General features: G+C 65.2%; 48 protein-coding genes, 1 tRNA gene and 3 pseudogenes (1 of these 52 only partly in view). 22 read left to right on the forward strand and 30 right to left on the reverse strand.

Going from position 1 to position 57546, the window contains the following annotated elements:
• From ESZ60_RS20835 to ESZ60_RS21090, 3 genes are all read left to right on the forward strand, one after another.
• Nucleotides 1-437, forward strand: a 437-nt coding sequence (locus ESZ60_RS20835) for a hypothetical protein (RefSeq protein ID WP_167620180.1), incomplete at its 5' end; no start/stop codon positions are given.
• Nucleotides 434-847, forward strand: coding sequence for a hypothetical protein (locus ESZ60_RS15680; protein ID WP_134681677.1), 414 nt, complete (start codon nt 434-436; stop codon nt 845-847). The genes ESZ60_RS20835 and ESZ60_RS15680, both read left to right, overlap by 4 nt.
• 458 nt (nt 848-1305) lie before the next feature.
• A complete protein-coding gene (locus ESZ60_RS21090; RefSeq protein WP_209021323.1) occupies nt 1306-1935 on the forward strand; it encodes an SOS response-associated peptidase in 630 nt (209 codons plus the stop codon).
• A gap of 141 nt (nt 1936-2076) precedes the next feature.
• Here the strand turns inward: ESZ60_RS21090 and ESZ60_RS15690 are convergent.
• The 3 genes from ESZ60_RS15690 to ESZ60_RS15700 all read right to left on the reverse strand — a co-directional run bounded on the left by ESZ60_RS15690 (nt 2077) and on the right by ESZ60_RS15700 (nt 4561).
• Nucleotides 2077-2166, reverse strand: a tRNA-Ser gene (locus ESZ60_RS15690).
• Nucleotides 2167-2351: 185 nt separating this feature from the next.
• A complete protein-coding gene (locus tag ESZ60_RS15695; RefSeq protein ID WP_134681679.1) occupies nt 2352-3050 on the reverse strand; it encodes a response regulator in 699 nt (232 codons plus the stop codon).
• On the reverse strand, nt 3047-4561 hold the full coding sequence (locus tag ESZ60_RS15700) for a DUF4118 domain-containing protein (RefSeq protein WP_134681680.1): 1515 nt from the start codon (nt 4559-4561) through the stop codon (nt 3047-3049). Before ESZ60_RS15700 ends, ESZ60_RS15695 begins: the two co-directional genes overlap by 4 nt.
• 149 nt (nt 4562-4710) lie before the next feature.
• Between ESZ60_RS15700 and ESZ60_RS15705 the strand changes: the two genes are divergently transcribed.
• Entirely contained in the window at nt 4711-6612 is a 1902-nt protein-coding gene (locus ESZ60_RS15705) for a potassium transporter Kup (protein ID WP_134681681.1), read from the forward strand.
• On the opposite strand, the gene ESZ60_RS15710 is transcribed toward ESZ60_RS15705, so the two are convergent.
• The 7 genes and pseudogenes from ESZ60_RS15710 to tpa all read right to left on the reverse strand — a co-directional run bounded on the left by ESZ60_RS15710 (nt 6609) and on the right by tpa (nt 12259).
• Entirely contained in the window at nt 6609-7634 is a 1026-nt protein-coding gene (locus ESZ60_RS15710) for an AbrB family transcriptional regulator (RefSeq protein ID WP_134681682.1), read from the reverse strand. The genes ESZ60_RS15705 and ESZ60_RS15710 overlap by 4 nt on opposite strands.
• Before the next feature lie 51 nt (nt 7635-7685).
• Nucleotides 7686-7826: a biotin/lipoyl attachment domain-containing protein gene (locus tag ESZ60_RS20840; RefSeq protein WP_167620181.1), complete on the reverse strand. Its 141-nt coding sequence runs from the start codon at nt 7824-7826 to the stop codon at nt 7686-7688.
• 385 nt (nt 7827-8211) lie between these two features.
• Nucleotides 8212-8745, reverse strand: a pseudogene (locus ESZ60_RS21325) (ATP-binding protein); the annotation flags it as partial.
• A gap of 13 nt (nt 8746-8758) precedes the next feature.
• Nucleotides 8759-8827, reverse strand: a pseudogene (locus ESZ60_RS21330) (hypothetical protein); the annotation flags it as partial.
• Between the two features lie 121 nt (nt 8828-8948).
• The gene (locus tag ESZ60_RS21335) at nt 8949-9278 is read right to left on the reverse strand and encodes a polysaccharide deacetylase family protein (protein ID WP_245155722.1); all 330 of its coding nucleotides are present in this window, start codon (nt 9276-9278) and stop codon (nt 8949-8951) included.
• A 108-nt stretch (nt 9279-9386) separates the two neighbouring features.
• Nucleotides 9387-10877, reverse strand: a complete 1491-nt coding sequence (gene pdxR / locus ESZ60_RS15725; protein ID WP_342365243.1) for a MocR-like pyridoxine biosynthesis transcription factor PdxR — start codon at nt 10875-10877, stop codon at nt 9387-9389.
• A 20-nt stretch (nt 10878-10897) separates the two neighbouring features.
• Nucleotides 10898-12259: a hypotaurine--pyruvate aminotransferase Tpa gene (gene tpa, locus ESZ60_RS15730; RefSeq protein ID WP_134681683.1), complete on the reverse strand. Its 1362-nt coding sequence runs from the start codon at nt 12257-12259 to the stop codon at nt 10898-10900.
• A 170-nt stretch (nt 12260-12429) separates the two neighbouring features.
• Here tpa and ESZ60_RS15735 point away from each other — a divergent pair, with 170 nt between their 5' ends.
• Nucleotides 12430-13380, forward strand: a complete 951-nt coding sequence (locus tag ESZ60_RS15735) for a sugar-binding transcriptional regulator (protein WP_134681684.1) — start codon at nt 12430-12432, stop codon at nt 13378-13380.
• A gap of 8 nt (nt 13381-13388) precedes the next feature.
• Here ESZ60_RS15735 and ESZ60_RS15740 read toward each other — a convergent pair whose 3' ends face one another.
• The 9 genes from ESZ60_RS15740 to ESZ60_RS15780 form a co-directional block, all read right to left on the reverse strand.
• Entirely contained in the window at nt 13389-14843 is a 1455-nt protein-coding gene (locus tag ESZ60_RS15740; protein WP_134681685.1) for an FGGY-family carbohydrate kinase, read from the reverse strand.
• A 9-nt stretch (nt 14844-14852) separates the two neighbouring features.
• The gene (locus tag ESZ60_RS15745) at nt 14853-15512 is read right to left on the reverse strand and encodes an HAD family hydrolase (protein ID WP_134681686.1); all 660 of its coding nucleotides are present in this window, start codon (nt 15510-15512) and stop codon (nt 14853-14855) included.
• 3 nt (nt 15513-15515) lie between these two features.
• Nucleotides 15516-16979, reverse strand: a complete 1464-nt coding sequence (locus tag ESZ60_RS15750; protein ID WP_134681687.1) for a mannitol dehydrogenase family protein — start codon at nt 16977-16979, stop codon at nt 15516-15518.
• Nucleotide 16980: 1 nt separating this feature from the next.
• The gene (locus ESZ60_RS15755) at nt 16981-17745 is read right to left on the reverse strand and encodes an L-iditol 2-dehydrogenase (RefSeq protein WP_134681688.1); all 765 of its coding nucleotides are present in this window, start codon (nt 17743-17745) and stop codon (nt 16981-16983) included.
• Nucleotides 17742-18740: an ABC transporter ATP-binding protein gene (locus ESZ60_RS15760; protein ID WP_134681720.1), complete on the reverse strand. Its 999-nt coding sequence runs from the start codon at nt 18738-18740 to the stop codon at nt 17742-17744. The genes ESZ60_RS15755 and ESZ60_RS15760 overlap by 4 nt, the downstream gene beginning before the upstream one ends.
• Before the next feature lie 10 nt (nt 18741-18750).
• Nucleotides 18751-19581 carry a carbohydrate ABC transporter permease gene (locus tag ESZ60_RS15765; protein ID WP_134681689.1) on the reverse strand — a complete coding sequence of 277 codons (831 nt, stop codon included), beginning with the start codon at nt 19579-19581 and terminating at the stop codon, nt 18751-18753.
• Nucleotides 19582-19585: 4 nt separating this feature from the next.
• On the reverse strand, nt 19586-20455 hold the full coding sequence (locus ESZ60_RS15770) for a carbohydrate ABC transporter permease (protein ID WP_134681690.1): 870 nt from the start codon (nt 20453-20455) through the stop codon (nt 19586-19588).
• Nucleotides 20456-20526: 71 nt separating this feature from the next.
• Nucleotides 20527-21834, reverse strand: coding sequence for an ABC transporter substrate-binding protein (locus ESZ60_RS15775; RefSeq protein ID WP_134681691.1), 1308 nt, complete (start codon nt 21832-21834; stop codon nt 20527-20529).
• 73 nt (nt 21835-21907) lie between these two features.
• Entirely contained in the window at nt 21908-22846 is a 939-nt protein-coding gene (locus tag ESZ60_RS15780; protein ID WP_134681692.1) for a LysR family transcriptional regulator, read from the reverse strand.
• A 104-nt stretch (nt 22847-22950) separates the two neighbouring features.
• Here ESZ60_RS15780 and ESZ60_RS15785 point away from each other — a divergent pair, with 104 nt between their 5' ends.
• Nucleotides 22951-24342, forward strand: coding sequence for an amidase (locus ESZ60_RS15785; RefSeq protein WP_134681693.1), 1392 nt, complete (start codon nt 22951-22953; stop codon nt 24340-24342).
• Between the two features lie 12 nt (nt 24343-24354).
• Here the strand turns inward: ESZ60_RS15785 and ESZ60_RS15790 are convergent, their stop codons facing one another.
• The 4 genes from ESZ60_RS15790 to ESZ60_RS15805 all read right to left on the reverse strand — a co-directional run bounded on the left by ESZ60_RS15790 (nt 24355) and on the right by ESZ60_RS15805 (nt 32780).
• Nucleotides 24355-25842 (reverse strand): aldehyde dehydrogenase family protein, encoded by a 1488-nt coding sequence (locus tag ESZ60_RS15790; RefSeq protein WP_134681694.1) that lies wholly within the window; start codon nt 25840-25842, stop codon nt 24355-24357.
• Between the two features lie 67 nt (nt 25843-25909).
• The gene (locus tag ESZ60_RS15795) at nt 25910-28894 is read right to left on the reverse strand and encodes a glycosyltransferase (protein ID WP_134681695.1); all 2985 of its coding nucleotides are present in this window, start codon (nt 28892-28894) and stop codon (nt 25910-25912) included.
• Nucleotides 28891-30294, reverse strand: a complete 1404-nt coding sequence (locus ESZ60_RS15800; protein WP_134681696.1) for a sulfotransferase family protein — start codon at nt 30292-30294, stop codon at nt 28891-28893. Before ESZ60_RS15800 ends, ESZ60_RS15795 begins: the two co-directional genes overlap by 4 nt.
• The gene (locus ESZ60_RS15805) at nt 30291-32780 is read right to left on the reverse strand and encodes a glycosyltransferase (protein WP_167620182.1); all 2490 of its coding nucleotides are present in this window, start codon (nt 32778-32780) and stop codon (nt 30291-30293) included. Before ESZ60_RS15805 ends, ESZ60_RS15800 begins: the two co-directional genes overlap by 4 nt.
• Before the next feature lie 397 nt (nt 32781-33177).
• On the opposite strand from ESZ60_RS15805, the gene ESZ60_RS21340 reads away from it, so the two are divergent.
• The 7 genes and pseudogenes from ESZ60_RS21340 (at nt 33178) to ESZ60_RS21800 (ending at nt 37317) form a co-directional block, all read left to right on the forward strand.
• Complete coding sequence (locus ESZ60_RS21340) at nt 33178-33552, forward strand: hypothetical protein (protein ID WP_245155723.1); 375 nt, start codon at nt 33178-33180, stop codon at nt 33550-33552.
• Nucleotides 33553-33863: 311 nt separating this feature from the next.
• The gene (locus ESZ60_RS21345) at nt 33864-34052 is read left to right on the forward strand and encodes a permuted SH3 domain-containing protein (protein WP_245155724.1); all 189 of its coding nucleotides are present in this window, start codon (nt 33864-33866) and stop codon (nt 34050-34052) included.
• Between the two features lie 71 nt (nt 34053-34123).
• On the forward strand, nt 34124-34360 hold the full coding sequence (locus ESZ60_RS21690) for an ATP-binding cassette domain-containing protein (protein WP_280634005.1): 237 nt from the start codon (nt 34124-34126) through the stop codon (nt 34358-34360).
• Nucleotides 34327-34938, forward strand: a complete 612-nt coding sequence (locus tag ESZ60_RS15815) for an ABC transporter ATP-binding protein (RefSeq protein WP_280634004.1) — start codon at nt 34327-34329, stop codon at nt 34936-34938. Before ESZ60_RS21690 ends, ESZ60_RS15815 begins: the two co-directional genes overlap by 34 nt.
• 539 nt (nt 34939-35477) lie before the next feature.
• Nucleotides 35478-36230 (forward strand): response regulator, encoded by a 753-nt coding sequence (locus tag ESZ60_RS15820; protein WP_134681698.1) that lies wholly within the window; start codon nt 35478-35480, stop codon nt 36228-36230.
• A 132-nt stretch (nt 36231-36362) separates the two neighbouring features.
• The gene (locus ESZ60_RS21350) at nt 36363-36728 is read left to right on the forward strand and encodes a hypothetical protein (RefSeq protein WP_245155725.1); all 366 of its coding nucleotides are present in this window, start codon (nt 36363-36365) and stop codon (nt 36726-36728) included.
• A gap of 219 nt (nt 36729-36947) precedes the next feature.
• Nucleotides 36948-37317, forward strand: a pseudogene (locus ESZ60_RS21800) (ATP-binding protein).
• Here ESZ60_RS21800 and ESZ60_RS15830 read toward each other — a convergent pair.
• Genes ESZ60_RS15830 through ESZ60_RS15840 form a run of 3 tightly spaced genes read right to left on the reverse strand, consistent with a single transcriptional unit; the run spans nt 37314 to nt 40287 of the window.
• Nucleotides 37314-38126 carry an ABC transporter ATP-binding protein gene (locus ESZ60_RS15830; RefSeq protein ID WP_134681699.1) on the reverse strand — a complete coding sequence of 271 codons (813 nt, stop codon included), beginning with the start codon at nt 38124-38126 and terminating at the stop codon, nt 37314-37316. The pseudogene ESZ60_RS21800 and the gene ESZ60_RS15830 sit on opposite strands and share 4 nt — an antisense overlap.
• Nucleotides 38123-39166 carry a FecCD family ABC transporter permease gene (locus tag ESZ60_RS15835; RefSeq protein ID WP_134681700.1) on the reverse strand — a complete coding sequence of 348 codons (1044 nt, stop codon included), beginning with the start codon at nt 39164-39166 and terminating at the stop codon, nt 38123-38125. The genes ESZ60_RS15830 and ESZ60_RS15835 overlap by 4 nt, the downstream gene beginning before the upstream one ends.
• Nucleotides 39163-40287 (reverse strand): ABC transporter substrate-binding protein, encoded by a 1125-nt coding sequence (locus ESZ60_RS15840; RefSeq protein WP_245155727.1) that lies wholly within the window; start codon nt 40285-40287, stop codon nt 39163-39165. The genes ESZ60_RS15835 and ESZ60_RS15840 overlap by 4 nt, the downstream gene beginning before the upstream one ends.
• 119 nt (nt 40288-40406) lie before the next feature.
• On the opposite strand from ESZ60_RS15840, the gene ESZ60_RS15845 reads away from it, so the two are divergent.
• A complete protein-coding gene (locus ESZ60_RS15845) occupies nt 40407-41252 on the forward strand; it encodes an alpha/beta hydrolase (RefSeq protein ID WP_134681701.1) in 846 nt (281 codons plus the stop codon).
• On the opposite strand, the gene ESZ60_RS15850 is transcribed toward ESZ60_RS15845, so the two are convergent.
• The gene (locus ESZ60_RS15850) at nt 41249-45106 is read right to left on the reverse strand and encodes a non-ribosomal peptide synthetase (RefSeq protein WP_134681702.1); all 3858 of its coding nucleotides are present in this window, start codon (nt 45104-45106) and stop codon (nt 41249-41251) included. The genes ESZ60_RS15845 and ESZ60_RS15850 overlap by 4 nt on opposite strands.
• A gap of 288 nt (nt 45107-45394) precedes the next feature.
• Here ESZ60_RS15850 and ESZ60_RS15855 point away from each other — a divergent pair, with 288 nt between their 5' ends.
• The 8 genes from ESZ60_RS15855 (at nt 45395) to ESZ60_RS15890 (ending at nt 54814) form a co-directional block, all read left to right on the forward strand.
• A complete protein-coding gene (locus ESZ60_RS15855) occupies nt 45395-46798 on the forward strand; it encodes a YncE family protein (RefSeq protein WP_134681703.1) in 1404 nt (467 codons plus the stop codon).
• Between the two features lie 198 nt (nt 46799-46996).
• Nucleotides 46997-49258: a FepA family TonB-dependent siderophore receptor gene (locus ESZ60_RS15860; protein WP_134681704.1), complete on the forward strand. Its 2262-nt coding sequence runs from the start codon at nt 46997-46999 to the stop codon at nt 49256-49258.
• Nucleotides 49259-49333: 75 nt separating this feature from the next.
• A complete protein-coding gene (locus ESZ60_RS15865) occupies nt 49334-50053 on the forward strand; it encodes a response regulator (RefSeq protein ID WP_134681705.1) in 720 nt (239 codons plus the stop codon).
• Nucleotides 50050-51387: an ATP-binding protein gene (locus ESZ60_RS15870; RefSeq protein WP_167620183.1), complete on the forward strand. Its 1338-nt coding sequence runs from the start codon at nt 50050-50052 to the stop codon at nt 51385-51387. The genes ESZ60_RS15865 and ESZ60_RS15870 overlap by 4 nt, the downstream gene beginning before the upstream one ends.
• 55 nt (nt 51388-51442) lie before the next feature.
• Entirely contained in the window at nt 51443-52024 is a 582-nt protein-coding gene (locus ESZ60_RS15875) for a cytochrome b (RefSeq protein WP_134681707.1), read from the forward strand.
• Nucleotides 52025-52369: 345 nt separating this feature from the next.
• Nucleotides 52370-53386 (forward strand): isochorismate synthase, encoded by a 1017-nt coding sequence (locus tag ESZ60_RS15880; protein ID WP_245155728.1) that lies wholly within the window; start codon nt 52370-52372, stop codon nt 53384-53386.
• 19 nt (nt 53387-53405) lie between these two features.
• On the forward strand, nt 53406-54044 hold the full coding sequence (locus ESZ60_RS15885; protein ID WP_134681709.1) for an isochorismatase family protein: 639 nt from the start codon (nt 53406-53408) through the stop codon (nt 54042-54044).
• Nucleotides 54044-54814, forward strand: coding sequence for an SDR family oxidoreductase (locus ESZ60_RS15890; RefSeq protein WP_134681710.1), 771 nt, complete (start codon nt 54044-54046; stop codon nt 54812-54814). Before ESZ60_RS15885 ends, ESZ60_RS15890 begins: the two co-directional genes overlap by 1 nt.
• Nucleotides 54815-54840: 26 nt before the next feature.
• On the opposite strand, the gene ESZ60_RS15895 is transcribed toward ESZ60_RS15890, so the two are convergent.
• The 3 genes from ESZ60_RS15895 to trpA form a co-directional block, all read right to left on the reverse strand.
• Nucleotides 54841-55077: a phosphopantetheine-binding protein gene (locus ESZ60_RS15895; protein WP_134681711.1), complete on the reverse strand. Its 237-nt coding sequence runs from the start codon at nt 55075-55077 to the stop codon at nt 54841-54843.
• Nucleotides 55078-55091: 14 nt separating this feature from the next.
• Nucleotides 55092-56681, reverse strand: coding sequence for a (2,3-dihydroxybenzoyl)adenylate synthase (locus ESZ60_RS15900; RefSeq protein WP_134681712.1), 1590 nt, complete (start codon nt 56679-56681; stop codon nt 55092-55094).
• Nucleotides 56682-56816: 135 nt separating this feature from the next.
• Nucleotides 56817-57546 carry the 3' portion of a tryptophan synthase subunit alpha gene (gene trpA, locus ESZ60_RS15905; protein WP_134681713.1) on the reverse strand. 68 nt of this gene lie beyond the right edge of the window, so 730 of the gene's 798 nt are visible here — the last part of the coding sequence; its start codon lies off the right edge, out of view — the gene reads right to left on this strand; its stop codon occupies nt 56817-56819.

Genomic DNA, 57546 nt, shown 5'->3' on the forward strand with positions numbered 1-57546 from the left:
GCCTGACGAAGCACAGCCATGATCTGCGGTTCCGTGAAACGGCTCTTTCTCATTCGAATCTCCTCAGCTCACGCTACGAGAAAATTCTACTTATGCAGCCCCTTAACCATGGGGAGGATTACCACCCCATCGTCGGCTACTCGCGGCAATGGATCATCGCCTTGGACCGCTGGATCGAGGCCAGCCACCTCCCCGAGGGTGGCAACTTCGATCTGCCCGTTCACATCGAGACGGACAACATCATGCAGGACATGGAAGACCGGATGCGCGAAACGTCGATCAGCACTGCGGCTGGCTTCGCGGCTTTCTGCGCCTATGTCCATCGTGACCAGCATTTCGAAGACAAAACCATCGACCAGCCCGAAATGCAGAAGTGGCAATGGGCCAAAATCAAGGAATGGGCCGCGGCCCGCGCCCTGAGCGGAGGTCAGGCATGAAACGTCGTCTTTCGAAGAAGACCGCTTCCGCCTTCATGGAGAAGCTGCTGGAGCCAGTGCATCTCGGCACCGACAAGGAGCTTGCCGCCATCGAGCGTCGAGCAAAGGCGGCAGCGAAGAAGCAAGCGGAAGAAGAGTTTCAACGGGCTTACATGGCAATGAGGGCCGCAGGGGCACTGCATGAGCATCTGAACTGCCTCCGACTCAGCAAATTCCCACGCGATCAGCAGGACCGTGCCAACGAAAGGCAAGCCTTCTCCGCTTGGGTGGAAGCAGCCGCCCGCTTCATGTGCCACCCCGCTCCCCACGTTCGGGGAATTCGGCTGAAAGAGCGCCACTTGCATCTGGGCGGTCGCGAGCAGGAATTTAAGCCGTTCATTGATGCGGACAAGGCGAAGCTTCTCGCCTGAATTACCCGAACTCATTTCCAACTGGCCCCGCTGCGGCGGGGCTTTGCTTTTCCAAGCCTCTTTCTACAGGGCAGATCAGCCGCGTTTTGTTTGGTTGCGACTCACCGATGTTCCTGAAATGTTCCTGCAATGACTCGCCGCAGCACTCCACAGTCCAAGACCGACGACCGGGCATTCCCGGTGCGCGTAAGGCTTTATGTTCCCCTAACTGGTCTGGGCTGCGGTCTGATGCGATATATTTCTGGCTGGACAGAGTCATCGGACGGGGCAGCTACGCCTGGCACAGCGGCGGCTCAAGTGACGGGCGCGATTGTATAGCTGTCCACTTTCGCACCCCGGCGGATGCGGACGGTTTCTGCTCTGCGTTCCCGGAGCTCGAACTGGCTGACGGAACCAGCTCTCCGGGCTACACTTCCCCAGCGTTGCCATTCGGCAGGAAGCCTGGCGAGGATGAGCCCGTGTGCAATCTCTACAACGTCACGACCACGCAAGAAGCGATGCGCCAGATGTTCCAGGGCTTCGAGTTCTCGGACAAAGCCGGGAACCTTGAGCCGGGCAGCATCTACCCAGATCGGCTAGCCCCCATCATTCGCCACGACGGCCATGCATTGGAACTCGCGCGCGCTCGCTGGGGAATGCCTTCGCCACCAGCTGTGTTGAAAACCGCTCGCGACCCCGGCGTGACGAATGTTCGCAACACCTCATCCCCTCATTGGCGGCGCTGGCTTGGCCCCGCGCATCGCTGTCTGGTCCCGGTCACATCGTTTGCCGAACCGCTCGGAGCCGGAAAGGGCAATCAGTGGTTTGCCGCTACTGATGACATGCCGATGTTCTTTGCGGGCATCGAAGTGCGCGGCTGGAAGTCAGTGCGCAAGGTGAAAGACGGCGAGACGACAGATGACCTGTTCGCGTTTCTCACGACCGCACCTAATGCCAGGGTTGGCGCAATTCATCCTAAAGCAATGCCGGTGATACTGACCAAGCCTTCGGAATGGGAAGCTTGGCTCTCGGCTCCATTCGATCTGGCTGGCAAGCTGCAAAGGCCGCTTGCCGATGATGGGCTACGACTGATCGACCAGCCTGTTTAGGAGACGGCTCGAGCGCCTACTGACCGCTCACATTCCGGTAAATTCCGAGGCGTTCCCAAATCAAATGGGGGAAGTCGTGGGGGAAGATCTAAAGGCTCGACCAAAATTCGCCAACATAAACATGCAGTTAAATGAGTTGGATGGCGGAGACGAAGGGATTCGAACCCTCGAGACCCTTCCGGGCCTGCACCCTTAGCAGGGGTGTGCCTTCGACCACTCGGCCACGTCTCCACCGCCCCGTATATGGCCCAAGAAGCACAGAAACAAGGGGGTCTTGAAGGAAACTGAGGTGAAATGCCCCTCGGATCCTGCTGTTTGGTCTGAGAAGTTCTGCGGGCGGGTAATCGGCCTTCCGGCAGGCGCGTATCGTCAACGAGACGGGATACGCGGTCTCCGACCCGCATTGGCCGGAAATCTCAGATTTCTCCCAGTTCGGGCTGCGCCCAGCGGTAGCCGATCCCGGGCTCGGTCAGGATCAGACTGGGCCTGGCGGGATCGCGTTCCAGCTTCTGGCGCAGCTGCCCGACAAAGACCCGCAGATAAGGAACGTCATCGACATGGGCAGGTCCCCAGACCAGTTCCAGCAATCTGCGATGGGTCATCACGCGACCTGCATTCAGCGCAAGCGCTGCGAGCAGGTCGAATTCCTTGGGCGTCAGCCGCAGGGCCTCGCCGTCCCGGCTGATCCGATGCGCGGCGAGATCGATCGACAGCCCGTCCTGCCGGATCATCTCGGGGCGGGCGGCGCGCCGCGGGCGCAGGCTGGCGCGCAGCCGGGCGAGCAACTCGCCGATTCCGAAGGGCTTGGAGACGAAATCATCCGCTCCCAGATCAAGCGCCATGATCTTTTCCATCTCCTGGTCATGGGCGGACAGGACGATGACGGGAAGATCCGAGCGCAGCCGCAGCCGCTCGATCACCTCTTTGCCATTCATGTCCGGCAGGCCGAGATCCAGGATCATCAGATCCGGCTCCTGCGCGGCGACGACGGCCAAGGCCTCGCGCCCATCCGAAGCGAGAAGCGTCTGATATCCCGCCGCCACCAGCGCATGGCCCAGAAATCTCTGAATCTGCGGCTCGTCGTCCACGATCAGGATGGTCTGGCGGCCGTTCATGCGCCCGGCTCCTCGGCCACGGGCAGGCGGATCTCGAGACGCGTGCCTGCAGCGGACGGGGGCTGTGCGAGGCGTCCTCCCAGCGCCAGCGCGATGCCCTTGCTGATCTGAAGCCCCAGCCCGGGCAATTCCTTGACCCGGGTCATTGTGTCCGAAGCCAGCCATTCGACCACAGCGCCCGGCAAGCCCGGCCCGCGATCCGCGACGGCAAGGACCAGCGTCCGGCCCTGCACCGCCCCGGAAACGCGGATCGTGCCCGGCGCATATTTCACGGCGTTTTCGATCAGGTTGAACACGGCCTGTTCCAGCAAGCCCATCTCGGCGCGGATCATGGGCAGAGGAGGGATCGCGGTCTCGATCCGGGCTTGGGGCCATGAGCGACGGGCGCGCGTCACGGCGGCCTGGGCCGCATCGCCGGCATCGACCCAGGCCATGTTGATCTGCGCCCCGGCCTGAAGCCGGGTCAGCTGCAACAGCTTTTCGACATAGCGGGCAAGGCGCTCGGCCTCTTCCTCGATCGCCGAGAGCAGGTCGCTCTGCGCGGCCGGGGGTAATGTCTCGCGCAATTCCCGGAGCGTCGTCACCGATCCCAGAATCGTCGCCAGAGGCGTGCGCAGGTCATGCGACAGCGAGGCGAGCAGGGCGGCGCGCAGTTCCTCGGCGGTGGCGCGGCGGCGCTCGGCCTCTGCCTCATCGGCAAGGGCAAGACGTTGCATCGTCAATCCGGTCTGGCGCAGGATCACGTCGATGGCGCGACCGCGCCAGCCATGATCGCGCCGGTCCGAGGGGATGCGGGCATGGCCAAGGACAGGACCGGGCGCTCCATTCCCCGAAACCGGGTAGAAGGTCAGCCGCGAACCGTGCCAGCCCTGGGCCGAGGCGAATTCCGGACGCCCACGCCGAAAGGCGATGTCGGCGGCCTCCAACTCGCGGGCCTCGGGCAGAAACTGTCTGGGCTCGGCTGCGATCAGGCGCAATTTCCCCTCATGCGGCGCGAGCGCGACGGCCGGGCCACGGGCCAGCGCATGCAGACCGCGCACCGCGCCCGCGGCGACCTCGGAGGATGTGCGCGCCTGCGCCAGTTCCGACGAGAATTGCGATAGAACCTCCAGCGCAGCGGCGCGCGCATGGGCGGCATCGACCTGTTCGCGCAGCCGTCCCGAGATCACGCCGGTCATGCCCGCCACCAACAGGAACACCGCCAGCGTGATGAGGTCGCGCGGCTGCGAGATATGCAGCGTGAAATGCGGCTCGACGAACATCAGATTGAATCCGATCAGCGCCCCGAAGGCGCTGGCAATCCCGATCCACAGCCCGAAAAGCGCCGCGTTGACCAGCACTGCGGTCAGGAAAAGCAGAATGGCCACCGCCTCGGGCAGAGCGTGGCGCGCGGCCCCGGCTGCCAGCGTCACGATGACAATAAGGCACGCAGCCCCCAGAAAACCGCCCAGAGAGGGCGCGTTCATCCAGCGCCTGTCGTCCTTGAGATGTGGAATATCGTGCTGATCCATGATCGGATCTGGCTGGAAGCATCCCCGCTTGTCCACAATCTTTATGAAAACCTTATGCTGCGGCGCAAAAGCCGTATCGAAGCCTTATGCTGCTTTGCGGCATCTTTGCTGCTTCGGGAAAATTCCCGTCGAGCAAGGATGAATACAAAATGGCAAGTGCGGATTTGCACATGGTCGAAGAAGCGCCGCGCCGCGCGGGGCTCTTTTCGCTGTCGCTTGCGGCAATCGGCGTGGTCTATGGCGATATCGGGACCTCTCCGCTTTACGCCTTTCGCGAGGCGATGCTCGCGGCCGGGGCAAGCCACGGCGGCGTCAACCGCGCCGATGTGCTGGGCGTGCTGTCGCTGATCGTCTGGGCCTTGCTGCTGGTGGTCACCGTCAAATATGTCCTGATCCTGATGCGGGCCGACAACCAGGGCGAGGGCGGCACCCTGTCTCTGCTTGCGCTGGCACAGCGCGCGATCGGTCGGCCACATCTGGTCATCGTGGTGCTGGGCATGCTGGGGGCGTCGCTGTTTTACGGCGATGCGGCGATCACGCCGGCGATTTCGGTGCTTTCCGCGCTCGAAGGGCTCAAGCTCGTGACCGACGATGTGACGCCCTTTATCGAGCCTATCGCCATCGTCATCATCATCGGGCTGTTTCTGGTCCAGAGCCGCGGCACCGAGGCGGTTGCGCGGTTCTTTGGACCGATCACGCTGATCTGGTTTGCCGTCATGGCGGCAGGAGGGGTGCATTGGCTGATCCAGCAACCCGAGGTCCTCGCTTCGCTCAATCCCATCCATGCGCTGCGCTTTCTGGCGCAGAACGGGCAACTTGGGCTGATCGTGCTGGGGGCAGTGTTTCTGGCCGTGACCGGCGCAGAGGCGCTTTATGCCGATATGGGACATTTCGGTCGAAAGCCGATTCAGATGGCCTGGCTCTTTGTCGCCTTTCCGGCCTTGCTGCTGACCTATTTCGGACAGGGTGCCTTGCTGCTTTCGAATCCCGGCGCGATCGCCAACCCCTTCTATCTGCTTTTTCCGGACTGGGCGCTGATCCCGGTGGTGATCCTCGCGACGCTCGCCACCATCATCGCGAGCCAGGCAGTGATCACGGGGGCCTATTCGCTGACGCAGCAGGCGGTGCAGTTGCATCTGCTGCCCCGCATGAAGATCCGCCATACCTCGGACGCGCATCAGGGCCAGATCTACATGCCCGGCGTGAATATGTGGCTGATGTTCGCGGTCCTGTCGCTGGTGGTGATCTTTGGCTCGTCCTCGCGTCTGGCCTCGGCCTATGGCATCAGCGTGACCGGGACGATGGTGGTGACGGCGCTGCTCGCGATGGTGGTGGCGCATAAGCACTGGAAACTGCCGCTCTGGCTTTCGGTCCTCATCATGCTGCCCTTTCTGGCGCTGGACCTCGTGTTCCTCGGGGCAAACCTGATGAAGATCGCGGATGGCGGCTATGTGCCGCTGGGGATCGCTGCGATCTCGCTCATCATCATGGGCAGCTGGATGCGGGGCACCGCGATCGTCTCGGCCAAGGACCGCGACGCGGAATTGCCTCTGAGCGAACTCTTGGGGCAGATCGAACGCTCGGAAACGATCTGCACGGTGCCGGGAACGGCGGTGTTTCTGACCTCGACGCCGGATATCACCCCCGGAGCCTTGCTGCACAGCCTCAAGCATTTCAAGGCGCTGCATGAGCAGAACGTGATCCTGACCATCACCACCTCGGATATTCCCCGCGTCCCCGCGGATGAGCGTGTCAGCATCACCGATGTGAACGACCGCTTCCGGCTGGTCGAACTGCTTTACGGCTATGCCGAGGATCCGGACGTGCCGCAGGCCCTGCTGATGTGCCGCAGGCAGGGCTGGAAATTCGACATCATGGCGACCTCGTTCATCCTGTCGCGGCGCAGGATCCGGATCTCGACGCGCAGCGTGTTGCCGGCATGGCAGGCCCGGCTGTTCATCGCGCTGTCGCGCAATGCGGCGGCGGCCTCGGATTACTTCCGCATCCCAGCGGGGCGCGTGGTCGAGATCGGCACCCAGATGAACATCTAGCGCCGCATCACCCGCGCGACGACCGGCGCGAGGACGATCACGATCACGATGCGCAGCAGGTGATGGCTGACGACGTAGGCCAGATCCGCGCCGGCGATGATCGCGACGACGATCATCTCGGCCTGTCCGCCGGGCAGGAAGGCCAGAAAGGCATCCAGCCCCGGCGCAAGGCCGAGATGCATGATGATCTCGATGAAGCCCAGGCTGATCGCGGCCAGCACCAGCGAATAGACCAGTCCGGCGGTCACATGAAGGCGCAACTCGCGCAGCGTGATGCCGGCATATTTCGCACCCACCGCGATGCCGATGAAATATTGCGCGGCCTGAATCATCTCGGCCGGGGGGCGGTGCTGGATCAGGCCCGAGAGCGAGAGGATCGCGGCCAGCACCATCGGTCCCAGGATCGAGGCACCGAAAAGGCCAAGCCGTTCCGCGGCTTTCCAGCCGACCAGACCGGCTGCGATCATCAGCGCGATTTCATGGAGGGCGACCGCGCCCATCGGCTGGCCCGGAGGCTGCGACAGGTCGAGCCCGTAGGAGGTTGCCAGGATCATCGGCGCGACGGTGACGATGACCAGAACGCGGGTCGCGTGGATCAGCGACAGCGCCCGCAGGTCGCCTCCGGCCTCATGGCCGAAGACCAGCATGTCCTGTAGCCCGCCCGGCATCGCGGCGTACCAGGCGGTGGCATGGTCAAAGCCGAAGACCCTGCGAAATAAGGGGTAACCGATCAGCGCGATGACGGCGATGAACACGGGCACCATGGCCAGCGATGCCGCGATCTCGGGCAACTCGTTCAGCACGGCCGGCGTGATCGAACTGCCCACGGCGACACCGATGATCGTGCGCATCAAAGTGCCGATCCGCCCGGTATCCGCCAGAGGCAGCCCTGCCAGCGCCGCGATCAGACAGGCCAGCATCGGACCCAGCAGCAACGGCAGGGGCAGATGCAGCAGCAGGAACAGCGCGCCTCCGGCACCGGCGAGGGCAAGGGTCAGAAGGCGGCGTCCGGCAAGGGTCATGTTCGTCTCGGCTGGCGGTTCGCGCCTTTGTTCCGCCCACCGCGCGCGATGTCAAACCCGTCGGGAGATCGGCCCGCCATGGGCAAGCCGCGCCCCCATTGCCGCCAGATGCTCGATCCTGCCGCTGCAATGGGCGAGGATCTGTATTTCCGTTTTCTCGGCCTCGACCACGGCGATCGGAGCCGTCAGCATTGCGGGTCGGCGGGCGCGGCTGGGTTCGCGGGCGGGAGAGTGGCCGCAGTCCGCGCCAGGAAAGTCTCGGGCAGGCCAAGTTCGTGGCGCTTCCCATCGAACTAAAACAGCAAGGCGCGGCATCGGGGACGGAGAAGGGGGAACCACGCCGCCATGCGGCGCTTGGTTTCGGGCTGAACTTAGTCATCCCCGTCCTCGACGCGAAAAACCCGCGGCATCGAGAACCAGTCCGGCAAGTGCAGACCCAGCGCCACGTCCTCCATCCGGAGATCGCGGAAATCCCTTGCGGCGCGGGCCAGAGCCTGAACGCAGGTTCACTCCGGTTGGCCATGAGCGAGTCGACTGCCATTGGCACGGTCGAATCCGTTGCCACGCCGCTGTTCAGGCGGGTGCCCGAACCCGAGGGCGGGTCAAACACATCGATCGTCCCAGGTGTGGGGAGGAACCCCCGCGCCGGGTCTTCTGCATTAATGCGGAACTCGATGGCATGACCGCGCGGCTCGGGCACGGTTTCGTCAGAGAGACGCGCGCCCTGTGCCATACGGATCATGGCGCGCACAAGATCAAATCCAGAGCTTTCCTTGCTCACCGGATGCTCGACCTGCAAATGCGTGGTCACCGTGCGGAAAGACAGCTCGCCATCCGCCGAGAGGAGGAATTTGCCCGCGCCTGCGCCGCTATACCCGGCACGCGCGCAAATGGCCCGTGTCGCCTCTTGGATCTGGTCGCGCTGCGCTTCCGTCAGGAACGGGGCAGGGGCTTTCTCGCTCAGTTTCTGGTGCCGCCCTTGCAGCGAATAGTCCCGCGTTCCGATGACCTTCACCTTGCCGTGATGGTCGGCCAGAATCTGGGCCTCGACATGGCGCGGCTGGTTCGAGAACCTGCTCGACAAAGCATTCGCCCCGCCCCAAGGCCGCATCCGTCTCTGATTCTGCCTCTGCCTCGCGCGTGGCGCTGTCGGAAAGCTCTTCGACCTCGCCTATCTCTCGCGCCACGCGCATGCCCCCCGCCCCGCCACAACCTGCCTTGATAATGACGGGAGGCCCACGGCCTCGGCGATTCGTCGCGCCTTTATTTTGTCGCCAAGGGCCTCGATCACATCGGGTTCGGGCCCGGTCCAGATCAGGCCGGCCGCTTGCTCGGCGCGGGCGGGATCGGCGCGTTCCGACAAGAATCCTTAGCCGGGATGGATCGCGAGCGTTCCGCTGCCTTCGTCGCGGCAGGCGCAGATGATCCGGACGGCCTTTGCAAGGCCTCGATCTGGTAGTTCGCATCCGCCGTCGGCTCGGCCGAGGTCACAGCGGTCGAGATGGGAATCATGCGCGCCGACAGCGACTCTTCTGGTCGCCGCCGCGCGCAGGTTGCAAGGACGATCATCGGATCTTCGGAGTGAAAGCCGCAGGCGATACTGGCCCAGCTCAGGATGACAGGCAGGGCCGCTTCATCGCCCATGCGACTTCTCGCCTTGGCCAAGATCGCTATTGAGAAGCATGGTCGTGGTCATCTCATCCGCTTGGCTCGATAGGCTGGCAGGCACCTGCGTCGAACGAATGCCACCGCCTAGCCGGGGCAGTGGCTGAGGTTTCGGCTGAGGTTGGCGATGCGGCGGATGCCCTCGTCGATCTCGGTGGCCGCGATCGAGGAATAGGCCAGCCGGAAGAAACCCGCCCCGGCATCGCGGGCGCGGAAAAAGGGTCGTCCCGGCTCGATCAGCACACCCTCGGGCTTGAGTGCGCGGGCAAGCCGGTCGCTGTCCAGACCGAAGGGGGTCGCGAGCCAGAAGCTCGACCCGCCCGCCGGCCCCGCGCCACCGCTGTCCAGCCCGTGGCGTTCCAGCGCGGCGGCGGTCACGCGGCGGCGCTCGGCAAAGGCCTCTCGCATGCGCTTGACCTGCCGGTCATAGTGACCCAGCGACAGGAAATAGGCCATCGTGCGCTGCACATGCCCAGGCGGGTGGCGCAACATCATGCCGCGCCGGGCGCGGGCCTCGGCGATGAAGGCGGGATCGGCGACGATGTAGCCCAGCCGCAGCCCCGGAAAGACCGATTTCGAGAAAGACCCGATATGGATCACCGCCCCGCTGCGATCCATCGCCTTGAGCGCGGGCGAGGTCGCGCCAGCAAAGCTGATCTCGAATTCGTAATCGTCCTCGACGATGACCCAGCCGCGCTCGGCGGCCATGCGCAGCAGCGCCTCGCGCCGGGGGCGCGGCATGGTGCGGTTGGTCGGGCATTGATGGCTGGGTGAGGTGAAGACGACAGACACGCCCTGCGGAATATCCTGCGGGGGCAGGCCCTCGCCATCCAGCGCCACGGGCACGACATCGGCGCGCAACGTGGTCAGGATCTCGCCCAGACCGGGATATCCCGGTTCCTCGATGGCGCAGGTCGCGCCGCGATCCAGCAGCAGTTCGCAGATCAGCCAAAGCGCGTTCTGCGCCCCCAGCGTCAGCAGGATCTCACCCGCCTCGGCCCGGATGCCGCGCCGGGGCAGCAAGTGGCGGATGATGAAGTCCACCAGCTCGGGGTCGTCGCCGTCATACTGATCGTCCGACAGTGCGCCCAGGTCGCGCCGGCCAAGCGCGCGCACCGCGCATTCGCGCCAGGCGGAATGGTCGATCAGCCGGTCGTCGGTCTGGCCATAGAGAAAGGGATAGGGATAACGCCGCCAATCGGTCGGCCGGTCCTTGCGCTTGGCGGCCAGGTTGCGCCCGTCGAGCCGCGCCGCCCAGTCGAAGCGGGGCGGTTCCGTCTGGGGACGCGGTTCGGGGCGAAGCTCGCCCACCCGCTCCGAGACGAAATAGCCCGAGCGTCCCCGCGCCACCAGATAGTCCGTGGTCACGAGATCCAGATAGGCCTGCGTGACGGTGATGCGCCCGATGCCCAGATGCGCGGAAAGCGCCCGGCTCGAGGGCATGCGCTCGCCGGGGCGCAACCGACCCTCATGCACGGCCGAAACGATTTGCCGCCGCAATTGCACTTGCAGCGGCAGCACCGAGTTGCGGTCGATCAGGAAAGTCTCGGGCGGGATCTGCATGGCGGCCAGAAGCAATTTCGGGCCGCCATCCTGCCTTATCCGAAGACGCGTGTCAGCGCCCCGTCGATCGCATTGGTCAACGTGTCGATGTCATCGGCGGTCGAGATCAGCGCGGGGGACAGGCAAAGCGTGTTGTTGAAGCCCGGCACCGAGCGGTTGGTCGCACCGATGATCACGCCCTGCGCAAGGCAGTCGGCCACAACGGCCTGGACCTTCATCTCGTCCGCCGGCTCCTTGGTCAGGCGGTCGGCGACCAGCTCGGCGCCGCAGAACAGGCCCTTGCCGCGCACATCGCCGATGACCTTGTGCTTCTCCATCAGCGCCTGCAGGTTCGCGACGGTGCGCTCGCCCATGCGGGTGCAGTTTTCCAGCAGGTTCTCGTCCTCGATGATGCGCATGTTTTCCAGCGCCGCCGCCGGACCCGAGGTGCAGCCGCCAAAGGTCGAGATATCGCGGAAATAGCCCATCGGGTCCGAAGCGTCATCCTTGAACATGTCGAAGACGCGCTCGGTCGTCACGGTGCAGGAAATCGCCGCATAGCCCGAGGCGACACCCTTGGCCATGGTCACGAAATCCGGCTCTATGCCGTAATGCTGATAGCCGAACCAGGTGCCGGTGCGGCCAAGCCCGCAGACGACCTCGTCGATATGCAGCAGGATGTCGTATTTGCGGCAGATCTCCTGAACGCGCTGCCAATAGCCGGTCGGAGGCGTGATGACCCCGCCGCCCGCCGTCACCGGCTCGAGCACGATCGCGCCGATCGTGTCGGGGCCTTCGCGCAGGATGACCTCTTCGATGGCGTCGGCGGCGCGCTCGCCGTAATTCTCGACATCCCATTGCTTGCGATATTCAAGGCAATGCGGCACGCGGATGAAACCGTCCGGATAGGGGCCGTATTGCGTGGCGCGCTGATCCTGACCCGAGGTCGCCAGCGTCCCGATGGTGGTGCCGTGATAATCGCGGTCGCGATAGAGGATCTTCCATTTCTTGCCGCCGTAATGGCGCGCCGCGATCTGGCGCACCATCTTGTAAACCTTCTCGTTCGCCTCGGAGCCCGAGTTCGAATAATAGACCCGGCTCATGCCCGGCATCTTCTCGATCAGACGCTGCGCAAAGGTCGCGCCCGGCACGGTCCCGGCGGCGCCGGCGTAATAGTTCAGCTTGATCAACTGGTCGCGCACGGCATTGGCGATGCTTTCGCGGCCATAGCCCACATTGACGGTCCAGACCCCGCCCGAAACCCCGTCGAGGAACTCGCGCCCCGTCGCGTCCCAGAGCCGCATCCCCTTGCCTTCGACGAAGACGCGCGGATCGATGGTTTCATATTGCTTGTGCTGGCTCAGATGGTGCCAGACATGGGCCTTGTCCGCTGCGATGACCGGGCTGAGGTCGTTCATGTTCTTGCCTCTGTCGAAAGGAGGTTGGGGGAATCTTGACCGGACGAGATTACGCGCGATGCCGTCGCCGCAATAGATCCAATTTTTATCCGTCGATAAAGCCAGTTGCCGCGCTGGACAGGGCACGCGCGCAGGGACTAGATCGAAGCCTATAGGATCAAGGGGGTGCGATGCCGGACGAAGGGCAAAAGCTCGAACAGGCCGCGCGTGCGGCATGGCTCGCCCATGTCGCGGGGATGACGCAGGACGAGATCGCGGGGGTCATGGGCGTCTCGCGCCAGACCGCGCAGAGGCTGGTCGCGCAGGCCATGGCCGAGGGTCTGGTCAAGATCCGCATCGACCACCCTTTCGCCCATTGCCTCGAACTGGCCCGCGACTTGCGCGCCAAATGGGGGTTGCGCTTTTGCGAGATCGCGCCCGCCGATGCACCCGAGGCCGGTGTCGCCCTCCACCTTGCCAGTACCATGGAGCGCTGGCTGCGCCGCCCCGAGCCGCTCACCCTCGCCATCGGCACGGGCCGCACCCTGCGCGCGGGCATCGCCCGGCTGCCGCATATCGACTGCCCGCAGCATCTCGTCGTCTCGCTCACGGGGAATATCGCGACGGACGGGTCGACGGCCTATTACAACGTCCTGTTCTCGCTCTCGGAACTGGTCACGGCGCGCAGCTTTCCGCTGCCCTTGTCGGTGCTGGCCCCGAGCGCAGAGGAACGCCAAGCGATGATGCGCCAGCCCGGGATCCGGCGCGTGATCGCGATGTCCGCCGATGCCGAGGTCGCCTTTGTCGGCATCGGCACGATGGACCACGGCGCGGCCCTGCTCAAGGATGGCTTTCTGACCCGCCCGGATCTGGAGCGGATGATCGCGGCCGGCGCCGTGGGCGAAATTACCGGCTGGGCTTACGATGCACAGGGGCGGCTGATCGACGGTCTCAGCAATGACCGCGTCGCATCCGCCCCGATCCCCGGAGCCGCGCGGACATTGGTTGTCGGCGCGGCCTTTGGCCTGGAGAAGCTGGCCGCGATCCGGGGGGCCTTGCAGGGCGGCCTGATCGGCGGGCTGATCACCGACGCACAAACGGGGGCATGGCTGCTTCGCGATGACTTGCCCGGCGCGGGCTAGTTCCCGCGTCAGCCATGCGCCGAGAGCGCGCTGATCTCGGCGCGCTGCGCCTGCATGCGCAGAAATATCCTCCAGTCGCGTTCGCGCCGGGCGCTGGCATGGGGATCGGGGCGCGTGACCTCGACCTCGCGGAGAAAGCGGGCCTGCGCGGCCCGGATCCCTCCCATCATCGGTGCCGCGGCCGCGATCGCGGTGCCTCGCAAGACGGCGTCCTGGGGCTGCCAGTGGATTTCCGCGCCGGTCGCATCGGCGTAAAGCTGGCGCAGCAGCGATGCGCGCGCCTGCCCCCCCGCCAGAGCGATCTGGTGCGGGGCCAGCCCCATATGGGCGATGACCTGACGCGTGCCCAAAGCGATTCCCACTGCCGCCCGCCAGTAAAGCGCGTCCAGTGCCGTCGCTCCGCGATCAAGAGACAGCCCGTGCACAACGCCGCGCATCATGGGATCGGCAAAGGGCGCGCGGTTGCCCTTGAAGTCCGGCAGGACATGCATGTCGGCTCCGGGCTCCGGGCTGGCCGCGATCCGGGTCAGGATCTGGTCATGGCTCTGAGCCTCGGGATATTGCCGCCGGATCGAGTCCAGAAGGGCTCCGGTCGCGGATTGACCGCCCTCTGTCACGGCCTGTCCGGGCAGGATCGCGCCCGGATAGGGCCCCCAGAGCGCAGGCGAGACTGCGACATCCGGTGCCATCACGCAATTCGATGTGCCTGCGATCAGCGCGGGCATTCCGGGCGCCGCCCCCAGCGCGCCGGCAAAGGCGTCGATCAACCCGCTTGCGACCACGCAATCGGGCGCGAGCCCCAGTTCGGCGGCAGCCTGCGACGACAATCGGCCGATCGGCGCGCCTGCAGGCAGCACCGGCTCGTCATGCGGGAAATCCGCGATCCCCAGCATGGCCAGCAGATCCTCGGCCCAGCCGCCGCGATCGGGCAGGTATGGCCATTTCGCGGCGGCAGCGCAAAGCGACCGAGAGGGGCGCCCGGTCGCGCGAAAGGCGAGGTGGTCGCAAAGGTCATATATGCCGCGCAGCCCGATCCAGGTTTCGGGCCGGGCGCGCCTGAGCCATATCAGCTTGGGCGTCTGCATCTCGGGCGAGACCGAGCCTCCGGCGCGGGCCACGACCTCATGCGGGATGCCGTCCATCCGGGCGGCCTCGGCCACGGCGCGATGATCGTGCCAGGCGATCACGTCCGGGGCGAAGTCGGGCGCGTCGACCACCAACGAGCAGGTCGCGTCGAAAGCCAGAGCACGGATTCGTGCCGGGTCGGCCCCGGCCATGTGCCGCGCCTCGGCCAGCGCCTCGGCCACGGCGCACCAGATTTCGGCGGAATCAAATCCCGCCTGACCGCCCGGCGAAGGCAGCGTCGCAAAGCCCCGGCTGGCGCGGGCGACCAGCCCGCCATCGGTCGAAAACAATCCCGCGCGCGCACGGGCCGAACCCACATCCACCGCTGCGATGAGCACCCGTTCCCCCTAGCCCAGTCGGGCCAGAGTGTTGGACAAATCCCGCGCATGTTCAATCAGCGCGTCGGGATGAAGTTCCGCGAGCCGCGCCCGCAGCCCCGCGGGGGCGGCATGGCTGCCGCCCAGAAAGCCGATGACGCGCATTCCGGCCGCGCGGGCGGCGAGAATTCCGGCCGGGCTGTCCTCGATCACCACGCAATCGCGCGGATCGACGCCAAGTCGGCTTGCCGCGAAAAGGAACAGGTCGGGCGCGGGTTTGCCATTCCTGACCTGAACGGCCGAATAGACGTGCTGGCCGAAAAGCGGCGCGAGGCCGGTCAGTTCCAGCGACAGGTTCAGCCGCTCGGGCGCGCTGGAAGACGCGACCGCGCGGGGCCCGTCGCAGGCGGTGATCGCCTCGGCCATGCCCCGGACCGCCCTGAGGTCGCGGGCAAGCCGGGCGGCCAGCGCCGCGCCATAGCCGGGCAGGGCCGGGCGGATGTCGATGCCGTGATCCTGCGACACCGCCTCGATGATGGTCTGGACCGATCTGCCCAGAAACTCGTCATAGATGCGGGCCTCGGAGACTGGCGCGCCGACGCTTCTGAGCATGGCCAGCAATTCGATCACTGCCAGAGGCTCTGAATCGACCAGCACCCCGTCACAGTCGAAGATCACGGCCGGCGTCAAGGATCAGGCCTTAAGATAGGCGGTCAGCGTCGCGGCCGTGCCCGCGCGCCACAGCATGTCCAGCCAAGAAGCAAAGGGTTCGGCAAGGCGCGGATCCTGCCCGGTCTCGCCATAGATCTCGGACATTCCCAGCCATACCTGCGGATCGGTCTTGGCGCTTTGCGCCGCCGCCTTCAGCCGGCCCCAATTCGGGTCATTCGCTTCGATGATCGCGCCGCTATCGGTCATGCCCGCGCAGTAACGGCACCAGAGCGCGGATTCCAGTGCCAGCCCCTGAACCGTCAGACCCTGCGCCAGCCGGTCTCGGATCGTCGGGATAATGAATTTCGGCTGCCGGTTCGAGCCGTCGAGGCACAGCCTGCGGATCGTGTCGCCGATCTTGGGATTGGCGCAGCGTTCCGCGACCTTCAGGTAATAGCCATGCAGGTCGGTGCCGGGGACGGGGGGGACGGCGGGGATGATTTCCTCGGCCTCGATCTTGTCGAGAAAGGCCCGGACCAGCGGGTTCTGCATCCCCTCATGGACGAAATGAATATCCATCAGCCCCGAGGGATAGGCGATGACCGCATGGCCTCCGTTCAGGATGCGGATCTTCATCAGCTCCCACGCTGTCACGTCCTCGACGAATTCGACGCCGACTTCCTCAAGTGGCGGGCGGCCTTGGGGGAAGTTGTCCTCGAGCACCCATTGGATGAAATCCTCGGCAAAGACCGGGCTGTCATCGGCAATACCGAAATCCTCGCGGATCATCCGCCGCTCGCGCTCCGAGGTCGCGGGGGTGATGCGGTCGACCATGCCGTTCGGGAAGGCGACATGAGCCGCGATCCAGTCGGCCAGCGCGGGGTCCGAATGCCGCGCGGTTTCCACCACCGCCTCGCGGGTGACATGGCCGTTATGGGGGATATTGTCGCAGCACATCACGGTAAAGGGCGGGATGCTCGCCTTGCGCCGCGCCGCGAGCCCCGCGACCAGCATGCCGAAGACCGTCCGTGGCGCGGCGGGATTGCGGCCATCCTCGGCGATGGCGGGATGGGTCGGGTCGAAATGCCCGGTCGTCGCGTCGATGAAATAGCCGCCCTCGGTGATGGTCAGGCTGGCGATGCGGATGGCGGGATCCGCCAGCTTCGCGATGATCGCGGCGGCATCGGCGGGCGGCAGGTAGTCGATCATCGCGCCGATCACGCGGGCCTCGGAGGCCCCGGCGGATTGCTCGACCACGGTGTAGAGCCAGTCCTGTCCGGCCAGCGTGTCGCGCATCCGCGCGTCCGAGGGCATCACGCCCGCCCCGATGATCGCGAAATCATGGCCCTTGCCGAGGTTCATCAGCCGGTCGAGATAGACCGCCTGATGCGCGCGGTGGAAATTCCCCAAGCCGAAATGGACGATCCCGCCGGTCAAATGGCCACGGTCGTAACCCGGCGCGGCGACCGGAAGCTTGGACAGATTGGCTTGGTTCAGCGTGATCATCTCAGCTCATCCAGTTCCCGCCATCGACATTGTAGGTCTGGGCGACGATGTAATCGGCCTCGGACGTGGCGAGGAAGATCGCCATGCCGGTCAGGTCCGCGGCGGTGCCCATGCGACCGAAGGGGACGTTGGCACCGACCTCGGCCTTCTTCTGGCCGCGCGGCTTGCCCTCATATGCGGCGAACTTGGCATCGACCCCGTCCCAATGCTCGCCATCGACGACCCCCGGCGCGATGGCGTTCACGTTGATGCCATGCGCGATCAGGTTCAGCCCGGCCGATTGGGTCAGGCTGATGACAGCGGCCTTGGTCGCGCAATAGACGCCCACCAAAGCCTCGCCGCGCCTGCCCGCTTGGCTCGCCATATTGATGATCTTGCCGCGACGACCGGTGTTGATCATCTGGCGCGCGACCGCCTGCATGACGAAGAGCGTGCCGCCGACATTGATCGCAAAAAGCGTGTCATAGCTTTGCCGGGTGATCTCGGTGATCGGGGCCAGATCGAACAGCGCGGCATTGTTGATCAGGATGTCGATGCCGCCCATCGCAGCGACGGCCTCGGCCACGCCCGCATCGATACTGGCCTGATCGGTGACGTCCATGACGATCGGATGCGCGCCAATCTGGGCGGCGGTGGCGCCTACGGCCTCGGCATTGATATCGGCAATGGCCACGGTCGCGCCCTCGGCGATATAGCTTTCGGCAAAGGCGCGACCGATGCCGCGTGCGGCGCCGGTGATCAGGGCGGTTTTACCAGCCAGCCTCATAGCGCAAGCCCCTGCTGATCAAAGCGATAGATCCGGCCCTCGGCCGGGGTCAACCAGATGCGGTCGCCATGATCCACCGGAAACTCGCCCGAAGCGCGGGCGACGACATGGGTACCGCCATCCAAGGTGACATGCAGGAAGGTATCCGAGCCCAAATGCTCGGCCACGCCAACTGTGCCCGCCAGCATCCCGTCGGTCGTTGATAGCTGAAAATGCTCGGGGCGCACGCCGATGGCATGGGCATTGAGCTTGGCCGCTGCCTCGCCTTCGAGGAAATTCATGTTCGGGCTGCCGATAAAGCCCGCGACGAAGCGGTTGGCGGGGCGTCGGTATAGGTCCAAAGGCGAGCCGACCTGCTCGACCCGGCCCGCGCGCAGCACGACGATCTTGTCGGCCATAGTCATGGCCTCAACCTGATCATGAGTGACGTAGATCATCGTCGTCGCGAGCTTCTTATGCAGTTCGGAGATCTCGACGCGCATGTTCACCCGCAAAGCCGCATCGAGGTTCGAGAGGGGCTCGTCGAACAGAAACGCCACCGGCTCGCGGACGATGGCGCGACCAATGGCGACGCGCTGGCGTTGGCCGCCGGAAAGCTGGCCGGGCTTACGGTCCAGATAATCGGTCAGGTTCAGGATGCCTGCCGCGTGACCAACACGCCGCGCCTGCTCATCCGCGGGCATCCCGGCCATTTTCAGGGGAAAGGCGATATTTTTACGAACCGACATATGGGGGTAAAGCGCATAGGACTGGAATACCATCGCCAGCTTGCGCTTGACCGGAGCGGCCTCGGTCATGTCCTGCCCGTCGATCAGGATCGTGCCCGAGGACACATCCTCAAGCCCGGCTATCAGACGCAGCAGGGTCGATTTCCCGCAGCCCGAGGGGCCGACAAAGACCACGAATTCGCCGTCGTTAATGTCCAGATCGACGCCGGGAATGACCTCGACCTCGCCGAATGCCTTGCGGACCTGTTTCAAGGTGATGCTGCCCATCATTCCCCCCTTATTTCACCGCGCCAAAGGTCAGGCCGCGCACGAGTTGCTTCTGGCTGAACCAGCCGAGGATCAGGATCGGGGCGATGGCCATGGTGCTCGCCGCCGAGAGTTTCGCGTAAAACAGCCCCTCGGGACTGGAATAGCTGGCGATGAAGGTCGTCAGCGGAGCCGCCTTGCTGGTCGTCAGGTTCAACGTCCAGAAGGCCTCGTTCCAGGCCAGGATGACGTTCAGAAGCAGGGTCGAGGCGATGCCCGGCACGGCCATTGGCGTCAGGACATGAACGATTTCATTCTTCAGGCTCGCGCCATCCATCCGCGCGGCCTCCAAAATCTCGGACGGGATCTCGCGGAAATAGGTGTAGAGCATCCAGATGATGATCGGCAGGTTGATCAGCATCAGCACCACCGTGATCCCCAGCCGCGTATCGAGCAGGCCCCAGCTGCGAAACAGCAGATACATCGGGATCAAGACGCCCGCCGCAGGCATCATTTTGGTCGACAGCATCCACATCAGCAGATCCTTGGTCCGCTTGCCGGGTTGGAAGGCCATCGACCAGGCCGAAGGGATCGCGATGAGCAATCCCAGCAGCGTCGAGCCGACCGAGATAATCACCGAATTCAGGAAATGGCGCAGATAGGGCGAGCGTTCCTGCACCTCGGCATAATTCTCGGTCGTCCAGTCGAAGAACAGGAATTTCGGCGGGCTGGCGATGGCGTCGGCCTCGGATTTGAAGCTGGTCAGGATCGTCCAGAGGATCGGGAAAAAGATCGCCAGTGCCACCCCCCAGGCAAGGATGGTGAAAAACCAGCGGCGGCGGTTGGATACGCGGCGGGCCATGGCTTTACTCCAGCGTCTTGCCGATCATCCGCATCAGGAAGATCGCAACGATATTGGCAAGGATGACGGCGACGATGCCGCCGGCGGATGCGCCCCCCACGTCGTATTGCAGAAGCGCCTGCGAATAGACGAGGTAGGTCAGGTTGGTCGAGGCATAGCCCGGCCCGCCATTCGTGGTCACAAGGATCTCGGCAAAGACCGAGAGCAGGAAGATCGTCTCGATCAGGATCACCACCGTGATCGCCCGCGACAGGTGCGGCAGGACCAGGTGGGTGAACTTGGCCCATGCCCCCGCGCCGTCCATCTCGGCGGCCTCCATCTGCTCGCTGTCCAGGGATTGCAGCGCGGTCAGCAGGATCAGCGTGGCGAAGGGCAGCCATTGCCAGGCGACGATCAGGATGATCGACATCAGCGGATATTGCGCGAGGAAGTCGATCGGCTGCGCGCCAACCGCCTTGGCGAGCCATGCGAATAGCCCGTTCACCGGGTTCATGAACATGTTCTTCCAGACCAGCGCCGAGACCGTGGGCATGATGAAGAAGGGCGCGATCATCAGGATGCGGACGATGCCCTGGCCGCGGATCGGCTGGTCCAGCAGCAAAGCCAGCACCACGCCGCCGATGACGGTGATCGCGAGCACCCCGCCCACGATCATCAACGTATTCGCCATGGCCTGCCAGAAGGCGGGGTCAGAGAGGAAGTATTTGTAATTGGTCAGGCCGATGAACCGCTCCATGCCGGGCGAGAGCAGGTTGTAGCTTTGAAAGCTGAACCAAAGCGTTATCGCCAAGGGCACGATCATCCAGCCAAGCAGCAGCAGGACCGAGGGCGCGACCATGAAACGCGCAAGGGTTTTCTGGTGTTTCGTCGCCATGACCGCGCCCTCCCTGTCGCGGGGGAATGGGGATGCGGGGGGCGATGTCGCCCCCCGCCTAGCCGGGGAGGCTATTTCGGGTAGCCAGCCTTCGCCATTTCACGCTCGGCGATCTGCTGGGCCATTTTCAGCGCCTGATCGACGGTCGCCTGACCCGCCAAAGCTGCCGAGAATTGCTGGCCAACCGCCGTGCCAAGGGCCTGAAACTCGGGGATGCCGACCCATTGCGTGCCGATATAGGGAACCTCGACCGTGGTTGGGTTCTTCAGATCCGCCGACATGATGCTGTCATAGGTCAGCTTCGCGAAGGGTGCCGCGTCCAGATATTGCTGGTTCTGGTAAAGCGAGGTCCGTGTGCCGGGAGGGACATTGGCCCAACCCTCCGCCGCGGCAACGGCTTCGGTATAGGCTTTCGAGGTCGCCCAGCCGACGAATTTCTTCGCCGCATCCGGCGCATCCGTCGAGGCCGGGATGGCCAGCGTCCAAGCCCAGAGCCACATCGCGGGCTTTTGGCCTTCTGGCGCAAGCGCATAGCCGACCTTATCGGCCACGGTCGATTCCTTGGGGTTCGAGACGAAGCTGGCGGCGACCGTCGCATCCATCCACATGCCGCATTTTCCGGTCTGGAACAGTGCAAGGTTCTCGTTGAACCCATTGGACGACGCGCCCGGAGGGCCAGCCTCGGTCATGATCGTCACGTAATCGGTCAGGGCCTTCTTCCACGCCTCGGAACCGAATTGTGGCTTCCACTGCATGTCGAACCAAGGCGCGCCGTAACTTGCGGCCATCGAGGTGATGAAGGCCATGTTCTCGCCCCAACCCGCCTTGCCACGCAGGCAGATGCCGTAAATTTCGGCGGATTTGTCGGTGACCTTGCGCGCGGCGTCGAAGACGAAGTCCCAAGTCGGGCGCTCGGGCATGGTCAGGCCCGCTTTTTCGAACAGATCCTTGCGATACATGATCATCGCGGATTCGCCGTAGAAGGGCGCGGCGTAAAGCTTGCCGTCCAGTGACAACCCATCGGCGATGGGCGGCAGGATATCGGCGGCGTCGTAATCTGCGCCCATATCGTCCAAGGGCATCAGCCAGCCCTGCTTGGCCCAGATCGGGACCTCGTAATTGCCGACGGTGACGATGTCATATTGCCCGCCCTTGGTCGCGATATCGGTTGTGACGCGCTGGCGCAGGACGTTTTCCTCAAGCGTGACCCATTCCAGCTGGATGTCGGGATTCGCATCCGTGAAGGGCTTGGTCATCTTCTGCATCCGGATCATGTCGCCGTTATTCACGGTCGCTATGGTCAGGGTTTCGGCCATGGCGGGCACCGCAAGCGCCATCACGGCACTGGCCCCAATGAGGCCGCGCAGCATATCGGTCATTCCTACCTCCTCCCAGTTCGGAACGGCATTTGCCAATGCTATGGGCAAATGCTCACACGAGGCGGCCATTCTGTCAAGTCAGAGTTCCGCAAGACCCAGAAGGCGGGGAGGTTGCGGCCGGCGCGGCCAGTCGCGCGACAAGAAAATCAGACAGTTGTCTTGCCGTTAGGCTTTGCTGCGTTACCAGCGACCGGCAAAGCTCCAGATCCGTCTCGATCCGGTCCTGCGTGCGGAAGGGACGTTGCACCAGCGTAGCCGCCTCGATCTCGCGCAGAACGGTCGAGCGGGGCAGAATCATCACCGCCGCTCCGCGCAGGGCGAGTTCCTTCTGCAGTTCCAGAGAGGCGGTGGTAAACGCTACCGCGCGCGGCGCTATGCCGGCTGCCCGCATTCTGACGTCGAAGGCACGGCGCAGGCCATAGCTGCGATCCGGCAATGTCAGGGGATGGCACAGCAAATCCGCCAGCGCGATTTCGCGGCAGGCGGCCAGGGGATGCATGGGCGACATCACCGGATCGTAGCGGATCGGCAAACGCAGCAGGACCTCCAATCGCGGGTCGGGCGGCGCGAACATGGTGACCGCAATTTCAGAATGTCCCGATGCCGCCGCCTCGAATGCGGCGGGCGCAGAGGTCACATTCGCCTCGATCTCGATATGGGGGTTGAGCCGGGAAAACTCGGCCAGCGCGGGGGCCAGCAGGGAACTGGCGGCGACTCCGGGCAGATGCAGCGATACCGAGCCGCGCCCAAGGCCGCGCAAATCGTCGATCAGCCGTCCTGCGGCCGTCATCTCCTGGGTGATCAGACGGGCGCGCTCGGCCAGAATTTCGCCCGCTTGCGTCAGGCGGATGCCGCGCGGGCCACGTTCGACCAGCGCGATGCCAAAGGCATGTTCCAACTTGTCGAGCTGGCGCGCCACGGCGGTGGGCGAGGTGTTCAGCCCCTCGGCGGCTTGCCGGATCGACCCCGAGCGCACCAATTCATTGAAGGTCGCGATACTATTGAGATCCATTGCCCCCTCCGAGTGATACGAAAACCGTAGCGCCCCGCACACATATTGGCGACTTCCATTCCTCTGATCCGCGCCGTTTCATGTGCGAAACGGCGGGGACAAAGATGAACGCGATCCTTGAACTGAGCGCCCGCGAGGTCTTGAACGCCTTTCGCAGCCGCGAATTGTCGCCCGTGGAATATATGCAGGCGCTGGTCGCGCGCGTCGAAGCGTCCGAACCTTTCGTGCAGGCGCTCTGGCTGTTTCGCCCCGAAATGGCGCTGGACGAGGCGCGCGCCTCCGAGGCCCGCTACCTTCGCGCCGCGCCGCTGGGACTGCTCGACGGGATGCCGGTCACCGTCAAGGAACTGATCGCGACAAAGGGCGACCCCGTGCCGCTGGGCACGGCCGCCACGCCGCATTTTCCCGCGCCCGAGGATGCCCCCGCCGCCGCGCGCCTGCGCGAGGACGGCGCGATTATCTTCGCCAAGACCACCTGCCCGGATTACGGGATGCTGACCTCGGGCCTGTCCTCGTTCCATCATCTCAGCCGGAATCCCTGGGATCTGAGCCAAAATCCCGGCGGCTCGTCCTCGGGTTCCTCGGCGGCGGGGGCGGCGGGCTATGGTCCGCTGCATCTGGGCACGGATATCGGCGGCTCGATCCGGCTTCCCGCGGCATGGACCGGGCTCTTCGGGTTCAAGCCGACGCTGGGGCGGATTCCGATCGACCCCTATTATACCGGCCGGGTGGTCGGGCCGATGACGCCGAGGGTCGATGACGCGGCGCTCTTGATGCAATGCGTGACCCGCCCCGATTGGCGCGACGCGACGGCGGTGAAATACGAGCATATCGACTGGGATGCCGGTCCCGCCGAGGTCCGCGGGCTGCGCATCGGGCTGATGATGGATGGGGGTTGCGGCTTGCCCGTTCATTCCGAGGTCGCCGCCGCAATCGAGGCCGCCGCCCGCCGCTTCGAGGAAAACGGCGCGACCATCATCAGGGTGCCTCCGGTCCTGACCCGCGAGATGCTGGACGGTCTGGATGTCGCCTGGCGCGCCCGGTTCTGGGGGCAGATGCAGAAACTGTCCGAAACGGCGCGCGACAAGATCCTGCCCTATATCCGACAATGGGCCGAGGCCGGGGCCAGCGCCACAGCTGTCCAGATCGCCGAGGGGTTCGACCAGACCTTCGCCATGCGCCGCGCCGCGAATGAGGCGCTGCAGGGGCTGGATTTCATCCTCTCGCCGGTGAACCCCCACCGCAGCTACCCGGCGGTCTGGCCCTCGCCGACCAATGATCCGGCGCGGCCCTTTGAGCATATCGCCTTTACCGTGGCCTGGAACATGGGCGAGCAGCCCGCCGCCTCGATCCATTGCGGCTTGACCTCGACCGGCATTCCGATCGGCCTGCAGATCGTGGGCCACCGCTTCGACGATCTGGGCGTGATGCGGCTGGCGCGCGCCTATGAGGAATGGCGCGGCCCGATCACCAATTGGCCACGCCACGATCATTAGCGGTGGCGGGCGTCAATCCGTGTTGATCCAGACGGCCTTGGTCTCGAGATATTCGTCGAGATGCTCGATGCCCCCTTCACGCCCATAGCCCGACATTTTGACCCCGCCAAAGGGCACGGCGGGGTCGATGGCGTGATACATGTTGATCCAGACATTCCCTGCCCTTAGCCGGCGCGCAAGCTTGTGGGCGGTCCCGAGATGGGTCGTAAAGACCCCGGCCGCCAGACCATAGGGCGTGTCATTCGCGCGGCGGACTACCTCGTCCAGATCGTCGAAGGGCATGGCCGAGATCACCGGGCCAAAGATCTCCTCGCGGGCGATCGTCATGTCGTCGCGGACCCCGGCAAAGACGGTCGGCGCGATGAAATGGCCGCCTGCATGGCCCGGACCCTCCAGCCGCGTGCCTCCGGTCACAAGCTCCGCGCCTTCGTCACGCCCGGCCTGCACGAAGCGCCCGATCCGGTCGGCCTGCCGCCCCGAGATGATCGGGCCGATCTCGGTCTCCGGATCGATGCCCGGACCCGTGCGCAGGTTGCGGGCATATTCCGCGACCCGCCGGACGAATTCGTCATGGATCTCGCGCGCGACAAAGAGGCGCGAACCCGCGATGCAGATCTGCCCGGAATTGGCAAAGACCGACATGGCAGCCACCGGCACGGCCTTGTCGATATCGGCGTCGCGACAGACGATCACCGGCGACTTGCCGCCAAGCTCCAGAGAGACCCGCTTGAGAGTTCCGGTCGCGGCCCGCGCGATCGACTGGCCGGTGGCGGTCGAGCCGGTAAAGACGATCTTGTCCACGCCGGGATGCATGGCCAGCGCCGCCCCCGCCTCGCTGCCAAGGCCGGTGACGATGTTCAGCACGCCCTCGGGCAATCCCGCCTCGGCCATCAGGCGGGCGATCATCAGGACCGTCAGCGAGGCTTCCTCAGAGGGTTTCAGCACGATCGTGCAGCCGGTCGCGAGGGCGGGCGCGATCTTCCAGACCGATCCCGCGATCGGCGCGTTCCAGGGGATGATCGCGCCCACCACCCCGACCGGTTCGCGCAGGGTCTGCGACAGGATCTCGCCCGGAAAGGAATTGGGGATCGTCGCGCCATGCAAGGCGACGGCCTGCCCGGCATAGAAACGCAGCATTCCCAGGACGCGCCGGCTATTGGCCAGCACGCGCGATATGGGCATTCCCATATCAAGCGTGTCCGACAGGCACAGATCCTGCCATTCCGCCTCGAACCGCTCGGCGATGCGCAGCAGGAGCGCCTGACGTTCAAAGGGCGTCCATCTTGCCCAAGGCCCCTCGAAGGCGCGCCGCGCCGCGGTGACGGCCGCGTCGATATCCGCCGCGCCCCCCTTTGGAACGGTGGCGAGCAAGCTGCCATCGGCGGGGTTTCTGGCCTCGAACACCTCGCCCGACGCGGCGGCGCACCATTTCCCGTCGACGAACATCGGCCTGAAGCCTTTGTCGTAAAGCGCGGCCGCGCGGGCCGACCAATCCTTCATCCGCCTTCCTCCCCGGTTCTCTCCACAAAGTGTGATGCCCCGCGCGGGGCATCACAAGGGGCGCGGGTCAGACCCTGTCCCAGGGCGCGGTGCGGTAGCCCAGCTCGGCGGCCATCCCGGCATCCCACTGATTGCGGCGGAACATCAGGTCGAACTCGTCATCGCGGGTGCCGGAATCGCGCATCCGATCAGTGGCCTTCTGCAGCTTGTGAATGAAATGCGATTGAGGGGTGTAGATCATCCGGTATGTGGTCAGGCTCAGCATCGTGTCGCAATAGGTGCGGTCCGAACGATAGTGCCGTCCATATTCGGCATCGAGCGGACCGATCTCGGCGATCAGCTCATGGCGGATATAGACCGCGAAAAACGCCGCATAGCTCAGTTCCAGCTCGCCCCCGTCATGAAAGGTCGGCACATGCGCGATGTTGCGGTGATGGGCCGAGATATTGACGTCGCAATCGCAACCCTCATCGGCAAAGGGAACATGGGTGCGCAGGGTCTTGGTCCCGGCGGGAAGGATCTGGCGCGGCACCGCCATGCCCAGATCTGGGCGCGCCAGGCAGGCGCGCTGCAATTCCTGGATCGCGCCGGGCTGCGCGATCGCGTCATTATTGAGCAGGACGATATCGACACCCGGCCCGGCCAGTTCGATGCCCTTGTTGACGGCCAGCGTGAAGCCAAAATTCTGCTCGAACTGGTGGTGGGTGATGCGGCCGGCCGCGTGCTGCGCCCTGAGATAGGCGCGCACCTCGGCGCAGGAGGCGTTGTCCACCACGATGATGCGCAGCATGCCCTGCCAGTCGCGGCCATCGAGCGCCTCGATGCATTCGGAAATGTCCTCGAGCGATTCCCAGTTCGGGATCACGACGGCGACCGGACGGGTCAGCTCGGCCTGGCCGAGCATGGCGAGATGCGCGGCGCGCCGTGCCGCCTGCTTGTCGCGTAGGATGTCGCGATGTCCCAGATGGGTCACGTCGTCGGTGATCGCATTCTCGGCCCGCTGATAGTGGTAGTTGCACAAGAGCACCGGGACCGATACGACGGTCCCCAATTCGGTTGCGCGCAGGGCCAGATCCCAGTCCACGAAGCGGCGCAGGCTTTCGTCGAAACCCCCGAGCCGGTCGAGGAAGGCACGGCGATGCACGATGACATTATTGTCGATGAAATTGCGGTTCTCGAGCAGGGCGACATTCAGATGCGCATAGCGGATGGCATGGGGAACCGTGCTGTCGCCCGCGAAAAGCAGCGCGCCGGAATAGATCATGTCCGCATGCGGCAGGCGGTCCAATGCAGCGACATGCGCCGCTAGAAAGCGCGGGTCCCAGGCATTGTCGCTGTCGAGATAGGCGATCACCTCTCCCTGCGCCTGTCTCAGGCCGGCATTGCGCGCGACCGTGACGCCGCAATTCCGGTCCAGCTCGATCAGCCGGATCCGGGGATCCGCGACGGCGCGGACAGCCGCGACGCTGCCGTCGCTGCTGCCGTCATCGATCACGATCAGTTCGAACCTGCCATAGGTCTGTGCAAGGACCGAGGCGATGGCGGTGCCCACCACCGTTTCACGGTTGAACATGGGCATGATGACGCTGACCAGCGGCGGGTCCTCCAGCGCCTTCGCGCGGCGGCAGAGTTCATTGGCGATTTTTTCCATCTGGGCGAAGCAGCGTTTGTCTTCTTCGATGAAGGGCGCGTCGATCTGCGGCTGGGTCATCGAGGATTTCAGGAAACCCTGGAAATCATGGTAGCTGCGCTCTGGGCGTGCCCAGGTGACGGTCCGCCGTGCCACGGTCGCGCCGCTTGCCTCGTCGATCAGTTCGACCTCGCGGGGCTTTCCATCGCAGATCTCGGGCGGCACGAGGATCTGGAAGGCATGGCGTCCCTCGTTGATCCCGGCGTTTTTCAGATCATCGCGATAGGCATTCGCCAAGGCCGAAAGCCGGTGCGACCCGATTCTGACGGTCGCCTTGCGCGGCACCTCGTCGCCGATCTGCGCCAGCCACCCCTTGAGATTCGGCCCGAAGGCGCCGTCGAGCGCACCCCGCGGCTTGAGCGCGCGCATCGTGGCTGCGGTCTTGGGAAAGAGCTTCTTTACCGTCGAAATATTCATGTCCTGTCCTTGGGCATCGGAAGCGGTCGTGTCAGAGGGATGCGCTGCTCCCGGCGGCTGGGGCGCATTGGCAGCGGACATCGCCAGGCAACCCGCGGCAATCAGGTCGGTCATGGAGGTCTCGGAGGTTTCGGCGATCCGGCTGCGATCGATCGCCTCGATCACGACATCCAGCAGGACGCCGCGCACCCAGAACCGGGGTCGCGCGAATGTCAGATCCGCGGTGACAGTTCCGGCAGGCGGCAATCCCAGCGCGGCACGAAGCCGGGGCGGAAGATCGCCCGGTGCTTCCGGCGCTTCATTGCTCAGCATGGATAACTGCGGCTCCGATGCGAAGCGCCCGATGAGGTCGGCGATGCCGTCCGGGCCGTCCGGCAGGTGATCCAGTCCCGATCCTTCGGTTTCCGCCAGACAGATCGCATCGAATTCGCGAAACCGGATGCTGGCCGCGATATCGACGAGATCCAGCGCGAGATTGCCCGATTGCTCGAACAGGCTTGCCTTGGCGAGCCGAGACGCGAGCCATGCCTCGGCCCTTTCCCTCCCACCAACCGGCGCAAGAACAACAGTCTGATCAAAGCGCTTGAGATCGGCCAGCCGGTCTTGCAAGCCGGCCAGATCCGCCGCATCTGACAGGACGAGGATCAGCGCAGCCCTGCCCTGATGTGGCCTGGCCAGGCGACCGTGACTTTGCCCGTTTACCAGGAAATCAAGCAGCGGATTGATGCGACGGTCGATGACCGCGCCATATTTCCCAACATAGAAACCGGTGTCGAACTGCGCCGAGGGGCTACGCCGCAGGAGACCGCCAAAGCGAAGAAAATGCTCAAGCGGATCAAGCCCCAGATGCGCGACATCGGGGTATCTGCGCAGATACCAATCGGCATCGAAATAGCCGCTCTCGCAGAGCATCTGCCTGCGTTCCTCGGTTGTGATCGGGCTCATTCAATCGTGCCTTTGACCTTGGGGGACAGATTCCTGAACCCGCGGGACAGGGCGCGCAACGGACGGGTCAAGGTCCATGAGGTGCTGGCGAGCAGCGCGGCGATCCGATGCTGTCGCTCTGCGGCAAGTGCACGTGTTCTTTCCAACTCGTCCCGCGTCTCAAGAAGATGCGTTGCGAGCGTCGCGATCTCGCGGCTCGTTTCGTTCCGGAGCGTGACATGGCTTGCTTCTACTGCATCGAGGCGGCGCTCGCGGCGTGCGAGCAGCGTTCTGGTCGCGCGTAATTTTTCCTCGGCGCTGGTCAGCGCGGCTTTTCGCTGCTCCGCCAGATCCCGGACCGTCGAGAGTTTTTCCTTGGCGGTGATCAGCGTGGCTCTTCTTTGCTCCGCCAGATCCCGTGCCTCGCGCAGCTTCTCTTCGGCGGCAAGAAGAACAGTTTTGCGCGCAGAGGATCTGTCATGCGCTTGCGCGAGCCTGGCTTCGAGATCGGTGATCCGGCTTTGCAAACGCTCGGTTTCCCGCGCTTTCGAAACGACCTCGGATGCCGCGGGAAGTGCTTCCGAAAAGGCCGCAGCCGCGCTGTCGAATTGCCGCGCCAGGGCGTCAAGTTCCGCGAAATCCTCGGCCCGCTCGGTTGTGGCGGACCAGAGATCCAGAATGCGCAGCGCGTCACGCAGCCAAGGGGAAAGCCGGGTGTCGAGCAGGATTTTGTCATGCCCGGTCCGGAAATGCTGAAGATCGGGCGTCACGAAACCGGGGTCTTGCGGGGCGCAGGCAGCGGGCCACGCCAGGCCAAGGCTGCGCCCGGCTCTGAGCGCCACCTGGGCCTGATCCTCGACCAGCTGCTCATATGACAGGAACATCCGGACCATTCCGCGGCTTTCGCGTTCGGCGTCAAGCACATGGCGCAGCCAGAGAAGCTGCCCATAGACGCGTGGAAAGCCATTGCGGCGCTGAAGCGACATGGCAACATCGACCGGGTTGCGATGGATATGCAGTACGGCGGGCCGAATCTCCAAGCGCTGGAATACCGCACGCCAGAACGGCAAGATCCGACAGATCCGCGGATCCTTGAGCACGAAAAGCGGGGCCGTGCCGAACTCGTCCTGCATGCATTCCAAGGCGCGTTCCTGCAGGTCCTGGGCCTCTTTCCCGGCGAGCCATGACATGTCGATCGAACGCCAATCGCTCCAATCGCTGCCCGAAGAGGCTAGGATGTCATCGTTCAGGGCACAGATGAGGCGCGATTCGAAGAACCCCTTGGGATTGCTTTCGCTGGCGGCGATCGGGCTGCGCGGAGCCACGGCCCCCATGCGGGACAATACCCCCGACAGGGCCGATGTCCCCGAGCGGTGCATCCCCAGCACGACAAGGCCGATACGTTCCTGCAAGGCGGTCAAGACTGCAATTCCCTTTCTCTCGGGCAAGATGTCGGCGGCGAATCCGATGTGCGATCTGTCAGGATGCGTTCCGCCAGCAGACGGAAATCATGCCGACCCTCTTCGAAGGGCAAAAGGCCACCCCCGGCCCCGGCAGCGATGGCACGGGCCAGAGCATCGCCCTGTGCGCCCAGCGGAAAGCCAAAGACCGGCAGGCCGGTCGCCAGCATCTCATGCGTCACATAAGAGAATGTCTCGGGCAGGATCGAGGGAAAGAGCCATCGCTCGATGCGGTATTTTCCGGCCAAGGCGGCCATTTTGGGAAGCTGGTAGGGGCCTGCCACAAACGAGGGCCGCGCCAGCCGGAAACCCGGCTCCAGATTTCCAAGGAGCACGATCCGCGCGTCGCCGCGTCGTGCAAGCTCGCGAGAGAGGCCGACCAGAATCCCCGCACCTTTCGGCCCGTTGATATTGCCCAGAACGCCGATGCTGCGCAGGCGGCCGATGTGTGGCGGTGCGGCCAGTCGCGGCACGGCATGGGGCAGATCATGCGGCGTGACCTTGATCCTGGCGGCATGTTCCGGCCAGGCATGCCCCACCAGCCGCTTTGAATTCTGCGAAAAGACCCGGATGATATCGGCCCGCGCCATCAGCCGGCCCCAGGCCTCGCGCCATTCGGCCAGACCGACCGAACGTCCGGATTCGGTGACATGATCATGTCCGGCATCGGCCGTGCCGGGCATCGGGACACCGCGAAACACGCCGTCCTTGTCGAGCAGGGTATATGTGGGGCTGAGCGGCAGGTAATCGTTGAAGGTCATCTCGACGCTCGACCCCTCGGCCGAGGCAAGCGCGAGCAGCAAATCCGGAATGGCCAGAGGATCCTTTGCCCCGACGCCGCAGGAATAAACGACATGAAGGCACCGCGCGAAGCGCAAGATCTCGGCTATGGCCGGTTCGGCGTCGGCCAGCGCCATGACGACACCCTGATGCCCGTGAAGCTCAAGCCGCCATGCCGGTGTCTGTCCGCAGCGCAGCACCAGCGCAAAGCCTGTCGCGTCAAGCTCACGGCGAAGGCGCTGCTGCAGATAGATGGCCGCCCCGCCGCCCAGCGAATGCGTCAGAAACAGCGCAAGCGACCGGCCCGAGGCCTGGGCCCGATCCGATGCCAGCGCGATGGACAAGGCGAGGCGCTGGGTCAGCAGGGGGTCATTGCGCAGAAATCCCTGAACGGCGGCGTCGTAGCCAGGATAGCGCCCCGAGATGATCTTGCCGTTTTGCCGGATCAGGCGCGCCTTGGTTTCGCTTCCGAAAGAGCTTCCGCCGATATGCTCGACGAAGAGAGCCGGGGTGATCAGGTTCCGTCCCCCGATTGCAGCCGCCCGCTGGCACCAATCGACCTCTTCGCCGTAACCCGCGCCGAAAGCCGTATCGAGTTCGGGAAGTTGGCGCAGGAAGTCCAGGTTCATCGCCATGCAAAACCCCACCCCGGTCGGCGCCTCGGCGCCTGCCTCGGCGGGGGCCTCGGCGTTCCCCAGGCCTTGCGCGACGGCGTCCAGCCGCTCTGCCTCGCCTGGGCGCAGGTGGAAACGCCTGCCCATGAAGGGCACATTGCAGATCTCGGCATCATTCGACATCGGCGTGACCGACGCGACGGTGGAATCCGCAATGATCGGCCCAAGTAGCCGCGAGGCCCAGCCCTTGGGGACAAGCGCATCGGAATTCAGCAAGACCGCATGTTCCTGCCGCCGGCGGGCCCGCTCCAGACCGCGATTGACCGAGCGGATGAAGCCAAGATTGGACGAGTTCTGCAAGAATTCGACGCGCTCCGGCCCGAGCCGCGCCCGCCAGGACAAGAGCAGTGGGCCGATCCTCGGATCGCTTGATGCGTCGTCGATGATGACGAGATGCCAGGGCAGGTCGGTATGCTCCTCGACCCGGCGCAAAACGTCGACGAGCAGGTCGTGACCATTATAGACGGGCAGGATGATGGTGATCGGCGTGGCATCTTGCGCAACCGGCCCGGCACCCTGCGCAACCGGCGCGGCCCGCAAGCGCGCGACATCGAGCGTGCCGGGCTCGACCGTGGCCGAACGGATTCGAGCGCCAAGACGCCGTCGCGCCTCGGGATCGCGATGGCGGATCCAGCGCAGTAATTCGGGAAGAACGGCATATATGAGCCGGGCAAAGCCTGCGACGAGCCGGGCGCGGTGTCGGGCGCGGGCGAACAGGCCGGGCGTGGCCAGCCTTTGGCCATGCGACTTCCCATCGGCGTGGACAGCAAGGGCGACTTCGGCCTGAGGCGCTGCCAGTCCCAGGCTGAAATCGAGCATTCCGTCCTGCGTCGCCGCGGATCTCTCGGCCAGAACCTCTTGTTCGCCGTCGGTCAGGATCACCCGCTCGGCGCGCACACGACCTGCGATCAAGATGCCCTCTGGGCTGACCCAATAGCGTTCGATCCGACCAAGATCACGTCCCTTCCTGTCCCTTATGGGTTCTGCGGGCATTGTGATACCCGGATGCTGGTGACAATACTCCGCGAAAGCGCGCCGAATATCATTCCGCATGAAATTGCCGGCATTTTATTCGAAGGCCCATTCTGCATTCCATCCAAATCCAGAGCGCGCATGGCCTTTGGTAGGCGTCGAGACCTTAATTCGCGGTTAATGCAGCATGACCGCGCCGAAAAATTCGTCGCAGCGGTCTGAGGGCCATTGGGCGGGATGCGACAATTGTAAGGAAATATTGCATCGGGACGGCCGGAAACATTTCCTTACAAAATTCCCGCCTCGGTAAACGCTTGCTCACCGTCGCGCTCTGGACGCTGCGCGCTCCTGACCTAGATCTGGTCTGACCGGGTCCGCCAGCCGTTTCGCCTCCCGTCGGGTTCACGGAACAGGAACGATGCGCAAGACCGCCGCCATTCTGACACTGCTGATCGTGCTACTGCTTGCGGGGGCCGCGGTCCTGTGCCTTGGGCTCGCGGGACAAGCCGCCGCTCCGCAATATCTTGCCGCAGCGGTGACCCGTGGCGATATTGAGGAGACCGTGATGGCCGAGGGCCAGCTCAAGCCCGAGCATCTCGTGGCGGTGGCGCGCAGGTCTCGGGGCGGATCACCTCGCTGCCGGTCGCGCACCCGCGTCACCGCGCCCTCGGATGGCACGGTGCTGGCGATCGTCAATCAGGCCGGGCAGACCGTGAATGCGGTGCAATTCTCGCCCACGATCGTCGTGCTGGGCCAGCTCGACCGGATGAGCGTCCATGCCACCATCTCCTAGGCCGATATCGCCCGTGTCGCGCCGGGCCAGAAGGTCCGTTTCCACCTGATCGGGGACAATCGGCGCAGCTACCTATCGGTCCTGCGCGAGATTGCGCCCGCGCCCCAGAGCATCGTCAATGACAGCGCGATCGACCCCGACAGCGCCTCGGACAGCACGATCGAGGCGATCTATTTCACCGGCATCATTCCCGTCGTAAATCCCGATGGCGACCTGCCGCGCTGGTCAGCATCATTCTAGGTGAGGGAAAGGGCGCGCTGACCATCTCTTCGGCTGCGCTGGGGGCGCAGAGTGACGACGGGACCCATGCCGTGCGCGTCCTTGGCCCGGACGGCAAGGTGCAGTCCCGCAAGGTGCGGATCGGCCTGAACGACAAGGTCATGGCCGAAGTGCTCGAGGGCCTCACCGAAGGCGAACTGGTCATGACCGGCGAGGCCAGCGCCCCTTCGCAAGGCACGACGAACCGGCGGTTGATGGGCCCGCCGCCGATTGGGGGCTGAGATGGGGCCGCTGATCCGACTGGCGGGGATTTCGCGCAGCTATCCCTCGGGCGAGGGGCGGGCGGTTGCAGGTGCTGCGCGATATCGACCTGACCATCGCACAGGGCGAGTTCATTGCGAGCGTGGGCGCTTCGGGCTCGGGAAAATCCACGCTGATGAAAATCCTGGGCGGGCTCGATCGGCCAAGCGCGGGCAGCTACCGGCTGGACGGGCGCGAGGTGACCACGCTCGTCCCGGTCAATCGGCGAGCCAGCGGCGGGAGTTCTTTGGCTCCGTGTTCCAGCGCTATCATCTTCTGGCAGAGATGACCGCGCTCGGAAATGTCGAGGTCCCGGCGATCTGTCGCGGGCTGTCCGCAGCCGCGCGCCGCGAGCGGGCGGCGGCCCTGCTGGGTCGGCAGGGCGTGGGCGATCACCTGGGACATTATCCCGGCCAGCTTTCCGGCGGGCAGCAGCAGCGGGTCTCGATCGCGCGGGCGCTGGTCAATGATGCGCGGGTGATCCTGGCCGACGAGCCGACCGGCGCTTTGGACACCCGCAGCGGCGAGGAGGTCCTTGCCATTCTCGATGAGCTGAATGCCGAGAGCCGGGCCGTCATCCTCGTCACGCATGAGGCCAAGGTGGCGGCGCGGGAGAAACGCGTGATCGAGATCGCCGATGGCCGGATCGTCGCGGGCTGGGGCGTCGAAAGCGCTGCCCCGCCCGCGAAGGCCCAGCCCGCCCAGCGAACCGGCCGCATTCCCGTGATCGGGCGATTGGCCGAGGCGCTGCGCATGGCGCTGCTGGCGATGCGGGGACATAAGCTTCGCAGCTTCCTGACCATGCCGCGCGGGGCGGGGCGCAATCCGCTGTCGCGACCGGGCTGGAACGGGCGCGACTGCGCCTGATGCGCGGCCACATGCAAATACCGCGGTCCGTTCGCGTGCTGCGGTCCCGGACGCTGATCCCCGGCGCGCCCTTCGCGGTGACGATCCTGCGGCGGTTTCGGGCAGTCCTTGGCGCGGCATTCCCGAGGCCGCTGCTCATGGTCCTTTCCCGGCCGGGCATCCTGACGGTGTTCGCATTGCGGCGGTTTCGGACATTTCTTGTCATCCTGTCGGCAGGCGGGCGGCGGGTCTGCCGGGCGGTTCTGGGCATTTGCTGTCTGGATCGTGCCCAAGCTTGTTGCCGCGATCGCGACCATCATCAGAAATCGACGCATCGTCTGTCCTTTTTTGCTCGATTTGGCCTGCCGTGCGCGTGGCAGAGCCGATCCCTAGCCCGCGACCATGTCCCGGATTGGTCCTTCAGGTGACGAAAGATGTCCCCGAGGGGGGAATGGTGACTGCCTGTTTCGGCAGATCGCGCAGCAAAACTTAGTCACAAACTTGGCCCGGCATGCTGTCCGCATTCCGGTTGGAAAGAGGCAAGAAATGGGTGAACGCGCATGAAGCATATTCTGGTCGTCGATGACGATCCCAAGATCCGCAGCCTTCTGCGCCGCTATCTCGAGGGTCAGGGGTTGCGCGTCTCGGTCGCGGCGGACCGCCGCGAATGCGAGGCGCGGATCGCGGATTTGCGTCCCGACATCATTATCCTTGACGTGATGCTGCCGGACGGCTCGGGCCTTGATATCTGCCGCAACCTGCATGAGCGTCGCCCGGATCTGCGGATCATCCTGCTAACCGCGCTGAAAGAGGATGTCGACCGCATCATCGGGCTGGAACTGGGCGCGGATGACTATCTGGGCAAGCCCTTCAACCCCCGCGAACTGGTCGCCCGGATCAAGGCCGTGCTGCGCCGCTCGAGCGTCGATGATCCGCCTACGCCCGAGCCGCGGATCTATGGTTTCGCCGGTTTCACCGTTGATCCGGGCCAGCGCCGTGGTCTTGCCGAGGATGGCAGCGAGGTCGAACTGACCGGTGCCGAATTCGATCTGCTGCATGTCTTTCTGGAACGTCCGGCGCGGCTCTTGTCGCGCGACCAGCTTCTGGACCTGACGCAGGGCCAGGGCCGGGGCCAGGGCCGGGGCCGGGGCCGGGGCCGGGGCCGCGATCCGCTGGATCGCTCGGTCGATGTGCTGATGAGCCGCCTGCGCCGAAAGCTGGCCGAAAAGGTGCGGGAAACGATCTTTCGCACGGTGCGGAATGGCGGCTACCAGCTTGCCATGCCGGTGACAGTCGGAAACGCGCGGGACTGAGCCAAGGATGAACTCGCTTAGGACCTGCATCGCCGCCCTCCTGATCGACGCGATCGCAGCCCCGCCCGGGGTGGGGCCGAGGCCCGCGCCATCGAATTCCTGCGCCATGCCCTTGCCCGGACGGGGGACCCCTTGGCCGCGCTGGTCACCCGCGAGCCCGGACAGGCCGCGCTGAGCGTGTCTGTCCCGGTCGGCGGCGAAAGCTGGCTCGTGCTGCCGCTTCCGGACCTGTCGCCGCCGCCGGAGCAACGGCGGGTTCTGGCGATCTGGCTTTCGCTGATGGGTCTGGGCAGCGCGGCCATTGCCATCCATGTCGCGGGAAGGTTGGTGCGCCCGCTGCAACTGATCGAACGGGCGGTGGAAAAGGTCGGCCCCGACGGGATGATGCAACCCTTGCCCGAGGCCGGTCCCGCCGAGGCGCGCGCCAGTTGGGCGGCGCGATGTAAAGCCGGATGCGCCTTGTCGCTGCGGCGGGGCACGACCTGCGCACTCCCATGACACGGATGCGCCTGCGCGCCGAATTCATCGAGGATGGCGAAGGGCGGCAGAAATGGCTCGCCGATCTCGAAGAGCCGGACATGATCGCCGACAGCGCGATCCGCGCTTCTGCGCGAAGAGGTCGGCCCGGATGCGATCGAAGCGCTGCGGCTGGACCGGCTCTTGACCGAGGTCGCCGAGGAATTGCGCGGGTTGGGTCACCCCGTAACGCTGGGTGCGTTGCCACCTGTCGAGGTCACCGCAGGGCCGCTCGCGATCAAGCGCGCGCTGCGCAACCTGATCTCCAATGCCGCGACCCATGGCAAGGGGGCCGAGGTGACGCTGGCCCGGCAAGGCGACGCGGCAATAGTGCGGATCCGCGACAATGGTCCGGGCGTCCGAGGACCTGATCTGGCGCGTGTTCGAGCCGTTCTTCCGCGTCGATCAGGCCCGGCACAAATCCGTGCCGGTGGCCGGGCTTGGCCTTGCCGTCGCGTGCGAGATCATCGAACGCCACAAGGGCAGCATCACCATCAGAAACCGCGAGCCGCAGGGGCTTGAGCAGATCTGCCGGCTGCCTCTTTCGCGACCATCCGATCGGCGTCTCTAGGCCCGAGGCTGGCCCTCCGGTCTCGGGCGGATCTCGCCATCGACCAGAACCATGACATCGCCCCGGCTGGCGCGCTCGATCCGGGCCGAGACGTCCCAGACGCGGGCCAGAAGTTCGGGCCGCAGCACCTCGGACGGGCTGCCCGAGATTGCCAGCCTGCCCTGCGACAGGACCAGCAGCCGGTCTGCCCAGCGGGCGGCATGGGCCAGATCATGCAGCACCGCGATCACCGTCTTGCCCTCGCGCGCAAGGGCGCGGGCGATCGACAGGACGCGATGGCTGCGCGCCATGTCCAGCGCGGATGTGGGCTCGTCCAGCAGGATAAGGGGCGGGTCGCGCACCAGGACCTGCGCCAGTGCGACAAGCTGCATCTGCCCGCCCGACAGATGCGACAGGGGCCGCAGCGCCAGCTCCATGACGCCGACCCGGTCAAGCGCGGCAAGGGCGCGGTGCTCGGCGCTGCGCCCCCCGGCCAAGCGTCCCGCCAATCCGCCTCCGGAATGGAGGGCGACGATTAGGCTGTCGAGGACCGACAGATCGCTGCCGCTCGCGCTTTGCTGGGGCATGAAGCCGATCAGCGCCGCCCGCTCGGCAGCCGGGATCTGGCGCAGATCGCGCCCGCCCAGGGTGATTTCGCCGCGATAGGGCAGGACCTGCGCGATGCTGCGCAGAAGCGTCGATTTCCCCGCCGCATTCGGACCGGCCAGGACGGTCAGCGCGCCGGGCTGGATCGGGGGCAGGTCTAGCCCGTCGATGACCCGGGCGCGGTCGCGGATGACGGTCAGACCGGCGATGGCGAGTCCTTTCATCTGCGTCCTCCGCGCGTCAGGATCAGCAGGAAAAAGATCGGCAATCCCACAAGCGAGGTCACGATCCCCAAAGGCAGCAGGATCCCCGGCACCAGCATCTTGGCCGCGACCGAGGCAAGCGAGGTCAGCAACGCGCCCGCGAAGACGCTGGCCGGCAGCAGCAGGCGATGATCCTCGCCCACGGCCAGTCGCGCCATATGCGGCCCGGCCAGCCCGACAAAGCCGATCACACCGACCAGAGACACGGCTGCCCCGGCGAGCAGGCTGACCCGGATCAGCGCAAAGCGCCGCAGCCTTGCGACGTTCAGGCCAAAGGCCTCGGCCCGGTCGGAGCCCAGCCGCAGCGCCGTCATCTGCCATGCCGCACGCAGCGAAAAGGGCAGGCAGGCCGCCAGCACGAGCGCCAGCATGGCGATCCCATCCCACCGCGCCGAGGCGAGGCTGCCCATGGTCCAGAACACCAGTTGCTGCAAGGCGTCAGGCGAGGCGATGAACTGCACCAGCGCCAGCAGCGCGGCGGCGGTGAAATTGATCGCGATGCCCAAGAGGATCACCGTCTCGGTCCCGCCTCCGCGCAGGCTCGAGATCAGATGCAAGAGCCCAAGCGCCCCCAGCGAGAACAGGAAGGCATTGGCCGAGACCGCCCAATGGCCCGGCAGGCCCGGCACGGAAAGGCCGAGCACCAGCGCGACCCCCGCCCCCAGCGCCGCCGAGGCCGAGACGCCCAGCGTAAAGGGCTCGGCCAGCGGGTTCTCCAGTACGGTCTGCATCTCGGTCCCGGCGAGAGACAGCAGCGCGCCGACCAGCACCGCGAGGACCGCGACCGGCAAGCGGACCTGCCAGACGATGATGCTGTTCGTGGCCGATGTCTCGGGACCGACCAGCAGCGCATCGCGGATCTGTGTCAGCGTCAGGCCCGCCGGGCCCGAGCAGAGATCCAGCAGCATCGCGCCGAAAGCGGCAAGTGCCAGCGCGACGACCAGCCATGCGCGCCTGTGCTTTTGCCGCCGGTGGCTGGCAAGGATCTGTGCCGCAGTCATGGTTGGTCCAGCCACCAGCTGCCAGAGACCCGGACCGGGGAAAAGCGCCGCTCCATCTCGTCGAGCGTCGCGTCGGGATCGAGATCGGCGAAAAGCTGCGGGTGAAAGCTTTTCGCCAGATATTCGACCAGCGCGACATGCAGGGGCGTGTCGTTGAACAGGTGCCAGATCGCATGGGTGCGGCCCTCGCGCACCGCCCGAAGCTGCGCGATCCCCGGCGCCGCGAGCAGAGCGCGAAAACTGGCCTGCGCATCCTCGTTCGGGACGCCCGCGCCAAGAACCAGCCCGCCGCGCGCCGCCATATGCTGGCCTCCGGTCGCAAGCAGGACATCGGGATCGGCGACCAGCAGATTCTCGAGCCCGACATTGCCCATCACGCCGGGCACCATCTCGCGTCCGATATTCTGCCCGCCCGCAGCCGTGATGAAGGCGTCATACACCCCCGGACCGACAGTCGAGCAGCATTTTTCGGGCGTCGCGTGAACCTGCACAAAGACCCGTGCGGGAGCAGGCGCGGCTTGTTCGAGCCGTTGGCGGATCGCATCCAGACGGCTGCTGTAGAGTGCCGCCAGTTCGGTGGCGCGGGCCTCGGCACCGGTCAGGCGCCCCAGCAGCTCAAGGCTGGCCGGGGTGTTCTCGATGGGCTGGCTGAAAAAGTCGATGAAGGCGACGGGGATTCCCGCCGCGCGGATCTGGCTGATCGGCTGCTGCAATTGCGGGTCGGAATGATCCATCAGCGACAGCAGCAAGAGATCGGGTTGCAGCGCGATGACCTGCTCGACCGAAATTTGGCGATTTCCCGCCCCCACGGTGGCAATCCCCGCAATCTGGGGAAAGCGTGCCGCATAGGCCGCGCTGGTCGCGGGGTCGATGCCCTTGTCCGTGCGCCAGCCTGCGACCAGTGCGACGGGATCCTTGTGCAGCATGCCCAGAACGGTCAGGTGGCGACCCTCGCCCAGGACGATGCGCCGGGCCGGGGCGGGCAGGGTGACGCGCTGGCCCGTCACATCCGTGGCCCAGATATCGGCCCGCGCGGCCATGACCGTGCCCAGCACGAGCAAACTGGCAAGGCAAAGGCGCTGGATCGTCGCCATCCAGCCAAAGACGCGTTCGCGGTTCATATTCTGTCCTTGGTCGTGATCGGGGGCCGAACGTCCCGCGCGCAGCGGGGCTGAAATGACTTTACCTGATTGGAATTGTCAATTATCCGCACCGCAATGCCCAGAACCGGAAAGCCGCCATGACGACGCTTCCGCCGCGCGCGGGCCGCGAGGCCGAACTTGCGATCCTTGCCCATCCGCCGCGCAGCCATATCATCCAGTCCAGGGACATCCGCATTGATGCCCCGCCCGAACATGGCGGCGCCGAAACCTACCGCCTGTTCATCGCGCGGCCCCGTCTGGCGGTGCCGGGCGGATATCCGGCGCTTTACATGCTTGATGGCAATGCGGCGTTCGACTTTCTCACGGGTGCGCTGCTCGAGGCCCATCCCGGTCTGGCGGTGGTCGGCATCGGCTATGCGACCGGCCAGCAATTCGCGCGCGCTTCGCGTATCCGGGACTACAGCCCGCCTGCGAGCCTCGGTGCAGCGCTTCTTCCCGATCCGCATCATCCCGCGCGGCTGGCCGGCGGGGCGGAAAATTTCCTGCCGCGGCTGGTCGGGCCGTTGCGCGATGCCGCCGAGGCGGGACTGCCGGTCGATCCCGCCCGCAGGACGCTCTGGGGTCATTCCTTTGGCGGGCTGTTCAGCCTCTTTGCCGCCGCGACCGCGCCCCAGAGCTTTGCGCGCTACGCGATGATCAGCCCCTCGATCTGGTGGAACGAGGCGATTGCACGGGATCTGGTCGATAAAACGGGTTTTGCCGCATCGACGCCGATCTATTTCGCGGTGGGTGATCGGGAAAAGCGCGGCAATGATCCGGGCCCCGAGCCGACCGCGCCCCCGGCGGCGACGCTTGCCCTGCGCGATGCACTGGCCAGGCGCCCCGGCGTGGATCTGCGCGCCGAAATATTCAGCGGCGCGATACACATCGCCAGCCTGCCGGCCTCGCTGCCGCGGACGCTGGAACTGGCGGGGCATGGCTAGGCCTCGAGGGCGCGCATCCGGCGCGCCAGTTCCGGGCAGATGAGCCCTGCGGCGCTGGCGCTGATCATCTCGGCATGGCGCAGAGGCAGGTCGATCCGCTCAAGATCGCGGGCATGGGAATGCCAACGCGCCGGGTCAAAGCGGTGCCCGCTATGGCCGGCGGCGCAAAGATGCAGCAACGGGCCGTCAAATCGGCGATGCTCATGGGCGCGCAGCAGTCGGTTGGTGCCGCTGACCAGCCGGGTCACGGCATCCAGCACGGTTTCGGGCAAAGCGGCCAGCGCGCTATCGCCCCGCCTGAGGAAATCCACCACTTTGGCGCGGCTGTCGAGTTCGGGATGGGCCTCGGGATCGTGCCCGGCAATGGCCAGAAGGGCGCGCAGCGACGCCGACTCGTCCTGTTCGGGCAGCGATCGCCAGGTCTCGGCCGGATAGGCGTCGAGCAGGGCCACCAGGCCCAGCTTTCGTCCCAAGCCCTGCAACTGAACCGCGACCTCCTGGGCGAGAACACCCCCCACAGACCAGCCCGCCAGATGGATCACGCCATCTGGTGCAATTGCGGAGATTTCGCGCGTATAGATCTCGGCCAGCGCGCGCAGCGAGGCGGGCAACGGGCCCCCGCCCAGCAAGGGGGACTGCAGCGCATGGACCGCCCGATCGTCCAGTCCCAGCGCAAGACGCCGGTAACACCAGCCCAAGCCCCCGGCGGGATGAAACAGGAAGAGGGGCGCACCCCGCCCTGCGGCACGCAGCGTCAGGACCATGCCCAACCCGGCATCCTCGCGGCGCGATTGCAGCGCGGCCGCCAGATCCGACAGGACCGGCGTCTCGAAGATCTGGCCCAGACCGGGATCTTGGCCGAATTCCTGCGCAATGCTCAGGATCAGGTTCAGGGCCGAGAGGGAATCTCCGCCAAGCGCAAAGAAATCAGCCTCGCGCAGGGGGGGTGCGGGCAGAGACAGGACGCGGGCATAAAGCCGCGCAAGCGTGGTTTCGACCTCGCCCTGTGCGGGCATGCCCCCTGATGACGGGGCGAGCGGGGCGGGCAGGGCCACGCGGTCCAGCTTGCCATTTGCCGTCACCGGCAGCGCGGGCAGGGCCATGATATGGGAGGGGATCATATGGGCGGGCAGATTGCGGGCCAGATGGCTTTGCAATTTCTCCTGCGCGTGGTCCGCGCCGGGCACGACATAGGCGACAAGCTGCGCGGTTTCGCCCTGCTGTCGCGCCAGCACGGCGGCCTCGGCCAGCATCCCGCTGGAAAGCAGCGCGGCCTCGATCTCGGCCAGTTCGACACGCATGCCGCGGATCTTGACCTGATGGTCGCGCCGACCCAGATAGATCACCGCTCCGTCCTCGCGCCGCATCGCAAGGTCGCCCGTCGCGTAGATCCTTTCGCCGGGCAGGAAGGGATCGGCAAGGAAACGCTCGGCGGTCAGTTCGGGCTGCCCCAGATAGCCCCGCGCCAATTGCACGCCGCCCAGGAAAAGCTCGCCCGCGACGCCCTGGGGGACGGGTCGGCCCAAAGGGTCGAGGATGTAAAGGCGGGTGTTCCAGACCGGGTCGCCGATCGGCAGGGGGGCGCTGTCGTCCTGCGGTCCCGCCTCCCAGAAACTCACATCCACGGCTGCCTCGGTCGGACCATAGAGATTGTGCAATTCTGCGCGGATGCGGGCATGGAACCGGTCGCGATGTTCCGGCGCAAGCGCCTCGCCCGAGCAAAAGACGCGCTTCGGGGAAAGCCCCGCCGAACCCGGCGAGGCCAGAAAGGCCGAGAGCATCGACGGCACGAAATGCGCGGCGGTGATCGCATTATCCCGGATCAGCGCCGCAATCGCCATCGGGTCGCGATGCGCGCCCGGCGGCGCCAGAACCAGCGTCCCGCCGCAGATGAAGGGCAGGAACAATTCCCAGACCGAGACGTCGAAGGTGATCGGTGTCTTTTGCAGAATGCGGTCCGAGGCATCGAAGCCGTAATGCGCGCGCATCCAGAGCAGCCGGTTCACGATCGCGCGGTGCTCGATCATCACGCCCTTGGGCTCGCCCGTCGATCCCGAGGTGAAAAGGACATAGGCCAGATCATCCGAGGCGGGCCGGGGCAGCGCCAATCCGGCAGGACGGCTCGGCCAGTTTCCGGGTGGCAGCGGCACCGCCTGCCCGTCACAATCGAGCGTGGCTTCCGCAAGCAGGATCGCGGCCTCGGTGCGCGCGAGCAGCCGCGCCAGCCGGGCCGGAGGGTTCTCGGGGTCGAGCGGCACATAGGCCGCGCCGGCGCGCAGCACGGCCACAAGCGCCACGGCCAGATGCTCGGACCGGGGCAGGGCGACGGCGACCAGCTTGCCCGGCCCCGCGCCCAAGGCAACCAGTCGTTCAGCCAGCGCCCTCGAGCGCAGGTCCAGCTCGGCATAGCTCAGTCCGGTCGTGCCGAAACGCACGGCCTCGGATGCGGGATGCTTGGCCATCTGCGCCTCGATCAGCGCGGTCAGGCTGGTGGCTTCCAGCGGATGCTCCGTCGCGTTGACCTCCCGGATCTGACGGGCATGTTCGGCGGGCGTGACGGTCTGGACATCGGCCAGTCGCGCGGCCACCAGCGCCGCTTCCAGATAGGCGGCCAGCCGTTCGGCATGGCTTCGGGTCTGGTCCGTCGAGTAGAGTAGCGGATTGCTGTCGATCTCGAGCGCAAGACTGGCCTCTCCATCGCCCCGGAAGGTCACCGAGAGATCATCGACCGCCCCCGCGCCCAGAATATGCAGATCGGCCCGAAGGCCCGCAAAGCGGGGTGCCACGTCAAAGGGTTGCAGGTTCACGATCGGGCCGTAAAGCCGGTCCTCGGCGGCGGTGCGATGCAGGTCGCGCCGCAATTGCTCGGAGCGGTAGCGCCCGTGCCGACGGATGCGCGCCAGTTTTGCCGCGCCCCGTGCCAGAGATTCGGCCAGCGGCACATTCTCGTCTGCCTGCCAGCGCAGCGGCAGGACATTCATCCACATGCAGGGCACGCGCGCGGTCTTACTGCCGAAGCGCAGCGCATGGGGAATGCCCACGGCCCGTTCCCCGTCACCCGAGACGCGCGAAAGGTAATCGGTCGAAAGCAGCGTCAGGATGTCCGGCCAAGCCAGACCCAGATCCGTCGCGGCCTGCCGCAGCCTTAAGCGGAAGGCGGCATCGAGGTTGATGCGCATCCGGTGAAAGCCGTGGGCCGAGACGGGACGACCGCGCGACGGCGAGGCAACACGCTCCATCCCTGCCATCTCGGCCCGCCAGAAGGCCGCATCCCGGTCGCGACGCGGCGCGGCGCGATAGGCGGCATCCTCGGCAATCGCCTCGCTCACCGAAAGAAACGGCTCGGGCGTGGGAATGCCTTGGGTCAGGGCCGAATAGATTTCGCCGACGCGGTTCGTCAGCAGCACCATGCCATAGCCGTCGATCACCAGATGATGCAGGCGCTGATACCAGAAATGCCGATCCGGGCTGAGCCGGAACAGGCAGAAGCGCGCCAGCTGATCATGCGCGAGATCAAGCGCCCGCGCGCTGTCTGAGGCCATCCGGGCCTTTGCCTCGGCCTCGGGATCGTCGCCGGCCGAAAGGTCGTCCCATTCCAGCACAGGCGGCTGCGTGACGCGCCATTGCGCGGGCTGACCATCGGCCGGGCCAAAGCGCGACAGCAGCACATCGCATTGCGCCACCATTGCCGCATGGGCATGGCGGAACAGATCAAGATCGAGCGTTCCGCGCAGTTCGACATATTGGCCGGTATTCAGGATCGGATTGGCCGGGTCGATGGACTGGGCAAACCACATGCCCTCCTGCGCTTCGGTCAGGGCCAAGGGTGGGCTGGTGGCAAGATCAAGGGTCATGTGACAATCGTCCGGGCAGTCCAAGCGGGTCGCTAGAATTGTTTAGTTAAACAGTCAAGAAGCCCTTTTGATCAACCCCAGACATAACGCGATGAAATCGCGAGGAAAACGCCGAACTCTGCGACAGATTGCGACAAATATGGGGCGAAATCTCTCTTGCGCCCCGAGCGGCGGAGTGGTTCTAGATCTGTATTCGCCAGCGATGATGCCAGCCTTATTCTCTGCCCCGGCCCGGCCCTGTTCGGGCCTGCGGCGGGATCGCATCATCTGGACGACAAGGAACCTGTCATGTCGACGCCTTTGATTTCCCGTATGCGGCTGATGCTTTGCGCATCGGCCCTGGCCCTGACCGCGACCGCGGGCGCGGGTCTTGCCGAGACGCATTTCACCAGGTCCCTGACCGAATTCCCGGGCCGTGTCTCGGCTTCGGGTGCCGAACGCGGTGCGCCGATCTACAAGGGCGGCAAGGCGGTCATCTCGGGCGAGAATCTGATCCCGGGCCAGACCATCACGCTGATCCGCGGCGAAAAGACCCTGAACCCCGAGCCAATCACCGTGGACGACAGGGGCGAGTTCAGCCTGACCATCGACATCGATGCCGATGCCCAAACCGGCCTGCAGCCCGTGGTGGTCATTGCCGAGAATCCCGCCGCCGCCGAGGTGGTTCAGTTGAAGATCTCGCCCGAAGTGCCGGTCACGGGCGGCGACAAGTTCGAGATCGCCAGCGAGGCGGTGACGCGGGGCCTGTATCAGGTCAAGGCCAGCGAAGAGGGCGCGGTCTTCGTCACCGCCTCGGTCGGCCGCCCGCCGGTCAAGGAAGCCAAGCTCGTCAAGATCGACCCCGAGACGCTCAAGGTCGCGGCCGAGGCGGTTCCCGCCGCTGCCCCCGCGCGTGAGGATGGCAAGGATGGGGGGCTTTTCGCGGTCTATGGCGTCGATGTGGACAATGCCAATGGCAATGTCTGGGTCACCAATACCCGCCAGAACACCGCGAGCGTCTACAAGCAATCCGATCTGTCGCTGGTCAAGCAGTTCGAGCCCGGCGCGGTGCCCCATGCCCGCGACGTGATCGTGGACGAGGCCAATGGCCGCGCCTATGCCAGCGCCACCGGCACGCCCAATATCGAGGTCTTCGACATCAAGACGCTCGAGAAGCTCGAACCGATCACGCTGCAATCCAATGTGCGAGGCGAAGAGTTCTCGACCATGGCGCTGGATATCGACGAGGCGGGCGGCACGCTGGTCACCGTCAGCCTTTCGACCCCCGAGGCCGCAATCGTGGACCTGAAAACCGGCGAATCCAAGGTCATCACCCTGCCGGGGGTCAAGGCCGCCTCGGGCGTGGCCTATGATCCGCAGGACGGGCTGATCTTTGTCGCTTCGCAGGGCACCGACAATCTGCTGATCGTCAAGGCCGAGACCGGCGAGGTGCTGCATGACGTGGCGGTCGGCGCGGGTGCGCTGAATGTGGCCTTCGAGCCGAAGAGCCGTCACGCCTTTGTCGCCAATCGAGGCGCGGGCACGATCACGGTCGTCGATACTCAGGGCAATATCGTCGCCAATCTGGACGCGGGCAGCATGCCGAACCAGCTGCGCGCCGATGGCGAGGGCAATGTCTGGGCGGTCAATAAATCGCGCGGCGAGGACGATCCCGCAGGCGATCGCATCTGGCGTATCTCCCCCAAGATCTGAAACCGCGTTTCTCATGCAGACACGCTTCGCGGCAGGCGCCGCGAAGCGTTCTTGTTTGAGGTGAGACATGTCAGCCTTGCGACAAATCGCTACAAAAAATGTCAGGATCATGCATTGAATCCCGGGATCACAAATGCTTGAAGCGGGCCAGCCCGCGCCAAGCCAGCTATTTCCCGCCTCAATTCCAGGAAAACAGCTATGGCGACGCCCTTTTTGCGCCCTGCCTCCGGCACGGCTCTATGTCTTCTGATGTCCCTTCCCTTCCTTGCCGGTGCAGGCATCGCCCAAGAGGTGGCCGCATCGGATGAAAACGGCGTCGTGCTGCAAGAGGTCGTGCTGTCGGCCGAGGAACAGAACAAACAGGCGCTTGGCGTGTCCCAGATCACCGAAGCGGATCTGGAAAAGACCCCGGTGGTGAACGATATCTCGGAAATCGTCCGCAAGATGCCGGGCGTCAACCTGACCGGCAACAATACCAGCGGCCAGCGCGGCAACAACCGCCAGATCGACATTCGCGGCATGGGTCCGGAAAACACCCTGATCCTGATCGACGGCAAGCCGGTCATGTCCCGCAATGCCGTCAAGATGAGCCGTGGCGGCGAACGCGACACCCGCGGCGACAGCAACTGGGTTCCGGCCGAGCTGATCGAGCGGATCGAGGTCATCCGCGGCCCGGCGGCGGCGCGTTACGGCTCGGGTGCTTCGGGCGGCGTGGTCAATATCATCACCAAGCGCCCCGAGACCCTGACCGGGCAGGTCAGCATGCATACGACCCAGCCCGAGAGCAGCAAGGAAGGCGCGACCAATCGCATGAACTTCATGCTGGCCGGTCCCGCGGGCAAGGATTTCACCTTCCGCGCCTATGGCAACTACAACCGAACGGATCCCGATGACGCGGACATCAACCCGCCGCGCTATGACGAGGAGGGTGTCGAAGAGCCGCCGATGGCGGGGACCGAGGGTGTCGTCAACAAGGACATCAGCACTCTTCTGAGCTGGCACGTCATCGAGGGCCACCAGGTCGATCTGGAATGGAACTTCTCGCGTCAGGGCAACCTTTACGCGGGCGACACGCGTTCGGGGGCGACCGATGCGCAGTATGACGACCTACTGGGCGAGGAAACCAACCGGATGTATCGCAGCACGCTGGCGATCACCCATCGCGGCGAATATGATTTCGGCGAGTCGAACAGCTACCTGCAATGGGAAAACACCCGCAACTCGCGCCTCTGCTCCGGCATGGCGGGCGGTCCAGAGGACAGCATCGACATGACCTGCATCGACACGGATGGCGATGGCGAGGGTGATGCGACGGGCTTCCAGACCATCACGCTGGACAATATCACCGCAAAGACCGAATGGATCCTGCCGATGCAACTGGCGGGTCGCGCCAGCCGCGTGACCTTTGGCGCGGAATATCGCGGCGAGTTCATGGACGATCCTCACACGATCGGCCTCGATATCGCGGATGACGGTGTTGCCGATGAAAGCGGCGTCGATCCCGATCCGGCGAACCGCGATCCGGAAACCGAGCAGAACACCATCGGCCTTTACGCCGAGGCCAATATCGAATGGTCCGATCAGCTGACGCTGACGCCCGGCCTGCGCTTTGACTATAACGACAATTTCGGCTCGAACTGGTCGCCCAGCCTGAATGCGGAATATGCCTTCAGCGACGAATGGAGGATGAAGCTGGGCGTCGCGCGGGCGTTCAAGACGCCGAACCTGTTCCAGTTGAATCCGAACTACGTCTATCGCACCCGCGGCAATGGCTGCCCCTATATCGACGGTGAACAGGTCGGTGGTCCCTGCTATGTGCTGGGCAACCCGGATCTGGAAGCCGAGCGCAGCTGGAACAAGGAAATCGGCGTCGCCTATCAAGGTCAGAACGGCATCAACGGCAGCCTGACCTATTTCCATAACGATTATGACAACCGCATCGGCTCGGGCACCTACCAGTATAATACCGGGGCGGAATCGAACCGGCTCTATCGCTGGGAGAACCAGAAGAATGCAGTGATCTCGGGGATCGAGGGCAATTTCTCGACCTCGCTGGGTGACCGCTTTGCCTTCAACGCGAACTTCACCAAGATGATCAAATCCGAGATGGAGAACGGCCAGCCGCTGAGCCTTGTTCCGGATTACACGGTGAACTCGTCGCTCGACTGGTTCGCCAGCGATGCGATCACCGTGACCCTTGCCGCCACCCATTACGGCGAGATCGAGGCCACTTCGGTCAACCCGACTACCGGCGCGGATTACGAGGATCCGGATTCCCGCGAGCCCTATACGCTGGTCAATCTGGGGGCGACATGGGGCATGACCGAAAAGGCACATCTCTCGGCCGGGATCACCAACCTCTTCGACAAGACGATCCTGCGCACCAATTCGGGTGATGGCGCGAATACGTTCAACGAACCCGGACGGGCGTTCTACATGACATTGACCTCGACCTTCTGATCCCGCGGGATCGACCCTGAAGATCCGCGACGGCGCTTTCGGCGCCGTCGCCTGCCATTTGCGGACTTGATGACGATGACCGATGTCAAAGAACCCAAGATCCTGATCGTGGATGACGCGCGCGACATCCGCGAGCCGCTTGGCGTCTATCTGCGCCGTCAGGGGCTGCGAACGCGGCTCGCCGGCGACGCGGCCGAGGCAAGGCGGGCGCTGGCCGAAGAGCCCGTGCATCTGGTCATTCTGGACCTGATGATGCCGGGAGAGGGCGGGCTGAGCCTGTGCCGGGACCTGACCCGCGACCGCCGCCTGCCGGTGATCCTTCTGACCGCGCGGACTGCGCCCGAGGATCGGGTGACGGGGCTTGAAACAGGCGCGGATGACTATGTGACCAAACCCTTCGATCCGAGGGAATTGCTGGCCCGGATCCGCGCCGTCTTGCGCCGCGCACCACCCGGGCAACCCGCGGTCATCCTGAAGCAGCGCCGCTTTGCCGGTCTTACCCATGACCCCCATCGTCGCGCCGTGATCCTTGCGGATGGCAGCAGCGTCGAACTGACCAGCGGCGAGGATCGGCTGCTCAGCCTCTTGCTGGACCAGCCGTGGCAGGTCCAGTCCCGCGCCCGGCTTCTGGACCTGCTCCACGGCCGCGAGGCGCGCGCCTATGACCGCGCCGTGGACAACACGATCAGCCGCCTGCGTCACAAGATCGAGACGGTCCCAAGGAACCCCGTGCTGATCATGACGCAATGGGGCGGCGGCTACTGGCTTGCGGCCGAGGTCGAGGCTGTGCCGTGAGAAACTGGCTGGAGCGGATCAAACCCGACGGGCTGGCCGCACGATTTTCGGTCCTGCTTGTCCTTGCGCTGATCGGAGCCAACCTGATCGCGGCGCTGCTTCTGGCGCGCGAGGGGTCGTCCTTTGACCGGGCAATGCGTTTGCAGGGCGATGCGCATCGCCTGGCCGCGCTGATCGAGGCGCTGGAACATGCCGAGCCCGCCACGGCGCTGGCGCTGCCGCAGCGCAGCTCGACCGGCTTCACGCGCTTTTCGGTCGATGCGGCACCGCTGGCTCTGGCGCATATGGGGCGTCTGCCTGTCCAGGAGGCCGGCCTTGCGGCCCAATTGCCGCAGCGAAAAATCGAGATCCGCGAAGTCGGAGCGGCCCCGGATGCCGCGGACCGAGTTCCCTTGCTGCTGGTTTCCGTGTTGCTCGAGGACGGGTTCCATGCCGGGCAATGGCTGAATGCGCTGGCCTATCCCTTGCCCTCGCGGCAGGCTTGGAAATGGAAGCTCGGCTTCTTTGCGCCCTTGGCCGCCTCGCTTCTGGGCACACTTCTGGTCGGGGTGGTCTTTATCCGGCGCATGACGCGCCCGCTGAGCGATCTGGCCGAGGCCGCGCGCGCGGCGGGGCGCGGGGACCGTTCGGCACGGGTCCGCGAATGTGGCGCAAGCGAGATCCGCAATGCCGCCGCCGCCTTCAACGACATGCAACGCCGCATCGCAAGCTTTGATGCCGAAAGGATGCGTCTTCTGGCCGCTGTCGGCCATGACCTGCGCACGCCGATCACCGGGCTGCGCATTCGCGCCGAACTGCTCGACGAGGATGAGCAGCGACACGACATGATCCGCATCCTCGATGACATGGCCGTCATGGCCGAGGAATTGCTGCATGTGACAGCCCCGGGCTCTGCGGTCGAGGACATGCAGATCTGCGACCTGGACCTGATGCTTGCCCAGCTTTGCGCGGATCGTGGAGTCTCGTACCAGCCCGGCGATGCATTGCAGCTGAGGTTGCGGCCCGTCGCCATGCGCCGCGCCATCGGCAATGTCCTTGACAATGCCTTGCGCTATGCCGGCCCCCCAGCCGTTCGACTGCGGCGCGATGCCGGCGGGGCGCAGATCCGGATCGAGGATCGCGGGCCGGGCATTCCCGACTCCATCATCCACGAGGTCTGCGAGCCCTTCATGCGTGCCGAGGCGAGCCGTTCTTATGAAACCGGCGGGATCGGCCTTGGGCTTTCCATCGCCCGGGACGTGATCCGGGATCATGGTGGCACATTGGCCCTGCGCAACCGCACGCAAGGCGGGCTGAGCGTCGAGATCCGCCTGCCGCAACATCAGGCGACATGAAACACCCTGCTCTCATGTCCAAATTCGCCCCCAGACCAAATCCAAGGACGCACGCATGACAAAGGCCCGAACAGATCTTTTCGACAGCCCGGCCTCATATGGGCGGGTGACGCGGTTCCTGCACTGGAGCATTGCCGGGCTGCTGGCATGGCAGCTTCTGGTCATGGGGCTGAAATTGATCTTCGGCCGCCAGCCGTTCCTGTCGCCGCTTGTGGCCTCGCATCAGCCGGTCGGAACGGTCCTGTTCGTGCTGATTGCCTTGCGCCTTGTCTGGGCGGTGGTGAACCGCCGCCGCCGCCCGCCCCATGGCACGGGGCCGCTGGGTCTGGCCGTGGTGATCGGGCATGCGCTGCTCTATCTGCTGATGCTCGCCGTGCCGCTCGCCGCGCTGCTGCGCGTCTATGGCAGCGAGCGGGCCTTTCGGCCCTTCGGGATCGAGCTGTTCGCGGCCCGCGACGCCGAGATCGGCTGGATGGTCGAAATGGGCGCTGCGCTTCATGGCGAATTGGGCTGGGTGCTTGCGGCCCTGATACTGGGCCATGTCGCCATGGTGGCGGTCCATGAAAGAGTGTGGCGCGACGGGACGCTGGCGCGCATGGCACCGCAGAAACGGAAGCGGGACCGGGTGCTGGGATGAACCTCTCGTGAGCATGCGTGCCGCGCCGATTTCCCGATTGACTGCCAAAGGGGTTTTGGTCAGTAAACAGGGTGTCGCGGTGCCTGTACCCTCGGGCCATGCGATCTCTCTCATGCATCCGTGGATGCATCTCAGGACCAGCCAGCCCTCGCCAGCCCATCCTTGTTTCATTGCACCCGCCGGGTGCCTGACGGAGCTGTCCTTGTTATGAATGGCCTGTGCCATGATCCCGCCGATTATTCCGCCATATCCTCCCGACCCGGTCCGATTGTCTTTCGCGGACCATGGGGCAATCTAGCCGCGGCCCGGGATGCGGTTCCGGTCGAGCGGGGCAGGGATGACAGCATGGCCGCGCGTCTGGACCATGTGTGGCGCGGCGCTGCACCGGGTGCGATCCTTGCCGGAGCGCTGCCGTTTCGCAAGGATCGCGAGGATTGCCTGTGGCTGGCGCGGCCCGGCATGGAGGGCCCCGCCCCCGCGCTTGAGTCGGGACGCTCCGGCGGGCAGCTGCGGATCCAGCAGGATGCCGGGGCCGCCTGTTTTGCGAATGGCGTCCGCACCGCGCTGGCGCGGATGAGAGACGACCCTGAATTGCGCAAGGTGGTGCTGGCCCGCACGCTGTCGATCACATCGCGCGAGGAACTGGATCACGGCCGGGTCATCGACCGGCTGGCGCAGGATCCCATGGCGACGGCCTTTCGCGTGCCCTTGCCCGAGGGAAGGGCGCTTGTCGGGGCGACGCCCGAACTGCTGATCCAGAAACGCGGGGACCGGATCGCCTCGCTTCCTCTGGCCGGCTCGGCGCGGCGCTTTGCCGATCCGAGCGAGGACGCGGCATCCTGCATGGCGCTGGCCCGGTCCGAAAAGGATCGCCGCGAGCATGCGCTGGTGGTCGAGCATGTCCTCGATACGCTTGCGCCCTATTGCGCTGCCCTCGAGGCGCCGGATGGCACGCGCCTGACCTCTACCCACAGCATGTGGCATCTGGGCACCGCGATCCGCGGTCGGCTCAGGGACGACACGATACCCTCTCCGGTCTTGGCCGCGCTTTTGCATCCCACTCCGGCGATCTGCGGTTTGCCGGTGGCAGTTGCGGCGGATCTGATCGCCGAACTCGAGCCCGTCGACCGCGGCTTCTATTCCGGAGCGGTCGGCTGGTGCGACAGGTCGGGCGACGGGGCGTGGTTCGTCGCCATAAGATGCGCCGAGATCGCAGGTCGCGATGCCCGGCTCTATGCCGGAGCAGGCATCGTCCCCGGCTCGGACCCAGAGGCCGAAATGGCGGAAACCGCGAGCAAATTCGCCGCGCTTCTGCAGGCCCTCGGCCTTCCGGCGGATGCCGCCCATAATCTGACCAAGTAAGACGACCAGAGGACTATTCATGGCCTTGCCGAAGATCAGCCCCTATGCGCCGCCCTGCGGGCCGTTTGCGTCCCGGGCGGGGTGGAGCGTCGAGCGCGGCCGCGCGGCATTGCTTGTCCATGACATGCAGCGCTATTTCGCGGCGCCCTTCCCCCCTGCCGCGGATCCGCTGGAATCCGTTGTTAGACATATCGCGCGACTGGTTGCTGCGGCCCGGGCGGCCGGCATTCCGGTATTCTATACCGCGCAGAAGGGGGATCAGTTTCGTCCCGACCGCGGCCTGCAAGCCGATCTCTGGGGGCCGGGGATGCGCGGGCTTGCCGAGCATGAAGAGATCCTGCCCGAACTGGCGCCCAACCCGGCCGATCATGTTCTGGTCAAGCACCGCTACAGCGCGTTCCAGCGCTCGAATCTTGAGGCTTTGCTCAGGGCGCGTGGCCGGGACCAACTGCTGATCACCGGCATCTATGCCCATATCGGCTGCCTCTGCACCGCGGCAGAGGCATTTCAGCGCGACATTCAACCGTTCGCCATCGCGGATGCTCAGGCGGATTTCAGTGCCGAGAAACACCGCATGGCGATGGAATGGGTGTCGGATTGCTGCGGCGGCGTCTTGGGCACGGACGCAGCCCTTGCCGCGATTACGGAGAATGCGTGATGCAATTGACTGGTTTTACGGATCGGGCGGCCTTTGTCACCGGTGCTGGCGGCGGGATCGGACAGGTCATGGTCGCGATGCTGCGCGCCTCGGGGGCTCGGGTCTTTGCGACGGATATCGAACCGGCGCTTCCGGCCCGTCGCGAGGGCGATGCGGGCCTGGTCTGGCAGGCCCTCGACGTGCGCGACGGAGAGGCGGTCGAGGCGACCGTCGCCGCCGCCGAGGCCCAGATGGGGCCGATCAGCCTTGGTGTCCATGCCGCAGGCGTGCTGTCGACCGCCTCGGTGCTCGAGACATCGGGCGAGGAATGGCAGCGCGTGATGGATACCAATGCGGGCGGGACCTATCGGGTGACGCGCGCGCTGGGTCGGAACATGGCGGCCCGGAACGAGGGCGCGATCGTGGTCATCGGCTCGAATGCCGGAGGCATTCCACGCCAGAACATGGGGGCCTATGCCGCCTCGAAAGCCGCGGCGGCGATGCTTGTGCGCTGTCTTGGTCTAGAGCTGGCGCAACATCGGGTGCGCTGCAATATCGTCGCGCCGGGCTCGACCCTCACGCCGATGCAGACCGGGATGTGGCAGGATGCTCAGGGCGAGGCCCGGATCATTGCCGGCGACGCGGCCAGCTTTCGCACCGGCATTCCGCTGGGCAAGCTGGCGGTGCCAGAGGATATCGCCCAGGCGGCGATGTTCCTGCTGTCGGATCAGGCAGGCCATATCACCATGGCCGACCTTTATGTCGATGGCGGGGCCACGCTTCGGGCTTGAGCCCGCACCCTGCGCGGGTGGCCGTGTCAGGCCGCCTGCCTTGGCTCGATCAGCGCCCACCAGGCGTCAATGCTGGGCTCATGCGCCAGTTCGAGCATGGTGAGCCGGATCCCGTGCCGTTCAAGCTCGGCGAGAAGCCGCATGACCGAAATCGAATCCAGCCCGTAAAGCGTCAGGTTCTCGCCGGGGTCGATATCCTCCTCGTCCTCGATCATTCCTGCCACCTGGGCGATCAGCCAATCCCTGTCGATCGTCTTGTCCATCGCTTCGTCCTGTTTCACGTGTCACATTCGGCCAGCATGTCGCGCAGCCGCTTTTTGTCCGGCTTGCCCACATGGGTCAGCGGAAGCTCTGCCACGAAGCGAAAGCGGTCGGGCAGCTTGTAATCGGCAATGCCCAGTTCCATGAGATGCTTGCGCAGCAAAATCCCCTTGAGGCCGGCATCGCCCACGACAAAGGCGCAGCTTTTCTCGCCCAGGCTGTCATCGGGCGTCGAGACCAGCGCGGCCTGACGGACGGCGGGATGACGCATCAGCAAATGCTCGATTTCCTCGGAGGCGATCTTTTCCCCGCCGCGATTGATCTGGTCCTTGACCCGACCCACGACCTGCAGGTTGCCGCTGGGATGGCGCCGGACAAGATCGCCGCTGTAATAGAAGCCCTCGGCGTCAAAGGCCCGGGCATTCTGCTCTGCCGCGCGGAAATAGCCGCGGAAAGTATAGGGACCACGGACGGCAAGCTGGCCCTCGGCACCCTCGGGAACCGGATCGCCCTGTAGGTCGAGGATCCTGATCTCGTCCGCTTCGCTGATCGGACGGCCCTGCGTGGCAAAGACGACCTCGTCGGGATCGCCGAGCCGGGTGTAGTTCACCAGCCCCTCGGCCATGCCGAAGACCTGCTGCAACCGGCAGCCAAGAACCTCGGGAACCTGTCGCGCCAGCGTTTCGGCAAAGCTCGCGCCGCCGACCAGAAGATGATCGAGCGGTGCCGGAGCGCCACGTAGCTTAGCGGCCTCGACCCAGAGCGAGACGGCCGAGGGCACCAGTGCCGCCATGGTGACCCTGTGTTCGGCGATCAGGTCGAAACAGGATTGCGGCTCGGGGTTCGGGGCCAGGATGACGCAGCCTCCGGCATCGAAGACGCCAAGCGCGCCGGGCGAACTCATCAGGAAATTATGCGGCGCGGGCAGGGCGCAGAGAAACCGGGTGGCCGAGGTGACGCCACAGATGCGATTGCTTTCGCGTATGCTGTAATCGTAATCGTCATGGGTGCGCGGGATCAGCTTGGGCGTGCCGGTGCTGCCCCCGGAGAGTTGAAAGAACGCCACCTCGCCGGATGGTGTGGGACCGGCCCCCTCGGGCAGATCGGCATCACCGTCACACCGGTCCGTCAAGCTGAATGCCTCATCGCTCAGAAAAAGCGTCTGTTCGACGCTGGGCAATTCGGCCAGGAAAGCTTCATCGGCGAAAACCGGATGGGCGCGATCCGCGATCAGCAGCCTTGGACGGATCTGCTCGGCATAGGCCCGCAACTCGTTCTGCTTGTGGCTGTAAAGCGCGTACACGGGTACGACGCCGATCTTTATCAGCGCAAAGAACGTCATGTAAAATTCGGCCCGGTTGGGCAGATGTACCAGCGCCGTATCGCCGTGACCCAGTCCCGTCCGGCAAAGATGCGTGGCCAGCGCGCGCGCCGCGCGTTCAAGCTGTCCGTAGCTGATATGGCGCGCGCCGCAGAGGATCGCCGTCGCATCGGGATTGCGCGCGGCCTGTGCCTCGAGCCCGGCCGCAAGGGATCTGCCGAGCCAGTAGCCGCGGTCACGATAGGATTGCGCCAGATCCTCCGGCCAGGGAGTAAATTCGATCATCAGACCCTCATTCGCTGAGCGGACTGGCTGGCTTGCGTGCGGGCCAAGGCCGACGCGGCGGGCGTGTCGTCTGATCGTCTTCCCCGATCCTGTCGCCGGCTGCAAGCAGGAAGCGGCGTGCACGCGGGCTCTGCGTCAGGCGGCGTGGGCCCCGCCTGCGAGGGTTTCGACGAACTTCAGCACCTCGGGAACCGGACGACCCTCGCCGATCAGCTTGACGATGGCCGAGCCGACGACGCAGCCATCCGCGACCGAGGCGACCGCACCGGCCGCTTCGGGTGTCGAGATGCCAAAACCCACGACCACAGGCAATTGAGCGGCTGCGCGGATCCGGGCGACCTCGGGGGCAACCTCGCTTGCATTCGCGGCCTGTCCCCCGGTGATCCCGGTCACCGAAACGTAATAGACGAAGCCCGAGGTGTTCCGGACGACGGCGGGCAGACGGCGGTCATCCGTGGTGGGCGTGGCCAGACGGATGAAGTTCAGCCCCGCATCGCGGGCGGGCAGGCACAATTCGCTATCCTCTTCGGGCGGCAGGTCAACGACGATCAGCCCGTCGATCCCCGCATCCTTTGCCTCGGCCAGAAAGGCCTCGACCCCGCCGTTGCGGGCGTAGATCGGGTTATAATAGCCCATCAGAACGATCGGCGTGCGGTCATCGCTTGCGCGGAAGGCGCGCACCATCTCGAGCACGCGGGTCACGCTGCCGCCTGCTTCCAGAGCGCGCTGGCCTGCCGCCTGAATCGTTCCGCCATCCGCCATCGGATCGGTGAAGGGCATCCCCAATTCGATGATGTCCACGCCCGCGCCGGGCAGGCCGCGCATGATTTCAAGCGAGGTTTCGAAATCGGGATCGCAGCCCATC

The sequence above is a fragment of the Paracoccus ravus genome, from assembly GCF_004522175.1.
In the GTDB taxonomy this organism is placed as follows: domain Bacteria; phylum Pseudomonadota; class Alphaproteobacteria; order Rhodobacterales; family Rhodobacteraceae; genus Paracoccus; species Paracoccus ravus.

What these genes read in the sequence shown, in the direction of transcription:
- ESZ60_RS15780 (WP_134681692.1), bottom strand. Translation starts at nt 22,846, where the DNA reads ATGGATCTCAATAGTATCGCGACCTTCAATGAATTGGTGCGCTCGGGG.
- ESZ60_RS15835 (WP_134681700.1), bottom strand. Translation starts at nt 39,166, where the DNA reads ATGACTGCGGCACAGATCCTTGCCAGCCACCGGCGGCAAAAGCACAGG.
- ESZ60_RS15765 (WP_134681689.1), bottom strand. Translation starts at nt 19,581, where the DNA reads ATGGCCCGCCGCGTATCCAACCGCCGCCGCTGGTTTTTCACCATCCTT.
- ESZ60_RS15855 (WP_134681703.1), top strand. Translation starts at nt 45,395, where the DNA reads ATGTCGACGCCTTTGATTTCCCGTATGCGGCTGATGCTTTGCGCATCG.
- ESZ60_RS15760 (WP_134681720.1), bottom strand. Translation starts at nt 18,740, where the DNA reads ATGGGCAGCATCACCTTGAAACAGGTCCGCAAGGCATTCGGCGAGGTC.
- ESZ60_RS15785 (WP_134681693.1), top strand. Translation starts at nt 22,951, where the DNA reads ATGAACGCGATCCTTGAACTGAGCGCCCGCGAGGTCTTGAACGCCTTT.
- ESZ60_RS15775 (WP_134681691.1), bottom strand. Translation starts at nt 21,834, where the DNA reads ATGACCGATATGCTGCGCGGCCTCATTGGGGCCAGTGCCGTGATGGCG.
- ESZ60_RS15695 (WP_134681679.1), bottom strand. Translation starts at nt 3,050, where the DNA reads ATGAACGGCCGCCAGACCATCCTGATCGTGGACGACGAGCCGCAGATT.
- ESZ60_RS15755 (WP_134681688.1), bottom strand. Translation starts at nt 17,745, where the DNA reads ATGAGGCTGGCTGGTAAAACCGCCCTGATCACCGGCGCCGCACGCGGC.
- ESZ60_RS15770 (WP_134681690.1), bottom strand. Translation starts at nt 20,455, where the DNA reads ATGGCGACGAAACACCAGAAAACCCTTGCGCGTTTCATGGTCGCGCCC.
- ESZ60_RS15895 (WP_134681711.1), bottom strand. Translation starts at nt 55,077, where the DNA reads ATGGACAAGACGATCGACAGGGATTGGCTGATCGCCCAGGTGGCAGGA.
- ESZ60_RS15890 (WP_134681710.1), top strand. Translation starts at nt 54,044, where the DNA reads ATGCAATTGACTGGTTTTACGGATCGGGCGGCCTTTGTCACCGGTGCT.
- ESZ60_RS15750 (WP_134681687.1), bottom strand. Translation starts at nt 16,979, where the DNA reads ATGATCACGCTGAACCAAGCCAATCTGTCCAAGCTTCCGGTCGCCGCG.
- ESZ60_RS15830 (WP_134681699.1), bottom strand. Translation starts at nt 38,126, where the DNA reads ATGAAAGGACTCGCCATCGCCGGTCTGACCGTCATCCGCGACCGCGCC.
- ESZ60_RS15795 (WP_134681695.1), bottom strand. Translation starts at nt 28,894, where the DNA reads ATGAGCCCGATCACAACCGAGGAACGCAGGCAGATGCTCTGCGAGAGC.
- ESZ60_RS15865 (WP_134681705.1), top strand. Translation starts at nt 49,334, where the DNA reads ATGACCGATGTCAAAGAACCCAAGATCCTGATCGTGGATGACGCGCGC.
- ESZ60_RS15850 (WP_134681702.1), bottom strand. Translation starts at nt 45,106, where the DNA reads ATGACCCTTGATCTTGCCACCAGCCCACCCTTGGCCCTGACCGAAGCG.
- ESZ60_RS15710 (WP_134681682.1), bottom strand. Translation starts at nt 7,634, where the DNA reads ATGACCCTTGCCGGACGCCGCCTTCTGACCCTTGCCCTCGCCGGTGCC.
- tpa (WP_134681683.1), bottom strand. Translation starts at nt 12,259, where the DNA reads ATGAACGACCTCAGCCCGGTCATCGCAGCGGACAAGGCCCATGTCTGG.
- ESZ60_RS15900 (WP_134681712.1), bottom strand. Translation starts at nt 56,681, where the DNA reads ATGATCGAATTTACTCCCTGGCCGGAGGATCTGGCGCAATCCTATCGT.
- ESZ60_RS15845 (WP_134681701.1), top strand. Translation starts at nt 40,407, where the DNA reads ATGACGACGCTTCCGCCGCGCGCGGGCCGCGAGGCCGAACTTGCGATC.
- ESZ60_RS15820 (WP_134681698.1), top strand. Translation starts at nt 35,478, where the DNA reads ATGAAGCATATTCTGGTCGTCGATGACGATCCCAAGATCCGCAGCCTT.
- ESZ60_RS15680 (WP_134681677.1), top strand. Translation starts at nt 434, where the DNA reads ATGAAACGTCGTCTTTCGAAGAAGACCGCTTCCGCCTTCATGGAGAAG.
- ESZ60_RS15705 (WP_134681681.1), top strand. Translation starts at nt 4,711, where the DNA reads ATGGCAAGTGCGGATTTGCACATGGTCGAAGAAGCGCCGCGCCGCGCG.
- ESZ60_RS21335 (WP_245155722.1), bottom strand. Translation starts at nt 9,278, where the DNA reads ATGGGCGATGAAGCGGCCCTGCCTGTCATCCTGAGCTGGGCCAGTATC.
- ESZ60_RS15805 (WP_167620182.1), bottom strand. Translation starts at nt 32,780, where the DNA reads ATGCCCGCAGAACCCATAAGGGACAGGAAGGGACGTGATCTTGGTCGG.
- ESZ60_RS21340 (WP_245155723.1), top strand. Translation starts at nt 33,178, where the DNA reads ATGCGCAAGACCGCCGCCATTCTGACACTGCTGATCGTGCTACTGCTT.
- ESZ60_RS15700 (WP_134681680.1), bottom strand. Translation starts at nt 4,561, where the DNA reads ATGGATCAGCACGATATTCCACATCTCAAGGACGACAGGCGCTGGATG.
- ESZ60_RS15880 (WP_245155728.1), top strand. Translation starts at nt 52,370, where the DNA reads ATGGCCGCGCGTCTGGACCATGTGTGGCGCGGCGCTGCACCGGGTGCG.
- ESZ60_RS15735 (WP_134681684.1), top strand. Translation starts at nt 12,430, where the DNA reads ATGCCGGACGAAGGGCAAAAGCTCGAACAGGCCGCGCGTGCGGCATGG.
- ESZ60_RS15885 (WP_134681709.1), top strand. Translation starts at nt 53,406, where the DNA reads ATGGCCTTGCCGAAGATCAGCCCCTATGCGCCGCCCTGCGGGCCGTTT.
- ESZ60_RS20840 (WP_167620181.1), bottom strand. Translation starts at nt 7,826, where the DNA reads ATGCTGACGGCTCCGATCGCCGTGGTCGAGGCCGAGAAAACGGAAATA.
- ESZ60_RS15790 (WP_134681694.1), bottom strand. Translation starts at nt 25,842, where the DNA reads ATGAAGGATTGGTCGGCCCGCGCGGCCGCGCTTTACGACAAAGGCTTC.
- ESZ60_RS15840 (WP_245155727.1), bottom strand. Translation starts at nt 40,287, where the DNA reads ATGAACCGCGAACGCGTCTTTGGCTGGATGGCGACGATCCAGCGCCTT.
- ESZ60_RS15860 (WP_134681704.1), top strand. Translation starts at nt 46,997, where the DNA reads ATGGCGACGCCCTTTTTGCGCCCTGCCTCCGGCACGGCTCTATGTCTT.
- ESZ60_RS15875 (WP_134681707.1), top strand. Translation starts at nt 51,443, where the DNA reads ATGACAAAGGCCCGAACAGATCTTTTCGACAGCCCGGCCTCATATGGG.